This window comes from Cystobacter fuscus DSM 2262, assembly GCF_000335475.2.
Taxonomy (GTDB): Bacteria; Myxococcota; Myxococcia; order Myxococcales; family Myxococcaceae; genus Cystobacter; species Cystobacter fuscus.
This window is the reverse complement of record NZ_ANAH02000005.1, coordinates 1-57,671: the sequence shown is the minus strand read 5'-3', so window position 1 is coordinate 57,671 and position 57,671 is coordinate 1. Positions and strand designations below refer to the sequence as shown.

Annotated in this window: 43 protein-coding genes (1 of these 43 running past the window's edge); 25 read left to right on the top strand and 18 right to left on the bottom strand. The window is 69.3% G+C overall.

The genetic code is table 11. From position 1 onward, the window contains the following. Together D187_RS58685 and D187_RS49605 are read left to right on the top strand one after the other, a co-directional pair. On the top strand, window positions 1-1,839 hold the 3' portion of the coding sequence (locus D187_RS58685) for a caspase family protein (protein ID WP_162159630.1). The gene continues 60 nt to the left of window position 1, outside the view; only the last 1,839 of its 1,899 coding nucleotides appear in the window; the start codon falls outside the window, past its left edge; its stop codon occupies window positions 1,837-1,839. A 17-nt stretch (window positions 1,840-1,856) separates the two neighbouring features. Next, complete coding sequence (locus D187_RS49605; protein ID WP_002628204.1) at window positions 1,857-2,789, top strand: trypsin-like serine peptidase; 933 nt, start codon at window positions 1,857-1,859, stop codon at window positions 2,787-2,789. A 3-nt stretch (window positions 2,790-2,792) separates the two neighbouring features. On the opposite strand, the gene D187_RS07820 is transcribed toward D187_RS49605, so the two are convergent. From D187_RS07820 to D187_RS07810, 3 genes are all read right to left on the bottom strand, one after another. Beyond that, on the bottom strand, window positions 2,793-7,568 hold the full coding sequence (locus D187_RS07820; RefSeq protein WP_002628202.1) for an nSTAND1 domain-containing NTPase: 4,776 nt from the start codon (window positions 7,566-7,568) through the stop codon (window positions 2,793-2,795). A 96-nt stretch (window positions 7,569-7,664) separates the two neighbouring features. Continuing rightward, window positions 7,665-8,024, bottom strand: a complete 360-nt coding sequence (locus D187_RS07815) for a hypothetical protein (RefSeq protein WP_002628201.1) — start codon at window positions 8,022-8,024, stop codon at window positions 7,665-7,667. A 58-nt stretch (window positions 8,025-8,082) separates the two neighbouring features. Continuing rightward, window positions 8,083-8,706: a class I SAM-dependent methyltransferase gene (locus D187_RS07810; RefSeq protein WP_245591644.1), complete on the bottom strand. Its 624-nt coding sequence runs from the start codon at window positions 8,704-8,706 to the stop codon at window positions 8,083-8,085. Here D187_RS07810 and D187_RS07805 point away from each other — a divergent pair. Then, on the top strand, window positions 8,705-9,055 hold the full coding sequence (locus D187_RS07805; RefSeq protein WP_002628197.1) for a PadR family transcriptional regulator: 351 nt from the start codon (window positions 8,705-8,707) through the stop codon (window positions 9,053-9,055). The two genes, D187_RS07810 and D187_RS07805, sit on opposite strands and share 2 nt — an antisense overlap. On the opposite strand, the gene D187_RS49600 is transcribed toward D187_RS07805, so the two are convergent. From D187_RS49600 to D187_RS07780, 5 genes are all read right to left on the bottom strand, one after another. Further along, the gene (locus D187_RS49600; protein WP_002628195.1) at window positions 9,052-11,295 is read right to left on the bottom strand and encodes a PAS domain-containing sensor histidine kinase; all 2,244 of its coding nucleotides are present in this window, start codon (window positions 11,293-11,295) and stop codon (window positions 9,052-9,054) included. The genes D187_RS07805 and D187_RS49600 overlap by 4 nt on opposite strands. A gap of 47 nt (window positions 11,296-11,342) precedes the next feature. Beyond that, a complete protein-coding gene (locus D187_RS07795) occupies window positions 11,343-12,596 on the bottom strand; it encodes a serine/threonine-protein kinase (RefSeq protein WP_020917858.1) in 1,254 nt (417 codons plus the stop codon). A 71-nt stretch (window positions 12,597-12,667) separates the two neighbouring features. Further along, window positions 12,668-12,958 carry a hypothetical protein gene (locus D187_RS07790; protein ID WP_002628192.1) on the bottom strand — a complete coding sequence of 97 codons (291 nt, stop codon included), beginning with the start codon at window positions 12,956-12,958 and terminating at the stop codon, window positions 12,668-12,670. A gap of 222 nt (window positions 12,959-13,180) precedes the next feature. Then, entirely contained in the window at window positions 13,181-14,743 is a 1,563-nt protein-coding gene (locus D187_RS49595) for a GAF domain-containing sensor histidine kinase (protein ID WP_002628190.1), read from the bottom strand. 172 nt (window positions 14,744-14,915) lie between these two features. Further along, complete coding sequence (locus D187_RS07780; RefSeq protein WP_020917857.1) at window positions 14,916-15,557, bottom strand: CDP-alcohol phosphatidyltransferase family protein; 642 nt, start codon at window positions 15,555-15,557, stop codon at window positions 14,916-14,918. Between the two features lie 335 nt (window positions 15,558-15,892). On the opposite strand from D187_RS07780, the gene D187_RS07775 reads away from it, so the two are divergent. The 14 genes from D187_RS07775 to D187_RS07700 all read left to right on the top strand — a co-directional run bounded on the left by D187_RS07775 (window position 15,893) and on the right by D187_RS07700 (window position 38,112). Further along, a complete protein-coding gene (locus D187_RS07775) occupies window positions 15,893-18,859 on the top strand; it encodes a choice-of-anchor D domain-containing protein (protein ID WP_043428891.1) in 2,967 nt (988 codons plus the stop codon). Window positions 18,860-19,030: 171 nt separating this feature from the next. Further along, window positions 19,031-19,408 (top strand): hypothetical protein, encoded by a 378-nt coding sequence (locus D187_RS07770; protein ID WP_245591643.1) that lies wholly within the window; start codon window positions 19,031-19,033, stop codon window positions 19,406-19,408. Between the two features lie 116 nt (window positions 19,409-19,524). Continuing rightward, a complete protein-coding gene (locus D187_RS07765; protein WP_002628185.1) occupies window positions 19,525-21,456 on the top strand; it encodes a serine/threonine protein kinase in 1,932 nt (643 codons plus the stop codon). 24 nt (window positions 21,457-21,480) lie between these two features. After that, window positions 21,481-23,436 (top strand): serine/threonine-protein kinase, encoded by a 1,956-nt coding sequence (locus D187_RS07760; RefSeq protein ID WP_002628184.1) that lies wholly within the window; start codon window positions 21,481-21,483, stop codon window positions 23,434-23,436. A gap of 151 nt (window positions 23,437-23,587) precedes the next feature. Then, window positions 23,588-24,082, top strand: coding sequence for a sigma factor-like helix-turn-helix DNA-binding protein (locus tag D187_RS07755; RefSeq protein ID WP_002628183.1), 495 nt, complete (start codon window positions 23,588-23,590; stop codon window positions 24,080-24,082). 112 nt (window positions 24,083-24,194) lie between these two features. Then, window positions 24,195-25,739, top strand: a complete 1,545-nt coding sequence (gene purH, locus D187_RS07750) for a bifunctional phosphoribosylaminoimidazolecarboxamide formyltransferase/IMP cyclohydrolase (RefSeq protein ID WP_002628182.1) — start codon at window positions 24,195-24,197, stop codon at window positions 25,737-25,739. Window positions 25,740-25,745: 6 nt separating this feature from the next. Then, window positions 25,746-29,159, top strand: coding sequence for a tetratricopeptide repeat protein (locus D187_RS58680; RefSeq protein WP_020917856.1), 3,414 nt, complete (start codon window positions 25,746-25,748; stop codon window positions 29,157-29,159). A gap of 1 nt (window position 29,160) precedes the next feature. Continuing rightward, the gene (purD, locus tag D187_RS07735; RefSeq protein ID WP_002630445.1) at window positions 29,161-30,420 is read left to right on the top strand and encodes a phosphoribosylamine--glycine ligase; all 1,260 of its coding nucleotides are present in this window, start codon (window positions 29,161-29,163) and stop codon (window positions 30,418-30,420) included. Next, window positions 30,417-31,532: an LptF/LptG family permease gene (locus D187_RS07730; protein WP_002630446.1), complete on the top strand. Its 1,116-nt coding sequence runs from the start codon at window positions 30,417-30,419 to the stop codon at window positions 31,530-31,532. Before purD ends, D187_RS07730 begins: the two co-directional genes overlap by 4 nt. After that, window positions 31,529-32,629 (top strand): LptF/LptG family permease, encoded by a 1,101-nt coding sequence (locus tag D187_RS07725; protein ID WP_002630447.1) that lies wholly within the window; start codon window positions 31,529-31,531, stop codon window positions 32,627-32,629. The genes D187_RS07730 and D187_RS07725 overlap by 4 nt, the downstream gene beginning before the upstream one ends. Further along, on the top strand, window positions 32,626-33,873 hold the full coding sequence (locus tag D187_RS07720; protein WP_002630448.1) for an O-antigen ligase family protein: 1,248 nt from the start codon (window positions 32,626-32,628) through the stop codon (window positions 33,871-33,873). The genes D187_RS07725 and D187_RS07720 overlap by 4 nt, the downstream gene beginning before the upstream one ends. A gap of 42 nt (window positions 33,874-33,915) precedes the next feature. After that, window positions 33,916-35,313 (top strand): serine/threonine-protein kinase, encoded by a 1,398-nt coding sequence (locus D187_RS56960; protein ID WP_002630449.1) that lies wholly within the window; start codon window positions 33,916-33,918, stop codon window positions 35,311-35,313. Between the two features lie 73 nt (window positions 35,314-35,386). Continuing rightward, window positions 35,387-36,940, top strand: a complete 1,554-nt coding sequence (locus tag D187_RS57565; protein WP_002630450.1) for a hypothetical protein — start codon at window positions 35,387-35,389, stop codon at window positions 36,938-36,940. 68 nt (window positions 36,941-37,008) lie between these two features. After that, on the top strand, window positions 37,009-38,112 hold the full coding sequence (locus D187_RS07700) for a UvrB/UvrC motif-containing protein (RefSeq protein ID WP_020917855.1): 1,104 nt from the start codon (window positions 37,009-37,011) through the stop codon (window positions 38,110-38,112). Here D187_RS07700 and D187_RS07695 read toward each other — a convergent pair whose 3' ends face one another. Next, window positions 38,113-38,436 (bottom strand): hypothetical protein, encoded by a 324-nt coding sequence (locus D187_RS07695; protein ID WP_043428889.1) that lies wholly within the window; start codon window positions 38,434-38,436, stop codon window positions 38,113-38,115. A 331-nt stretch (window positions 38,437-38,767) separates the two neighbouring features. Beyond that, on the bottom strand, window positions 38,768-39,820 hold the full coding sequence (locus D187_RS07690; protein WP_002630453.1) for a glycosyltransferase family 4 protein: 1,053 nt from the start codon (window positions 39,818-39,820) through the stop codon (window positions 38,768-38,770). Between the two features lie 89 nt (window positions 39,821-39,909). Here D187_RS07690 and D187_RS07685 point away from each other — a divergent pair, with 89 nt between their 5' ends. The 3 genes from D187_RS07685 (at window position 39,910) to D187_RS49590 (ending at window position 44,649) form a co-directional block, all read left to right on the top strand. After that, window positions 39,910-41,019, top strand: coding sequence for a glycosyltransferase (locus D187_RS07685; RefSeq protein WP_002630454.1), 1,110 nt, complete (start codon window positions 39,910-39,912; stop codon window positions 41,017-41,019). A 220-nt stretch (window positions 41,020-41,239) separates the two neighbouring features. Then, a complete protein-coding gene (locus D187_RS07680) occupies window positions 41,240-42,634 on the top strand; it encodes an undecaprenyl-phosphate glucose phosphotransferase (RefSeq protein WP_002630455.1) in 1,395 nt (464 codons plus the stop codon). Between the two features lie 101 nt (window positions 42,635-42,735). Continuing rightward, window positions 42,736-44,649 carry a GspE/PulE/PilB domain-containing protein gene (locus D187_RS49590; protein WP_002630456.1) on the top strand — a complete coding sequence of 638 codons (1,914 nt, stop codon included), beginning with the start codon at window positions 42,736-42,738 and terminating at the stop codon, window positions 44,647-44,649. Window positions 44,650-44,673: 24 nt separating this feature from the next. Here the strand turns inward: D187_RS49590 and D187_RS07665 are convergent, their stop codons facing one another. After that, complete coding sequence (locus tag D187_RS07665) at window positions 44,674-45,507, bottom strand: hypothetical protein (protein ID WP_002630457.1); 834 nt, start codon at window positions 45,505-45,507, stop codon at window positions 44,674-44,676. Between the two features lie 188 nt (window positions 45,508-45,695). Between D187_RS07665 and D187_RS07660 the strand changes: the two genes are divergently transcribed. The 3 genes from D187_RS07660 to D187_RS07650 all read left to right on the top strand — a co-directional run bounded on the left by D187_RS07660 (window position 45,696) and on the right by D187_RS07650 (window position 48,740). Then, window positions 45,696-46,715, top strand: coding sequence for a radical SAM protein (locus D187_RS07660; protein ID WP_002630458.1), 1,020 nt, complete (start codon window positions 45,696-45,698; stop codon window positions 46,713-46,715). A gap of 84 nt (window positions 46,716-46,799) precedes the next feature. Next, window positions 46,800-48,155: an AHH domain-containing protein gene (locus D187_RS07655; protein WP_043428886.1), complete on the top strand. Its 1,356-nt coding sequence runs from the start codon at window positions 46,800-46,802 to the stop codon at window positions 48,153-48,155. A 156-nt stretch (window positions 48,156-48,311) separates the two neighbouring features. Further along, complete coding sequence (locus D187_RS07650) at window positions 48,312-48,740, top strand: imm11 family protein (protein ID WP_245591642.1); 429 nt, start codon at window positions 48,312-48,314, stop codon at window positions 48,738-48,740. A gap of 22 nt (window positions 48,741-48,762) precedes the next feature. On the opposite strand, the gene D187_RS07645 is transcribed toward D187_RS07650, so the two are convergent. Beyond that, window positions 48,763-49,218, bottom strand: coding sequence for a response regulator (locus D187_RS07645; protein ID WP_002630461.1), 456 nt, complete (start codon window positions 49,216-49,218; stop codon window positions 48,763-48,765). A gap of 61 nt (window positions 49,219-49,279) precedes the next feature. After that, complete coding sequence (locus tag D187_RS07640; protein WP_002630462.1) at window positions 49,280-49,843, bottom strand: TetR/AcrR family transcriptional regulator; 564 nt, start codon at window positions 49,841-49,843, stop codon at window positions 49,280-49,282. Between the two features lie 122 nt (window positions 49,844-49,965). Between D187_RS07640 and D187_RS07635 the strand changes: the two genes are divergently transcribed. Continuing rightward, the gene (locus D187_RS07635; RefSeq protein ID WP_002630463.1) at window positions 49,966-50,787 is read left to right on the top strand and encodes an SDR family oxidoreductase; all 822 of its coding nucleotides are present in this window, start codon (window positions 49,966-49,968) and stop codon (window positions 50,785-50,787) included. A gap of 98 nt (window positions 50,788-50,885) precedes the next feature. On the opposite strand, the gene D187_RS07630 is transcribed toward D187_RS07635, so the two are convergent. The 5 genes from D187_RS07630 to D187_RS07610 form a co-directional block, all read right to left on the bottom strand. Continuing rightward, window positions 50,886-51,839: a hypothetical protein gene (locus D187_RS07630; RefSeq protein WP_002630464.1), complete on the bottom strand. Its 954-nt coding sequence runs from the start codon at window positions 51,837-51,839 to the stop codon at window positions 50,886-50,888. A 44-nt stretch (window positions 51,840-51,883) separates the two neighbouring features. Beyond that, on the bottom strand, window positions 51,884-53,317 hold the full coding sequence (locus D187_RS07625) for a ferritin-like domain-containing protein (protein ID WP_002630465.1): 1,434 nt from the start codon (window positions 53,315-53,317) through the stop codon (window positions 51,884-51,886). A 9-nt stretch (window positions 53,318-53,326) separates the two neighbouring features. Then, window positions 53,327-55,102: an FAD-dependent oxidoreductase gene (locus tag D187_RS07620; RefSeq protein ID WP_020917852.1), complete on the bottom strand. Its 1,776-nt coding sequence runs from the start codon at window positions 55,100-55,102 to the stop codon at window positions 53,327-53,329. Next, the gene (locus D187_RS07615) at window positions 55,099-55,614 is read right to left on the bottom strand and encodes a hypothetical protein (protein ID WP_002630467.1); all 516 of its coding nucleotides are present in this window, start codon (window positions 55,612-55,614) and stop codon (window positions 55,099-55,101) included. Before D187_RS07615 ends, D187_RS07620 begins: the two co-directional genes overlap by 4 nt. A 100-nt stretch (window positions 55,615-55,714) precedes the next feature. Next, on the bottom strand, window positions 55,715-56,692 hold the full coding sequence (locus D187_RS07610) for an RCC1 domain-containing protein (RefSeq protein WP_306413564.1): 978 nt from the start codon (window positions 56,690-56,692) through the stop codon (window positions 55,715-55,717). A gap of 457 nt (window positions 56,693-57,149) precedes the next feature. Between D187_RS07610 and D187_RS07605 the strand changes: the two genes are divergently transcribed. Continuing rightward, the coding region (locus D187_RS07605; protein ID WP_043428882.1) for an FHA domain-containing protein at window positions 57,150-57,671 on the top strand (522 nt) is incomplete at its 3' end.

Genomic DNA, 57,671 nt, shown 5'->3' with positions numbered 1-57,671 from the left:
GCAGGCCCGGCGATGCGTGGACAGGCCCTCATCCTCGGATGCCAGACCTATGGACTGACCGGCGTGTTGGGAGACGCGCGGCGGGTCGCGGAGGCGCTCGGTGCGCTCGGCTTCGACGTCACCATGTGCATGGGAGAAGAGGCGACGCGCGAGCGCATCCTCCAGCTCTACCGCCACCTCATCGCCCGGTGTGCTCCGGACGAGGCGGCCTTCGTCTATTACGCGGGGCACGGGGCCTGGGCTCCCGAGCCGGGCTCCGGCGTCCAGTTCATCGTGCCGGCGGACTTCGCGCTCTCCACGGAAGAGGACTTCCGTGGCATCACCGCCCTCGAGCTGTCGGCGCTATTGGAGGAGCTGACGTCGAGGACACGCAACGTGACCGTCGTGCTCGACTGTTGCTTCGCGTCGCGCATGTTCCGGGGCGTGGACCTGGTGCCGAGGGCGCTCCCCGTGGTGCCGCTGCCCGTCGTGTGCGCGCACCTGAAGCGGCTCCAGGCCCAGGGTCAGGCGCTGGGGGGCCGCCACATCGAGAGCAACCCGCATGCGGTGCGGCTGGTGGCCGCGGCGCTCGACGAACAGGCCTACGAGTACACCAACGCGCGAGGCGTGCGCACCGGGTTGCTGACCGATGCCTTCCTCGAGGTGCTCGACGAGGCGCGCGGGCTCCGGGTGTCCTGGGGTCAGCTCGGCCGGCGCATCCGGGAGCGGGTCCTCGCCCGTTGTCCCCAGCAACGGCCCGAGCTCGAGGGCCCCGAGCGGCGATTGTTGTTCCAGCTCGAGGAGCTCGAGCACGAGTCCTCCCTCGCCTACTACCCCGAGCGCGGCCACCACTGGCTGCGGGGAGGGCGTCTGCACGGGGTGCGGGAGGGCGATGAATACGCCGTCATGCCGCTGGGCGCCAACGGTCCGGACGAGGCCCGTGCCCTGGCGTTCGCTCGGGTCCTCGAGGTGCGGGGCGGTTCCAGCCGGGTGGCGCTGGAGCGCAGGGACTCGGCTCTCGTCCCCACGGGGGCTCCCGCCTTCCCGCGCCGCTCCCAGCAACCCCGGCGCGCCGTGGTGTTGGAGGGCTCATGGGACGCCCATGCGCCACTTCTTTCCCGCCTGCGGGAAGCACTTCGGACCTCGTTCTTCGTCCGTCAGGCGTCCATGGAGGAGCGAGCGCCCGTGCTCGCCCACGTCCGGCTCGGCGAGCGAGGCGTGGACGTTCTTGACTCGGGGCTGGACGGAATCGTCCATCCCCTGCCGCTCACCCCCTCCAGCGTCCCGGGGGTGCTCCACGTCCTGGAGGTCCTGGCCCGGGCCCAGGCGCTGCGCGAGCTCGGCGATGGCGGCGATTCGGAGCGCTTCACGCAGTGGCTCGAACTCGAGTGGGGTCGGGTGTCCGCTCGCCGTGCCTTCCCGCTTCCCACGACGGGGGCCAGCCTGCACGCGGGAGAGCGCGTCTATGTCCGCCTCCGCGCTCGTGGCCACGCCCGCCTCCACGTCTCGGTCCTCGACGTGGGCGTCGGGGGGGCCATCTCCTTGCTGAATGCCTCGCAGCCCTCGGGGATGGTGCTGGGGAGCGGCCGGGTGGAGACCCTGGGCGCCGGGCCGGATGGGACGCTCGTGGGCCTGGAGCTCGAATGGCCCGAGTCCACGCCCCGTCAGGACGCGCGCCCCGAGTCCCTCGTGGTCATCGCCTCGGAGTTTCCCGTGGATCTGCGCCTGCTCGGCACTTCCCACTCCCGGCTCACCCGAGCACCGCCGGTCTCCCTGGAACAGTTGATGCAGAGTGGCGGTCGGGACCGGTACGCGGTGAAGCACATCCGGTTCTGGTTGGACCCCCGTCCACTGCCTTGAGAGGAAACAGCGCGCGCATGGATGAGATGACTTCGCTCCGGCACCGGTTGGAGCGCGCCCTGGGAGGCAGGGCCATCGAGGAGCTCTGGCCGGGGCCTCGGGCGCTCGTTGGCTTCGAGGCCGCGGTCGCGTTGAGTGTGGACCGGGTGGTGGCCCGGAGGGCGCTCGACAAGCTTCGCGTCGGCAGCCGGCTGTTGCCCGTCGAGTCCGAGGTACTGGAGGTGGCCATCCGCATGGCGCGGCCGGCCCTGCGCATCGAGCGGGGGCGCTTGCCGCTCCATTCCTCGCTGGAGATGGACGAGGCGGTCCGGGCCGTGCTCGTGGCGCAACTGCCGGGGATCGCCTCGCTCGGCTGGCGCTGGGGCATTCCCCTGGCGACGGCGTTCCAGGTGGCCCCCCGGGTGTTGGTGACCAGCGCCCACGTGGCGGACAAGCTGGAGCAGGAGCGCGAGGACCTGGCGCGAGGGCACTTCGTCGCCCGCTTCGACGCGGATGAGCGGAACGCGGAGCGCACCGTGTCGATCAGGGGCGTTCTCGCGCGTCACCCCTCGGAGGACGTGGCCCTGTTGGAGATGGAAGCCGAGGGGCCGCTGGACGGGGGCTTGCGGCTGGCGCGACGACCCGCGGACTCGCGCGCCCGGCGGGTGCTCGGGGTGGGCTATCCGCTCTTCAGCGATGGCAACCCGCCTTGGATGGACGCGCTCTTCGAGAATGTCTACGGCGTGATGCGGGCCTCGCCGGGGGAACTGGTGGGAGCCGAGGGCGAGCGGTTGTTCCACGACTGCACGACCCTGTCGGGCAACTCGGGCTCACCCCTGTTCGACTTGAGCACGGGGCTGGTTATCGGCGTCCACGCCTCGGGGAAGTTCGCCTGGCGCAATACCGCCGTGAGCACGCGAACCCTCCACGCCAACGACTCCCTCCGGGCCCGGGTCTCCCGTTGGGACTGAGCCTCACGGCAGCCGCCCATGCGAGCGCTCACAGCGCTCGTATTCCTCTTGTGCCTGGGTGGGCGTCTCGAGGAGGTTCTGTTCGCGCTCGGGAGCGGTGAGACACACGGTGGTCATCTTCTGGAGTTCCTCGGTCAGGGTATCGGGATCAAGCGGCCAGACGCGGAACATGTCATTGGAGAAGGTGACGAGGCGTGTGCCATTCCGCATGAGGAGCGCACCTGGGGTCGAGTCATTGTTGAAGATCAAGGGCGTAGTCTGTTTGTCGATTGGCCACAGGCGGGCGGTGCCATCACCGGAGGTGGTGATGATCCGGGTGCCATCGGGGGAGAAGTCCGCGGAGAACACCTCACGCAGATGCCCTGGATAGCGATCCAACTCTCCTCCGGTGTCGGCACGCCAGAGGATGGCAGTGCGGTCGTCCGACGCGGTGAGAACTCGAGAACCATCGCTACTGAAGACCGCGGAGTTCACTTCGCCCGTGTGTCCTGGAAGGACAATGGACTTGTCTGGCTCATGGACACGCCAGATGCGGGCCGTCCGATTGGTGGATGCGATGAGGATCCGGGAGCCGTCGGGGCTGAAGACAGCGGAGTTCACCTGGCCTTGATGACCCGAGAAGACAACGGGAGATCCTGAACGACTGGTGGGCCAGAGGCGGACGACGTTATCCTCGGAAATGATGAGGACGTGGGTGCCATCCGGGCTGAAAATGGCGGGGGGGTGATCTTCGCCTGGGCTAGGAAAGACGAAGGAGGTCGCCTCGCCGTTGGCGCGCCAGAGGCGAGCGGTGCTGCTGGACACGGTGAGGATATGCGTGCCATCCGGGCTGAAAATAGCGGAGGTGAGCGCCTGTCGAGAGTGCTGGAAGACGAGGGGTGTTCCCGTTCCATCGGTGCGCCAGAGGCGGGCACTTCCATCGTCCGAGGCCGTGAGGAGCTGGGTCCCGTCGGGGCTGAAGACAGCGCTGTTCACCAGCGCCTTATGGTCCGGCAAGACGGCGAGTCGTTTCTTGTCCTCGATGCGCCAGATCTCAGCGGTGTTGTTGGTGGCGATGACGATGAGGGATCCATCGGGACTGGGTGTGGCGGCAGGCCAGCTATTGGTCTCGACGTCGAAAAAGGGTGGAGGGGGATCGCCATGAATGCGCCAGAGGCGGGCAGTGCCGTCGTCCGACGCGGTGAGGACCTGGGTTCCATTCGGGCTGAAGGTGGCGATCTTCACCGGGCGCGTATGTCCCAAGAAGATGATGGATGTTCCCGTGCCATCCGCGCGCCTGAGGCGGGCGGTGCTGTCGTCCGACGCGGTGAGGACATAGGCCCCATCCGGGCTGAAGGCCGCGAAGTTCACCGCGCTTGTATGGCCATCGAGGATGTCGGGCTCCTCGGAATTCCCGACGAGGTAGCGGTGGGCGGTGCCGTCGTCCGACGCGGTGAGGACATAGGCTCCATCCGGACTGAAAGTCGCGAAGTTCACCTTGTCCTCTTGTGCCTTGAAACGGGACTTCAGGGAGCCATTGATGCGCCAGAGGTGGGCGTCTCCTTGCGCGGAGGCCGTGAGGATCGAGGAGCCATCGGGACTGAAGGTGGCTATCTTGCTGTTGCCTTTTAGGATGAGTGGCGGACCCACGCCGTTGGCGTTCCAGAGGTAGGCGGTGTGATCGCCAGCGCGGGTGAGGATATGGCGCTCGTCAGGACTGAAGCTCGCGGAGTCTGCTCCATAGAAATGACCTCTGAAGACGACGGGCTGTCCCGTGCCGTCAATCCGCCAGAGGCGCGCCGTGCCATCCATGCCCTCGGTCGAGGCGGAGAGGATGCGCGAGCCATCGGAACTGAAGACCGCGGATTCCACCGAGTCACCATGGCGCCAGACTCTGACGGGCGTTCTCGCGTCATCGGCTCGCCAGAGACGGACGATGCCATCGTCCGACGCGGTGAGGATGTGTGATTCATCGGGGCTGAAGACCGCAGAGTTCACGCTCTCTTCATTGGCCGAAAAGACGATGGGAGTCCCAGTGCCATCGGCCCGCCAGAGGCGGGCGGTGCCATCAGCGGATGCGGTGAGGACGCGGGTGCCATCGGCGCTGAACCGGGCCGAGTAGATTTCCGCGCTGTGTCCAGTGAGGATGGCGCTGCTGATGGCGTGCTGACTGGTGTCCAGCGCGGTCTGCATCCATTCGCTGTCCGGAAACTCCTTCCGGGTATTCATCGCCAGGAGAACCAGCATCGCCCTGGTGGGATCCGTCGGCAGGAGACTCCGCGCATGCGGTATCTGTGCGCTGAGCAGGGCCAGGTTCTTCTGCCGGAGTGACTCCCGGGCGTTGTCCTCGGCGATTCGTTGTTGGCGTTGTGCTTCCCGGGCGTTGTTCGTCGCCCTGTCGGCCTGGAAGAGGGCCGCCACGGTGAGCGTGACGAGCAGGGTGGCCACCGTGAGCACGAGCGTGGAGCGGAGGGTGCGCAGGGCGCGCCGACGCCGCGCGCTGGCGTGGAGGAACCCGCTCTCGGCGGCGTTGAAGTCCAGCAGCTCGGTGGAGGTGCCGCCGGGGGGAACGACGGGCAGGGCCAGGAGGCGTCCGGCGCCGCGTGGGAGCCCTGGCGGCAGACCGAGTTGATCCAGGCGCGCATCCGCCCAGAGGAAGTCATGGGACTGGTGGTGGCGGTGCCATTCGGCGGCGGCATGAGAGACCCGGCGCAGCAGGAGCAACTCGCGCTGGGCGTGGCGGGCCCAGTCATGGAGCCGGGGCCAGGAGGAGAGCAGGGCATCGTGAGCGGGCTCGACGCAGGGCCCCTCCTCATCGCTGGCCACCACCAGGCGGCAGGTCTCCAGGGTGTGGAGGACCCGCTGGACGCGGGAATTCTCCTCCGGGAGGGGATACTCCAGCTCGGCGCGAGGCACCCTGCGGCGCGCCAGCTCTCCTCCCTCGGGGGACACCATGCGCAGCAGCACGTTGTGCAACGTGCGCTGGAATGCGGGGAGTTCCCACGGGCTCATGGGCGGCGACGACATGTCCGCCTCGGCCGTGGACGGGACGGTTCCGTGGAAGATGAGCTCGGCCCGGCGTTGGAGGGCCCCCGCGATGCCTCCCATCTGGCGGTAGTCCTCGAAGGACAGGGTGCGGTCGTCCCGGCCACTGACGAGGTAGGCGTCGAACAGCTCGCTGAGCGCCACGGAGAGCAGGGGCAGCGCGCCGGGCATCTGCTCGACGTCATCCAGCAGGCGCTCGATGAGGCCCGCATCGAAGAAGAGCACACAGGTCTCCGCGGGCTTCTCGATGCAGCGGCGCAGCTCGTCGCGATTCATGAGCGGGAGCTGGAAGCGCCCGTCATGCCAGCGCTCGGGGGAGAGGCCCGTGGGCAGGAGCCGGGAGATGAAGTGAGGCTCGAAGTCGGAGCGCAGCAGCAGCAACAGGTGGAGGCGTGGGTGCGAGAGTTGGAGCAGACAGGACAGCGCTCGGAGAAAGGCCAGACGCGCCGAGTCGTCGAGGCAGGCGGTGACCAGTTCCTCGAGCGGATCGACCACGAGGACGACGGAGCGGAGGGGGTCGCGCAAGAGCCAGGCGCGCAGCAGGTCGGCGGCGCGATGGGGTTGAGTGGAGAGGTCGTCGGCCGAGGGAGAGGTGACGTCGGGAGCCAGCGCGGCGAGCCAGGAGGACAACGCCTGGAGGGGCTGGGCCGAGGGGCGCAGGGAGGGAGGGGTGTACCAGGAGCCGTTCTCGCCCAGGCGGGGGAGGAGCCCCGCGTGGACGATGCTGGACTTACCTGCGCCGGAAGGGCCGCACAGCAGGAGCAGGGCTTGGGAGCGCAGGCGGGTCAGCAGGGTGTCGACGAGGCGCTCCCGGCCGAAGAACAGGTGGCGGTGGGCCGAGGCGAAGGGCCGCAAGCCGAGATAGGGGTTGGCGTGCTGGGAGAGCGGCGCGGCGGGGGGGAGCGCGGGGAAGGTGTCCGCGAGGAGGAAGAGGAACTCGCCCCCGTCGTGCCAGTCCAGATTCCACAGGGCCGGGGTCTGTGAGGCGTGGGGCGGGAGCTGCTGAAGGAGGCGGTCGCGCAGGAAGGTGTAGAGCTCGGTGGAGGTGAGCAGTCCGTCCCGATTGGTGTCGGCGGGGGAGGGAGAGCGAATCGCCTCGAGGAAGGCCAGGGCGAAGGGGGAGTGGAGGCCATCGCCGAGCGATTCCTGGGAGGGCTTCGCCAGGAGCCTGTCCGAGGCCAGCTCATCGTGAGCGGTGGAGAGCAGGAGCTGGAAGGAGCGGCGGGAGGAGAAGTGGCGGAAGCGCTCGAGGAAGAGGGGGGCGGAAGGTGACGGGGCGCGGATGTCTCGCGAGAAGGAATGGGGAAAGGCCCCCGCGAAGCAGCAATCGAGGATGAGCAGGAGGTGGCCGCAGGGGAGCTGGCGCAGCGCCTCGTGAAGGGCGGCCATGGGCCAGTAGGACGAAGGCTCGTCGCGGCGCGCGTCGGAGGGCAGCAGGTAGCCGGCGAGGTGAAGCCGGGGATCCGTGTGCGCCAGGCCATGTCCGGCGAAGTAGATCAGGAGCCGGTCGGGCGGAGGCTGGAGGGACGGGAGCTGGTGGGAGAATAGGTGGGTGAGCGAGGCGAGGGAGGCCTCGGCATCGAGGAGCCGCAGGATCTCGAAGCCCTGGAGCCGCAAGGTCTCCGCGACCGTGTGGGCGTCGCGCACGGCATTGAGGAGCGGGGGAATGCCGTGCGCGTAGTCATCGATGCCGATGACGATGGCCAGGCTGCGAGCGAAGCCGGGCGGAGAACTCTCGGAATCAGGGTGGCCCATTCACGTGCACCATGAACAGAGGGCACCCCGGCATCCCGAGGCCCCGTACTGTCCGTGAAGCGGTGGCCTATCAGTCCTCGAGTCGGGAGTCCCGGCTCACACTCCCTGGGCGGCGGGAGCCTTCATGGCCGCGTGCACCTTCTGGCGGAACGCCTGCCGGCGCTGCTTGAACTGGTCCTTCTGCTCCGGGGTGAGCTGGCCTCCATTGGCCTCGCGCTGCGCGCGCGCTTCCTCGCGCAACTGCTTCGCCTCGGCGGCGAACTGGTCGGCCTGCTCACGCGTGAGGCGGCCCTCCTCGACGGCGCGGTCGAACCGGTGCTCCATGCGCTTGAAGCCGTGGTGCTTGCGCTCGCCCCGGCATTCCTTGGTAGCGGCGGGCGGCGTCTCGGCGGCGAACACGGGAGCGGCGAACAACAGCGAGGCAACGGCGGCGGACAGGGTGAGCTTCGAGCGCATGGTGCGGACTCCTCGACGGCGGGTTTCTGTCCCTTGAAACCCCCGAGGCCGCCGGAGGTTAAATTCCCCCGGAAACACCCGGCTCCGTCCTCGCCGGCACCTCGTAGAGGTAGACGCGGGTGCGGTACAGGTCCGGAATCACGAGGGTGCGCGAGGGCGTCCAGCCGCGCAGCGCGAAGGTGTTGCTGACGATGAGGGCCCCGGGGGCGAGCTCTTCCCTCAGCTTCGTCGCCAGGCGGCGCATGGCCTCACGGTGCACATAGCAGACGACGGCCGAGGCCCCCGTGAAGGAGGCCTGGAAGAAGTCTCCGCGTACGAAGCGCAGGTTGGGCCGGGGCGCGAGGCGCTGGCGCAGGCGCGCGAAGGCATACGGCAGGGGAGACCACTCGTAGGCCACCACGCTCGCCCGGGGGCAGTGCTCCGCGAGCGCGAAGGCCAGGTTCCCCCAGCCCGCGCCCAATTCCAGGAGCGTGCCCTGCTGGGTCTCGGGGAGGAGGGAGAGCATCTGTCGGCGCACCTTCCCCGTGGTGGGCATGGGGGTGATGCCGATGCGCAGCGAGTAGACGACGATGGACAGCATGGCCCCCAGCAGCAGGGCCAACAGGAGCAGGTAGAGGAGGGTGCCCATCGCGCTCACGGCGTTGCATGCTAGCCGCGCGGGCAGGAGGCGCGCGCGAAACATGCCGACGACGGAAGTGGAGTTGCTGCAGGGGACGCTGGATCTCCTCATCCTGAAGACATTGAGCCTGGGCCCCCGGCACGGTGCCGCCGTGGTGCGCTGGCTCGAGCAGGTGACCGAGGGCGCGCTCGTGGTGGAGGAAGGCTCGCTGTACCCGGCGCTCCACCGCCTGGAGCGCAAGACGTGGGTCTCCTCGGAGTGGGGCGTCTCGGAGCACAACCGCCGCGTCCGCTTCTACGCCCTCACCCCCGAGGGCCGCGAGCAGTTGCTCGCGCAGATGGAGGACTTCCGGCGCCTGGTGCGGCTCGTCACGCGCGTGCTCGTCCAGTCACCCGCGACCGCCCCGCGTTAACCGCGGGCCTCCTCGGTGCGCGCGGCGGGCAGCCGGATGATGAAGGTGCTGCCCTTGCCGGGCTCGCTCTGCACGTCGATGCGGCCCTGGTGGCGCGTGATGATGCCGTAGCTCACCGACAGCCCCAGGCCCGTGCCCTGTCCGCGCGGCTTCGTGGTGAAGAAGGGCGTGAAGAGCTTGGAGAGCGTCTCCGCGCTCATGCCCTTGCCCGTGTCGGCGATCTCCACCACTACCTCGCCGCCCTCCTGCCGCGTGCGGATGCGGATCTCCCCCCGCGTCTCGATGGCCTGCGCCGCGTTGACGAGCAGGTTGGTGAACACCTGGGAGATCTGCGTGGGATGACAGCTCACGGGCGGCAGCGGACCGAAGTCCCGCTTCACCTCGCATTTGTACTTGAGCTCGTTCCACACGATCTTCAACGTGGAGGCCAGCTCCTCGTTCACGTCCACCAGTTGCGGCTCGCCCGAGTCCTCCCGCGCGAACGAGCGCAGGCTCTGGACGATCTCCTTGATGCGCCGCGTGCCCGCCAGCGATTCCTCGACGAGCTCGGGCATGTCATCGAGGAGGTAGTCCACGTCCCCCTGCTCCCACAACTCGCGCATGTGTTCGATCAGCTCGGGGGCGACCGGGGCGGCGGGCGCGGCCTCGTGGGCGGAGAGCAGCTCGCGCTGGGCGGCCAGCAGGGGACGGAGCGCGGAGACGTACTGGTCGAGCGTCCCCAGGTTGCTCATCACGTAGCTCACCGGGTTGTTGATTTCATGCGCGACGCCCGCGGCCATCTGCCCGAGCGAGGCCATCTTCTCCGTCTGGATGAGCTGGGCCTGCTGCTCCTCGAGCTCCAGGGTGGCGCGCAGGAGCTTCTCGCTGCGGTTGCGCACCATTTCCTCCAGGCTGTCGCGGTGGCGCCGCAGCTCCTCCTCCTGCTGGCGCAGGCGCTCCTCGGTCTGCTTGCGCTCGGTGATGTTGCGCACGATGGCCAGGACCTCGTCCGGGCCGCTGCGCATCAGCCGCATCTCGTAATACATGCGGCCCTGGGGGCGCTCCATCGGGTACTCGACGACCTCCGCGGTTCCTTCACGGATGGCGCGGCCCAGTTGCAGGAAGAGCTTGTCGAGGTACACGGGCGCCAGGGGCAGCTGGCGCATGTTCAAGCCGATGATGCGATCGACGGGGACGGCGAGATCCGTCTGGTGGGTGATGTAGTGGTCCCGGTAGGTGCCATCCGCGCCAATGCGGAAGACGAGATCCGGCAGCATGTCCACCAGGGCGCGCAGGCGCTCCTCGCCGTGCTTGCGCACGGTGATGTCCACGTTGGTGCCCACCAGCCTCAAGGTACGGCTCTGCGCGTCTCGCGCCACCACGGTGACGCGGGTCATCACCCAGCGCCACCCGCCATCCCGATGCCGCAGGCGCTGCTCCCACTCCATGGCGTTGAGGTCTTGCCGCTGACGCTTCTCGAGCGCCTCGGTGTAGCGGGCCGCGTCGTCGGGATGGCACAGGCTCAGCCACGTCTGGAGGGTCGGCTCCAGCTCACCCCGGGCATAGCCGAGCATGCCCAGCCACCGGTGGTTGGCGAAGATCTCGTAGGTGTCCAGGTCCAGCACCCAGACGCCATCCTCCATGTTGTCCATCACCAGGCGCAGGTTCTCCGCGCTTTCCTGTTGCTGCTGGCGCAGCACCCTCTCGGCCTCGCTGCGACGCTGCTCGTGACGCTCTCCCAGCAGCAGCGCGCCGCAGGCGACGAGGAAGGGCTGGAGGAAGTCGTTGAGCCTGGCCTCGTAGCCACCCGGCCGGCCGGCGAGGCCCACCGCCCCCAAGCGGAGTCCCTCCACGTCCAGGGGCAGCACGCACCGCGTGCCCGTGCTCTCGGCCGGGAGGGGCTCGGTGGAGGCGCAGAAGGTTTCCACGCGCGTGCGCAGCTCCTGGCCAGGGGCCTCCTCGCCCCGCGCGTCGGCGGGAAGGCTCACGAGGCAGCGCGATCCCCGCGCGCGGTCCGTGGCCGGCGACGTCTCGACGAGACACCCGGAGGTGCTGCCCGTGGCCTCCATCACCACCGCGAGCAGCCGTTGCAGCGCCTCACGGGGATTGCCGCCGCGGATGAGGGTGGATTGGATCTCCACGATCTTGCGCAGCAACTGGTGGCTGGCGCGCAGCAGATCATCGGGGGGCTGGGGAGGATCCGGCGGCAGACCGGACCGGTCCCGGGAGCCCGAAGTGGGGTCTGGGGAGAGGGAAGGCATGGCGCGGGACCTTGGAGCGGAAGGAGAGAGAACCTGTCGGGTGTGTATCAGCCGAACAGCAGGGCGAGGAAATGGAACAGGCCCGCCCATACCAGGGTCGCGACCAGTCCAGCCACGGCCAGGAAGACGCGGGGGTGGGTTTCCACCGTGCGCAGGGCCTCATGCAGCCCCCGCTTGGTGAAGGTGCGCGGGCATTTCACGTGAATGCGTCCATCCATGAGCCCACGCAACTCCTGGATCATCGTATCGACGGACTGGTAACGCTCGGCCGGGTCCTTGGCGAGCCCCTTGTGGATGAACCAGATGAATTCCGCGGGCACGGGGGCCTGGTGGGACTGGCGGGCGCCGTGCTGGAACACGGAGGGGCGCTGGTTCTGCACACCCTCGAGCACCTCGGCTACCGACTTGCGGTCGTGCAGGTAGTGGCGCAGGAAGAGGAACTCGTGAAACAGCACACACAGGCTGTACGTGTCGCTGCGGACGTCGACCGCGTCGTGCTGGCCCCGGGCCTGCTCGGGCGACATGTAGAGCGGGGTGCCCATGATGGAGCCCTGTTGCGTGCGCCGCGCGATGTCTTCCTCGGGGCGCCGGGTGGAGGACCCGGGCGAGGCGGGGCTCGTCGCGGAGGCGGACTCGAGGCGCCGCGCCAGGCCCCAGTCCAGCACGGTGACCTCGCCAAAGGGCCCCACCATGATGTTGGCGGGCTTGAGGTCGCGGTGGATGAAGCCCTTGCGGTGCGCGTACGCCAGGGCATTGAGCACGCCGAGGAAGATCTGCAGCCGGACGGGATAGGTGAAGCGCTCGTGCGTGGCGGCGTCTCCCTCGCGCAGCTTCTCGATGATGGCCTCGAGCGTCTCCCCCTGCAGGTGCTTCATCAGGAAGTAGTAGCGGCCCCTGGCATCGACGCCGACGTCGTGCACCGGAACGATGTTCGGATGATCCAACTGCCCGACGGTGCGGATCTCCTCCACGAAGCGCAGCACGTGGCCGGGCTCGGCCGCCTCCGGCAGGCGTTTGAGTGCCACCGTGCGCTCGATGTCGTGATCCTTGAGGAGGATCACCTCGCCCATGCCGCCCTGGCCCAGCTCGCTGAGCTCCTCGAAGCGCTCGCGCTCCTGGGGCCGCACGTGGGGTTGCGCGTCCCTCCATTCCACATGGGGCAGCACCGTGGTGCGCAGCGAGGTGGTGAGCGGAGGGGACGCGGGCGATGCACTCCTGGGTGCGTTCCCGGACGACGAGCCCGGTGAGATCAGCGTGGCATCCACGGCGCCATCTGGAGCGTACAGGAGCGTGTCCGTCATGTTTCTTCTGAATAGCAGAAGCCCGACCTTCATGCCCGGCCGCCTGCTTCAGGGGCTGCCCGCCAGGCGGCCTAGAAGGCGGGGAACATGAGCGAGCGTCCCGCCTCGAAGCTCGGCTCCTTCTGCAGGTGCTCCAGCACCAGCGAGGTGCAGTGCAGCGTCACCAGGGGAATGCTGCCCGCCTCGCTCACCCACTTCACCGCGTCCATCAATTGATGGGTGTGGAGGTAGCTCAGCACGGAGTCCCGGAACTGGGAGCCCTCGGCACACGCCGCCGCGTGGGCCGCGCTCCGGTCTCGCCGGGAGGCGGGGCGCTCACACACGGTCTCTTCTCGGGGCATGACGATGGTCTCAATCCACATGCGCGCCTCTGTTCCTCGGGGGGTTGCCGCGGGCGTCGACAGATTATCGCCTGGAGGTCATTTCGGGTTGTGCTCCCGCTTCATTTTTCTCACGCACCATGTGAGGCGCCAGGGGGAGACGTCGTCCAATGGGTGGTAGGTGTCAGTCCATGGCCGGAAAAGGAGGACCAGCCGTGGCCGGCTTCGGGGGAAATAGCGCCGCTCGAGTGTTGCTGGCCGAACTCAGGCGTCCCGGGCGATGGGGAGGCGGACGGTGAAGGTGCTGCCGCGGCCGGGCTGGCTTTGCGCCTCGATGCGGCCCATGTGGCGCGCGATGATGTCGGCGCTGATGGACAGACCCAGCCCCGCGCCCTTGCCGGGCGCCTTGGTGGTGAAGAAGGGGGTGAAGGCCTGGGCGAGCACCTCGGGGGTCATTCCATGGCCCGTGTCGGAGATGCGCACGAGCACCTCGTCCCCTTCGTGCCGCGTGGAGACCTCGATGATGCCCTGCTCGGGCAGGGCCTGGACGGCGTTGAGCAGCAGGTGGGTGAACACCTGGTTGAGCTGGGCGGGGCGGCCGAGGATGGGGGGGATGGGCTGTTGGTAGTCGCAGCGCACCTCGCTGCGGTACTTGAGCTGGTTCCACACCACCTTGAGCGTGGTGGCCAGCTCCCGGTTCACGTCCACCAGTTCCTGCAGTCCGGAGTCCTCGCGCACGAAGGCCTTCAGGCTGCGCACGATGTCCGCCACGCGGTTGGCGCCCTCGCGCGAGTCCTGGAGCAGATCGTTCACGTCGCCCAGCAGGTAGTCCAGGTCCTCCTGCTCCTGGTAGGCCCGGATGCGCGAGAGCAGCTCCGCTTGCGGCGGTGACAACCCGGGGCTCGCGGCCTCGGCGAGCTCCCGGTAGCGGGCGATGAGCTCGGTGAAGACCGCGAGGTACTGGGTGAGCGTGGCCAGGTTGCTGGTGATGTAGCCCAGCGGGTTGTTGATTTCGTGGGCGATGCCGGCCACGAGCTGCCCGAGCAGGGCCATGCGCTCGGCGTGCAGCAGCTGCGCCTGGCGCTCCTCCAGGGCCACCGTGGTGTACAGCAGCGACTCGGTGCGCTGGTTGACCAGCACCTCCAGCTGATCCCGGTGGCTCTGCAGCTCCTCCTCCTGACGCCGCAGCAGCGCCTCGTCGCGGTGCCGCCGTTGTTCTCCGCGCCACCCCAGCAGGAGGCTGCAACAGGTGGTGACGAAGGGGTGCAAGCGCTCGATGTGCTCGGGAGTGTAGTCGTCGGTGGTGTTGGCGATGACCACCATGCCCACCACGTCGTCGCCCGACTTGCAGGGCAGCGCCAGGAGCGTCCTGGCCGGGAAGAGATGGAGCAGCAGGGGCTCGCCATGGGGCGCCGCTTGCTGTGCGTTGAGCAGCAACGGCTCCCCCGTGGTGAGCAGGGGGGCGAGGGGCTCCGAGACCGCGCCTGGCCCCAGGTCCAGGGGAAGAGGCCCCTCGCGTGGCTCGTGCGCCACCTGGGCCCAGGGCAGATGGGCGAAGGCGTGAAGCCGCAGCGAGGCGGGCGCCTCCGGCGAGTGGATCACCTCGGCGATGAAGCCGGACTCGCTCTGGGTGAGATCGAGCAGCAGCCCGAGCAGTCTGTCGAACAGCCGTTGGAGATTCTCGCCCCGGGCGAAGTCCAGGTGGGCCTCGCTGAGGGCCTCGAGCAGACGGTGACTCATGTCGAGCGCCTGCTGCGCGGTGGGCGTGCGCGAGCGGGGACGACCCGGGGCTGTTTCTGTGCGGCGACCCGACGCGGCTTTGTTCATCGTCCTCTCATGCTAACGCGTCCGGGTGGGGGCTTCGCTCCAGGAGGCGTCCGCGGGGCGGAGGTCCACGCCTGGATGCTCGGGTGGACATGCCTGGCCAGGGCTGCTCGTGAATCCGAATTCACTCCAGGCATGTGGCGGGCCGGGGTGGGGCGCCCGGCGCGCGAGCGGCTCAGAACTTGGGGATGCGCAGGGTCTTGCTGATCATCGCGCTGCCGCTCAGGAAGTAGAGCAGCACCAGGGGGTGGAGCTGGTAGCCGCCCAGGCTCCAGACGCCGAAGGGGAGGGCGTCGCCGGTGCGGCCCTGCCAGAAGAAGAAGGCGAGCACCATCACCAGCGCCAGGCTGGTGGGGATGGGGGTGCCCTCGAAGTACTTCACCTTGCCCGTGGCGTCCGCGAGGGTGCTCACGGTGGCGTTGAAGCGCGCCAGCCGGCTGATGCCGCAGCCCACGAAGTAGAGGAGCACCAGCACGTCCAGCCCTCCGCGCAGTCCCATGGCGAAGGCGAGCGCCGCGGGCGCCATGCCAAAGGAGATGACGTCCGCCAGCGAGTCCAGGTCCGCTCCCAGCGGGGAGGATTGGAAGCGCCAGCGCGCGATGCGTCCGTCCAGGGCATCGAAGAGGAAGGCCAGGGGCATCAGGCCGAAGGCCAGCCACAACCAGGAGGGCTGGTGCGTGGCCAGGTACTGCATCTGCGCCAGGATGGCACCCGAGCCCGCGAAGGCGTTGCCCAGGGTGACGAAGTCCGCCGGGGTGAAGGTGCGGATCATCGAGAAGTGGCGGGGTTCTCGTCTGTGCTGCGACTCCGTCGGCATGCAATCCCTCCGCGGCCCCTCGGGGCGTGCACCGCTCGGCTTAGCTCATCTCGGGGCGTTCTCCCTCGTTTTTCCCCGGACGCGGCGCGGCGTTGTGTCTCATGGACACGCTCCCCCCCGGCGCGGGGGTGAGGAGAAGCCGACGCCTGACGATGGGTATCGAACAGCATCCCCGTGGGGAAGGACGAGGAACATGTGGGTGATCGACAAGGTCGTGGGAAGGACGTTGCCCACCCCAGGGGGGGTGCCTAGCTTCGCATCGTGACTCCATAGGGTTCACGCGTGTGGGTTTCCTCGGTGGATGGGCGTGCAGGTGGGGAAGGGACATGGCTGCGATGAGCAAGCGCTGGGGGCTGTGGGTCCTCGCGGTGCTGGTGGTTCTGACGGGGTGTGAGGACAGAGATCGCCCCGTCATCGCCGATGGACGATTGACGGCGACACCAGGGGGAGTGGATTTGCAACGGGTGGCGATGTTCGACGGGCGCGAGGTGGAAGTGGTCCTGCGCAACGTCGGCCGGGCCCGCCTCAATGTGGATGAGGCCTGGGTGGAGGGGGCCGCGGGTGCCTGGCAGGTGGCGTTCACCCATGAGGGGCCGCATGCGCTCGTGCCGGGCAGTGAGTGCGTGCTGCGCGTGCGCTTCAATCCCCAACAGGAGGGGGCGCTGCCCGCCACGCTCGTGGTGCGCTCGGACACGCTGAAGGATCCCGTGGTGCGCGTGCCCCTGCAGGGCGTGGGCGTGGATGCCTGGGCGCGGGTGTCGCCGCGCAAGCTGGACTTCGGCCGCATCGAGCTGGAGTCCACCAAGCGGCTCGCGCTCACCGTCTCCAATCCGACGGATCTCCCGGTGGAGGTGACGCCCAAGCTACTGGGGGCGCAGAAGGACGAGTTCGTCGCGGAGCCGCTCGTGCTCGGGCCGAACGAGGAGCGCGAGCTGCCCATCACCTTCGCTCCGACGAAGGCGGGCCTCAAGCAGGTGGCGCTCGCGGTGTCTCCGTGCAAGGGCTGCGCGGACGTGGCCGTCCAGGTATCGGCCGAGGGGTTGGATCGGGCGGTGGTGGCCGAGCCGGCCGAGCTCGACTTCGGCTCCATCCCGGTGGATCAGGAGCGCGTGCGGCCCCTGCGCCTGCACAACCTCAGCACCGAGCCCATGACGGTCACCTCGCTCACGCTGACGAGCACGGAGGCTTCCTTCACCCATGGGCCGCCGCCGCTGCCCCTGGTGCTCGGGCCCGGGGAGGTGCGCACGTGGGACTTCCGCTACAGCCCCGGACACATGGGCCCGGCGGAGAACCTGGCCTCGTTTCGCGTGGAGAGCCGGCGCAATCCGACCACGGACGTGCCGCTGCGCGGCTTTGGCGGCGCGGCGGAGCTGTGCGTGTCGCCGCTCAGCCATGACTTCGGCCGCCAGCCGCTCGGCGCGAAGGTGGCGCGGATCATCAACGTGAAGAACTGCGGCGCGGCCAATGGCGGGCCCCTGACGATTCATGGGCTCGAGCTCCAGCCGACGGACGGCTCCACGGGCGCGGACAATGGCCTGCATCTGGTGCCCGCCACGCTGCCCTACCGGCTGCGACCTGGCGAGGAGGTGAACCTCAAGGTCTTCTTCGAGCCCGTGCGCGAGGGCACCGCGACGAGCCGGCTGGTGATGCGCACGGATGTGTACTCGGGCGACACCACGACCCTGAACTTCCGGGGCGTGGCCGAGCAGCACGGGCCCTGCCGGGTCGACTATACGCCGGTGGCGGTGGACTTCGGCACGGTGCAGCCCGGACGCGGCGCCGTGCTGGGCGTGAAGGTGGACAACCCGGGCGGGGACCTGTGCGCGGTGAAGAACATCCGCATGCGCGACACCGGGGGCGGGGTGTTCAGCCTGCCCGGTGGCGAGCTGGATGGCGTCGTCGTGTACCCGGGGGACTCGTTCAGCTTCATGGTCGCCTTCGCCGCGCCCCTGACGGGCGGGGAGACGGGCGGGGACTTCCTGGGCTCGGTGCAGATCGAGCAGTGGGATCCGGCCAACCCCCTGGTGACCATCCCGTTGAAGGGCCACACGCAGAACACGTGCCTGGTGGTGTCACCGCGCTACGTGGACTACGGCGTGTCGCGCCCGGACTGCTCGCCCGCGCCGCGCGAGGTGAACTACATCAACGGGTGCCAGGCGCCGCTGACGGTGTCGGACGTGCGCATCGGCGCGGGCACCTCGGATGGCGAGTTCGTGCTGCGCGCCTCGCCTCCCACGCCCTTCACGCTCGCGCCGGGTGACGCCTTCACGGTGTCGGTGGATTACCTCGCCCAGGTGTTCGGGCTGAACCTGTCGCCCTTGTTCGTGGCGTCCTCGGATCTGCCCGCGCCGATGCTGGTGCCGCTGGTGGGCGAGTCCTCCAGGCGCCTGGACAAGACGGATCAGTTCATCCAGCAGGACGGCGCCAAGGTGGACGTGCTCTTCGTGGTGGACAACACCGCGTCCATGGTGGAGGAGCAGCCGCGCCTGGAGGCCTCCATGCCCGCCTTCGTCGAGGCGGCGCTGGCCAAGGGCGTGGACCTGAACATCGCGGTCACCACCACGGGCATCGATCCGGGTGGCACCGGCACCTGCCCGGGCGGCGTCCAGGGGGCGGAGGCGGGCCGCTTCTTCCCGGTGGTGGGCGGCGGGCCGCGCATCCTCAACCGCCAGACGCCGGACCTGGCGGCGGTGCTGCGCAACAACGTGAACGTGGGTCAGTGCGCCGCGGTGGAGCAGGGCTTCGAGGCGGTGCGCCGGGCGTTGTCGCCTCCGCTGGTGACGAGCGCGGACGACGTGCGCACCCCCGAGCCCAACGATGGCAACCGGGGCTTCCTGCGCGACGAGGCGGCGCTGGTGGTCGTCTTCGTGGGCGACGAGGATGACCACTCGCCGGACAGCGTGGACACCTACGTGCGCTTCCTCCAGGCGCGCAAGGGCGAGAACCAGCCGCAGCGCATGACGCTCTACGCGATCGCGCCCACGGCCGAGGGCTGCCCCACGTCGGGTGGTGGCGGCACGCGCTACGCCGAGGCGGCGGCCCGCACGGGTGGCGAGGTGCTCTCCATCTGCTCGGCCGACTACTCGCCGCTGATGCGCTCGGTGGCCAACAAGGCGTTCTCGCCGCAGGACCGCTTCCCGCTCAGCGAGCAGCCAGACCCGGGCAGCATCGCCGTGTCGGTGAACGGCACGCGCGTCACCGAGGGGTGGTCCTACGACGGAGCCACCAACAGCGTCGTGTTCACCGCGGCACCCGCGGCGGGCGCGAAGGTGGAGATCTACTACCGCCGGGCGTGCGAGTAGGCACGCGGGGGACGGGGGTTGGGGGGGACCGCCGGAGCCGGAAGATCGGCCTCCGGCGGACATGTCGGGCCCGGATGCTACAGCTCCAGATCGGTCTGTGCGGTTGACCGGAAAATTGGAGGGTAACCCATGCTGAGTACCCTGGGGGCATCTCGGCAGCAGGAGGCATCCGTGAGTTCCCGACAGCACGACGACAATTCCACTTCCGGGCAACCGTCCGGTCGTCGCGCGCCGTCCCCGGTGCGCTCGCCCGCTGGCGGTCTGCGCGTCATCAAGGGCGGGGGGCAGCGGCGGCAGGACGAGCCCCTGGCGTCCCGGGACGCGGTGGCGCGCGTGCTCATGGAGGCGGGCGTGGATCTGCTGTTGCGCCGCATCAGCCCCGCCCGAGCCGCGGAGATCGAGCACAAGGTGGACCGGGTGTTGGATCTCTTCGATCGGGTGGATGCCGCCCCCCTGCTCATGCCCGTGTTGCAGCGGCACCTGGACGACCTGGAGGCGCTCATGCGAGAGACCCGCCAGGTCCGCTCGCCCGCGCGCCGTGGGGGGTAGGCAGGGAAGAGTATGACAGGAGGTTTGACCCTCCGCGCCGGGCCGCTTACGCTCGGGGCCCTTCGTGTCCGGGCGCCTCGCGCCCCTGGGTCTCCGCCGTGGGGGCATGTCGCACTGTGTCAATCGAGAGCTACGGCAAATACCAGCTCCTCAAGAGGATCGCCACGGGCGGCATGGCGCAGATCTTCCTCGCGCGTGAGCGGGGACAGAATCGGCTGCTGGTCATCAAGCGAATCCTCCCGCACCTGGCGGACAACGAGGAATTCGTCCAGATGTTCCTGGACGAGGCGCGCATCGCGGCGCGGCTCGACCACCCCCACATCGTGCAGATCTACGATCTGGGCTCCCAGGACGACAGCTTCTTCATCGCCATGGAGTACATCCATGGAGAGGATCTGCGGCGGGTGTGGAAGCGCGCCGAGCGCTCCGGGCAGCTCATCCCCGTGCCCTTCGTGTGCCGGGCGCTCAGCGAGGCGTGCGCGGGCCTGGACCATGCGCACAAGAAGGTGGACGCGAACGGCAAGCCGCTCAACATCGTCCACCGGGACATCTCCCCGCAGAACATCCTGCTGACGTTCGATGGGCGCACGAAGGTGGTGGACTTCGGAATCGCCAAGGCGGCGGACCAGGCCACCGAGACGCGCTCGGGCGTGCTCAAGGGCAAGTACTCGTACATGTCGCCGGAGCAGGCCGCGGGCGAGAAGGTGGATCGCCGCAGCGACATCTTCGCCCTGGGCGTGGTGCTCTACGAGCTGCTCACCGGGACGCGGCTGTTCAAGCGCTCCAACGACGTCATCACGCTGCAGGCGGTGATCGATTGCAAGGTGCTCCCGCCCTCGCAGGTCAACCCCCGCGTGCCGAGGGATCTGGATCCCCTCGTCATGAAGGCCCTGGAGCGCGAGCCGGGTGATCGCTACCCGGAGGCGCTGCAGCTGCAGCGGGCCCTGGAGCAGTGGCTCGACGCCTATCCGCAGCCCTCGTCCACGGCGCACCTGGCGGCCTACATGAAGGATCTCTACGCCACGCGCCTGGCCGAGGAAGCGCGGCTGGGGGACGTGCTCGTGGAGGAAGCTGACGCGCAATTACCCTCGGGCGCACCGAAGTCGCCTGATCGGACGGGGAGATCCTCCATCGAGACGATGGCCGCGCCGCGCCCGGACGCGGCCGCCGTGCCGCCGCGCCCGCCGCGCGCCTCCCTGAGCAGCCCTCGCGCCGAGCTGGAGCGCAAGCGCACGGTGGATCTGCGCCGGTCTCCGGGCGAGCCCTCCGGGGAGGAGTCCGAGGCGGAGGCCGTGTCCGACACGGCGGTGAGGGTCCCGGGGCAACCCGTCCCCGCCGAGCCCCGCTCCCGCCGCCGCGCCGTGCTGGGAATCGGCGCGGGGGTGCTGGTGGGGTTGTTGCTCGGAGGCGTGTGGGCCCTGCGCTCCGAGCCCGTTCCTCCTCCCGCCACTCCGTCGGCTCCCGTGGCGGCCCAGGCGCGGCCGGCCGAGCCCACTCCCGCCGAACCTGTGCCTACCGAGCCCACTCCCGCCGAGCCCACTCCCGCCAGGCCCGCCCTGGTGCAGGTCACCTTGAAGGCGACGCCCGCGCAGGCCGCGCTGACGGTGGACGGCACGCGGTACGACAAGTCGCCGGTGGTGGTGTCCGCCACGCCGGGACAGGAGTTGCTCGTGCTGGCGCGGGCGCCCCGCTACCAGGAACTCTCCCGGAAGGTGACGGTGGGGCAGGGCCCCTCGCAGGAGGAGTCCCTGCGGCTGGAGCCCCTGCCCGAGCCGCGCAAGCCCGAGTCGCGCAAGCCCGATTCGCGCGTGTCCCCACAGGTGGAGCGCGCGCCCGTGGGCAAGGGCACGGTGCGCTTCGCGGTGACGCCCTGGGCCGAGGTGACGTGTGGGGGGCGCAACCTGGGCAGCACGCCCCTCGGTGGAGATGTCAGCTTCAACGCGGGCGTGTATGAGTGCCGGTTCTGGAACCCGGACCTCAAGGAGAGCCGCACGGAGCGCGTCGAGGTGAAGCCCAACCGACACACCACCGTGGTCGTGAAGTTCTAGCTCGTAGCCCCGGGACGCTCCGCCGTGACCCTCGAAGCAGGCACCCCCATTGGCAAGTACGTCGTCAAGAGCAAGCTCGCCGAGGGGGGCATGGCGGAGATCTACCTGGCCACCGCCCGGGGGCCGGAGGGGTTCGAGAAGGAAGTCGTCATCAAGCGCGTGCGCTCGTTCCTGTCGGACGACGAGGGCTTCGTGCGGATGTTCATCCAGGAGGCGCGGCTGGCCTCGCGGCTCAACCACGCCAACGTGGTGCAGATCTTCGACTTCGACAAGCACGAGGACTCGTACTACCTGGCCATGGAGTACGTGCGCGGCACCTCGCTGTGGAACCTGCGCAAGCGCTGCCGGGAGAAGGGCATCCGCATCCCCCCGGTGCTGGTGGCGTACATCGGCTCCCAGGTGGCGGCGGGGCTGCACTACGCGCACCGCACGCGCTCCCCGGAGGGCGAGACGCTGGGGCTGGTGCACCGCGACGTCACGCCGCACAACGTGCTCCTGTCCTTCGATGGGGCGGTGAAGCTCACCGACTTCGGCATCGCCAAGGCGGGCAACAAGCTCACCCAGCCGGGCGTGCTCAAGGGGAAGTTCGCGTACATGGCCCCGGAGCAGGCGCGCGGGGAAGAGGTGGACGCGCGCACGGACGTGTTCGCGCTCGGCGTGGTGCTCTGGGAGATGCTCACCGGAGGCCGCTTGTTCGACGGCGAGTCGGACGTGGCCGTGCTCCGGGCGGTGCAGGAGAGCGTCATCGTGCCGCCGGCCCGGCTCAATCCGGACGTGCCGGAGCTCCTCAACGAGGTGGTGTGCACCGCGCTGGAGCGCGAGCCGGCGGCGCGCTACCAGTCGGCCGGCGAGCTGGAGCGCGCGCTGGCCCAGTGCGTGCTGCGCGGCGCCACCAGCGTGGACGACACGGACCTGGGCACCTTCGTGCGGCGGCTCTTCGACGTGCCGCTCACCCAGTTCATGCTGTCGCCGGCCGTGCTGCAGGACCGCTCCCAGCGCCATCGTTCTGGCAGCACCGCCGTGGCGCCCGGCGTGCCCGCGCCCGAGCGTGCCGAGCCGCCGTCCGCGTCCAGGGGGGGGCCCGAGCCCCAGGTCGGGAGCGCGCCCGCCGCCCCGCGTGAAGCCACCGCCGTGATGCCGGGAAGCACTCCGTCCTCCGGCTCCCAGCGGCTCGCTCCGGGGGACGAGCCCGAGGCCTCCCTGGTGTCCGCGCCCACCCTCGTCCTCACCCGTGACGTGCCGGGCGGGCAGGAGGCGAAGGCCAGTGCCGCTTCCCCGCGGGCGCCGACGACCCCGGCGGCCCCGCTTCCCGCGGTGAGGCAGTCGCGCTCCCTGCCGCCGGTGGGTGTGACCTCTCCAGAGGCGTCGGCGGTGAAGGCTCCGGAACCAGCCGTGGCGGCACAGGCCAGCGAGGTGGCGCGTCCGCTCCCGGGCTCGAGCCGCGGACGCCTGGCCGGAGGGGTGGGCCTGGGCGTCCTCGTGCTCCTGGGTGGGGGGCTGATGTGGAGAGCGTCCACCGCGCCGTCCCCGGAGGGGGCTCCCGCGCCCGTGCCTGCTCCCACTGCTGCTCCTGATAATAAGGAGGTGGCCGGGTCCTCACCCCGAGCTGGAGCGGAGGCTCCTCCGGTGCCCCCTCCGGCCCAGGAAGCCGTGGTGGCCGCTGCACCGGCCACGGGCGCGCCGTCCACTCCGGCGACAGCACCGGTGCCGTCCGTGCCAATCCAGCCGTCCGAGGCGGCCCCACAGGCCACACCCGCCGTGAAGGCCAAGGGGACACTCGTCGTCCAGGCCATCCCGTATGCCGACGTCTACCTGGACGGCAAGCTCGTCAGGCGCGAGGTCCAGGGCACCTGGAGCACGTCGCTCGTTCCGGGCACCTACCAGTTGAAGTTCGTCCACCCCAACCACTCCGACTCCTCCAAGGTCACCATCACCGCCAACGGCCGGACGATGAAGAGCTTCCGCCTGCCCGGGCGTTGAGGCCGCTCGCCGTGACGGGGCGCGTGTGACTGTTCACTGCTGATCACGCTCCGGGAGCGGCGTTCTCCCTCGTGAAGGCACGAAAACCTGCATTCCCAATAGGCTGAAGGGCAGGGGACGGGTTAGAGTGGACTCATCCTTTGGAGGGGACATGTCTGAAGTGAAGCAGCAGCGGCCGGAGGAGGAGGCGCCCGAGGAGGCGGAGGGTGGGGCGGAGCGCCGTCGCTCGAAGACGATGTCGCGCAAGGAGATGGCTCGCGACCTGCGGCGCCGCCGCCTGACGGGTCAGGTCGACCCCGAGGAGAGCGATCTGCTCCAGGCCGTCGACTCGCAACGGCCGAAGACCCGGGCGGACTGCGTGAACGGCGCCCGGCCGTGCCTGTTCGTGTCGTGTAAGCACAACCTGTACCTGGATGTGAACCCGGAGACGGGCTCCATCAAGCTCAACTTCCCGGACAAGGAAATCTGGGAATTGGAGCATACCTGCGCGCTGGACGTGGCGGAGAAGGGTGGCATCACGCTCGAGGAGGTGGGGGCCATCATGAACCTCACCCGCGAGCGCATCCGCCAGGTGGAGACGCGCGGTCTCCTGAAGCTGCGCGAGGCCACCGAGGCCGAGCCGCCAGTCTCCGCGCGCAAGCCCTAGGGTGCCGACTGGGAAGCACGGCGCCCCAAGGGGGGCCGGTCGCTTCGTTGACACCCCGGGGGGTGGTTGCTAGAGGGACGCCTTCTCCCTCTAGGCGGAGGCACGCAAACCCGTGCTGGCTCTCCTCAGCGTCTCCGATAAACGCGGTCTGGTTCCCTTCGCTCAAGGACTCGTTCGGCTCGGTTTCGAGCTGCTGTCCACCGGAGGCACGCTCGCGGCGCTCCAAGCGGCGGGTGTTCCCGCCCGGAAGGTGTCCGAGCACACCCAGAGCCCGGAGATCCTCGGCGGCCGGGTGAAGACGCTCCACCCCCGCATCCACGGTGGCATCCTCGGACGGCTGGAGCTGGAGGAGGATCGCGCGGAGATGGCCGCTCATGGCATCGCGCCCATCTCGCTCGTGGCGGTCAACCTCTACCCCTTCCGCCAGACGGTGGCCTCCGGCGCCCCCGAGGCCGACGTCATCGAGCAGATCGACATCGGCGGACCGGCCATGGTGCGCGCCTCGGCCAAGAACTTCCGCCACGTGACGGTGGTGGTGGACCCCGAGGACTACCCGGCCGTGCTGTCCGAGCTCGAGGCGTCTCGCGCCACGAGCGAGCAGACGCGCCGGCGGCTCATGCGCAAGGCGTTCGCGCACACGGCCGCCTATGACGCCTCCATCGCGGGCTGGCTGGGGGAGCAGGCCACCGAGCCCTTTCCCCAGGAGCTGTCGCTCACGTACCAGAAGGTGCAGAGCCTGCGCTACGGGGAGAACCCGCACCAGCGCGGTGCCTTCTACCGCGAGCACGCCGCGCCCGCCGAGCCCACCGTGGCCTTCTCGCGCGTCCTCCAGGGCAAGGAGCTGTCCTACAACAACATCCTGGACCTGGATGCGGCGCTGGGGCTGGTGCTGGAGTTCCCCGAGCAGCCCTGCGCGGTCATCATCAAGCACAACACGCCCTGCGGCGTGGCGCTGGATGGCTCGCTGGTGACGGCCTACCGCACGGCGCGCGCCATCGACGAGGTGTCCGCCTTCGGTGGCATCGTGGCGCTCAACCGCGAGGTGGACCGGGCATGCGCCGAGGCCCTGGCGGAGACCTTCCTCGAGGCCGTCATCGCCCCGTCCTACTCGGCCGAGGCCCTGCAGTTGCTCGCGGCCAAGAAGAACCTGCGCCTGCTGGAGGCGGGGCCCGCGCTGGCCTCGCCCACGGCCCGCCCCCGGGCGCAGCTCGAGGCGCGCAGCGTGTCCGGTGGCCTCGTGGTGCACGACCGGGACGCGGTGGAGCCGCCGCTGGAGTGGAAGGTGGTCAGCAAGCGGGCGCCTACCCCGGAGGAGGAGAAGGCCCTGCGCTTCGCCTGGCGGGTGTGCAAGCACGTGAAGAGCAACGCCATCGTCTTCTCCAACGGCCAGAAGCTGTTGGCCGCGGGCGGCGGACAGACGAGCCGCGTGGACTCGGCGAAGATCGCCACCGCGCGAGGCGGCGAGGCCCTCAAGGGCAGTGCCGTGGCCTCGGACGCCTTCTTCCCCTTCCGCGACGGGCTCGACGAGGCGGCCCGTGCCGGAGCCACCTGCGTGGTGCAGCCCGGGGGCTCGGTGCGCGACGCGGAATTGATTGCCGCCGCGGATGAACATGGCATGGCAATGGTTCTCACGGGAGTGAGACACTTCCGGCACTGAGCCCTCATGCGGATTACCTGCCAAAAATGCGCGGCGGCCTACGCCATCGATGACCGGGTCATCACCCCCAAGGGCGTGCGTGCGCAGTGCCCACGCTGCCGCCATTTGCAGTTGGTGAAGCGAGAGGAGTCCGCGTCTTCCGCGGAGCCCGCCCCGGAGCCGGCTCCAGCCGCCAAGCCAGCAGCCGCGAAACCCGCCGCTGCTGCCGCCAAGCCCGCCGCCGCAGCCGCGAAACCCGCCGCCGCCGCAGTCGCCAAACCCGCCGCCGCCGCAGTCGCCAAACCCGCCGCCGCCGCCGCCGCGAAACCCGCCGCCGCCGCCGCGAAACCCGCCGCTGCTGCCGCCAAGCCCGCCGCCGCCGCCGCGAAACCCGCCGCCGCAGCCGCCAAGCCCGCCGCCGCAGCCGCCAAGCCCTCTGCCGCCAGGCCGGCGGCTTCGGCGCGTCCCGCGACCCTGTCCGACGAGCTGTTTGGCGACCTGAGCCAGCTCTCCCCTCCGACGGGTGAGATCCCCACGGACTCCCTGCTGGATGATGTCTCGCCCTCCGACGGACCTCCGCCGTCGCCCTTTCCGCCCGCCTCCAAGGACTCGCTGTTCGGAGACATCGGGGAACTCACCCAGTCCTCGCCGTCCAATCCGACGCTCGAGGCCGAGGATGAGGGCCGGCAGCACACTCCGAGCTACTCGCTGCCCTCGGGAGACCTGCTGTTCGACGAGCCCGAGCCGCCTCCTCCCGCGTCCGCTCCACCTCCGACGAGGCCCGCCCCCAAGCCCGCCGTGCAGGCCAGGCAGGAGGCCGCGCCGGCCGCCCCCGCCTTCCCGGCGCCGTCGGACGACGCCCTGTTCGACTTCAACGCTCCTCCGGGCTTCGACGCGCCTCCCCCCGCGCCGCCTCCTCCTGCCCGGCCGGCCGCTCAGGCCAGAGCAGCGCCGCAGCCCGCTCCGGAGCCATCGGACGACGCCCTGTTCGACTTCAACGCTCCTCCGGGCTTCGACGCGCCTCCCCCCGCGGAGGCGCCCGCGCCCGCGGCCGGGGGAGATCCCCTCCTCGACTTCTTCGGGGCTGCCCCCGACGCCGCGCCCCCCGCCGCGCCCGCCAGGCCCGCTCCGTTTGCAGCACCGGCACCCGCTCCCACTCCGGTGGCCAAGGGGTGCCGTGAGTGTGGCAAGCCGCTCGTGGATCCCTTCGATCAGGCGCTCGGCGCGTGCGAGGACTGCCGGCACCGGGGCCAGAATCCCGAGCCCCAGTCCGCGCAGGAGGCGGCACCCTCCGTCGAGGTGATTGACCTGCCGCCCATGGACTCGTCCATGCCCGAGGCGGGGCGTTCCATTCCCGCCGCTCCCCCGTTGCCTCCCGAGCCTCGAAGCGCCGCGCGCGCCGCGGCTGCGCGCACGGGCGTGGCCGTGTCGGCCTCCAGTGGTCGGAGCAAGGGTCCGCTGGTGGCCGCGGTGGTGGTGCTGTTGCTCGCTGGCGCCGGCGCGGCCGCGTACTTCCTCTCTCCCGACGTGAAGACGCTGGTGGAGAAGCCACTGGCCGCGGCGGGGTCGGGGTCGGGGTCGGCCCCCAAGAAGCAGGACCCTTCGGAACCGTTGCCTCCCGCGGTGGCGGCCGTGTTGCCGCGCTGGCAGCTGTTGTTCGTGGACAGCGACAGCAAGGAGGGCGACAGCCAGCGATTGCTCGAGGAGGGCCAGGCCCTGCTCGCCAAGGATCAACGCTTCGCCTATGCGCAAGCGGCGGAGCTGTTCCAGCGCGCGCTGCTGGCGGATCCCAGGAGTGACGCGGCCATTGGCGGCTATGTCCAGGCGCTCGCGCTGGGGCGTGGCTCCCTGATGGACGACACGAGCTTCCAGGAAGCGCGCTCGCTCATCGAGGCCGCGGAGCAGCGCGACCCGGGCAACGCCGATCTGCGCGTCGCCCACGCCAACCTGCTGCTGGCCCACCCCGAGGACTCGGGGAACCTGGAGCAGGCGCGCAAGATCGCCGAGGACGTGCTCGCCGATACCAAGGAGGGCACCGGGGTGCAGAAGGCCGAGGCCCATCTGGTGATGGGCCGCACCTTCATGGCGTCCTCCCGCGAGCTGGCCATCGAGCATTTCGAGTCCGCGCTGGCCATCTCCTCGGAGCTGGAGCGGGTGCACTACTACCGGGCGCTGTTGGATGAGTCCTCGGGAGACTACTCGGCGGCGATCGGCCGCCTGCAGAAGCGGCTCGAGCAGGATCCGGAGCATTGGGAGACGATCAGCACCCTGGTGCGCATCTACCTCGAGGTGGGTGAGCCGCAGCTGGCGCGTCAGCTCTACGAGACCCGGCTCAAGGCCGCCCCGAACGACTTCCAGACGCTCCTGGCGAGCGCGGTGATGCGCTACCAGGCCGAGGGCTCCCTCCAGGCCGCGTTGAAAGCCCTGCGCGGCATGCTGGACAACCGCGACAAGTACGATCAGCGCCAGGTCGCGGAGCTGCTGCTGCACCTGTCCATCACCGAGCGCCTGGCCAACAACCTGGATGCCTCGGCCAAGGCCGGCCGCGAGGCCCTGCAACTGGAGAAGAACAACCCCGCGGTCCACCTCCAGCTCTTCTTCGTGTCCCTGGCGCGCAAGGATGCCGCCGAGGCCACCAGCCACCTGGCCATCCTCAAGGGTCACCTGGGCGAGCCCGCCCTGGAGAAGATCCTCGAGGGTCGCCTGCGGCTGCTCGAGCGCAAGCCCGCCGAGGCGATGACGCTCTTCACCGAGGCCGCGAAGCTGGATCCGCGCCACACGGACGCCCTGCTGCTCGCGGGAGTGGCCGCCGCCCAGGACGGACGCCGGGAAGAGGCCTTCCGGGTGCTCGCCCAGGCGCTGCTGGGAGATCCCCACCGGGTCGCCCCGAGGCCCGTCCTCACGCCCTTCTACCAGCGCCCCGGAGAGCTCATCCAGGGCCTGGATGGCTCCATCGCGGGAATCGCCCGCGGGGATGACGACCTGTTGCCCTTCCTCTACGAGGGGCTCTTGCGCTACCACCAGGGTGAAGGCGCGGCCGCGGAGAAGATGTTCAAGAAGGTGTCCGACGTGGACGCCAGCAATGCTCAAGCGTCCTCCTTCCGCGCGCTGCTCGCCATGGCCCGCAGGGACCGCAAGAGCGCGGACGACGCCAAGGGACATGCCGCGCGCGCGGTGGCGGGAGGGCGACAGGTGGCGCTCGCCCACTACGTCCAGGGGCTCGTGCTGATCAACTCCAAGCAGGTGGAGCCCGCCCGCAAGTCCCTGCGCGAGGCGGTGGCGCTCGCCCCGAAGCTGTACGCGGCCGAGGTGAAGCTGGGCGAGTTGGAGGCCCCCTCCAGTCCCGGCCCGGTGCGCGAGCGCCTGGTCCGGCTGTTGGGGATCGATCCCTCGTACCTGCCCGCCAAGCGCGTGCTCTACCTGATCGACAAACGAGGTTGACGTGAAGGTTCTTCTCCTCGGCTCCGGCGCGCGCGAGCACGCGCTCGCCTGGAAGCTGTCCCAGAGTCCACGGCTCACGAAGCTGTGGGTGGGACCCGGCAACGTGGGCACTTCTCGCGTGGGCACCAACGTGCCGCTGGACGCGCAGGATCCCACCGCGGTGGTGGCGTTCGCCCGCCGCGAAGCGGTGGATCTGGTGGTGGTGGGTCCCGAGGCGCCGCTGGTGGCGGGCGTGGCGGACGCGCTCGCCGTGGCGGGCATCCCATGCTTCGGGCCGGTGGAGGCCGCCGCGCGCGTCGAGGGCTCCAAGGCCTTCGCCAAGGAGATCATGGTGGAGGCGGGCGTGCCCACCGCGGACTACCGCGTGTTCACCGATCTGGCCGAGGCCGAGGCCCATGCGGTGGCGCAGGGCCGCATCGTCGTCAAGGCGGATGGGCTGGCCGCGGGCAAGGGCGTCATCGTGGCGCACGATGCCGAGGCCGCGCGCGAGGCGGTGCGGGCGGTGGGCGCCATGGGCAGCGCCGGCCAGCGGCTGGTGCTGGAGGAACTGCTCGAGGGCGAGGAGGTGTCCGTCATCGCCATGTGCGACGGCGAGCGCTACGTGCTCCTGCCTCCCGCGCAGGATCACAAGCGCGTGGGAGAAGGGGACACGGGCCCCAACACGGGAGGCATGGGCGCGTACGCTCCCGCGCCCTTCCTGACCCCCGGGCAACTCGCCGAGGTGGGTGAGCAGGTGATCGCTCCGACGCTGGCGACGCTGAGGCGGCGGGGCACGCCCTTCCGGGGCGCGCTGTACGCGGGGCTGATGCTCACCCCGCGCGGCCCCAAGGTGCTGGAGTTCAACGCGCGCTTCGGCGACCCCGAGACGCAGGTGTTGATGATGCAGCTGGCCGAGGACGTGCTGCCGCTGCTGGACGCGTGCGCGCGGGGCAAGCTGGAGCCGCGGGTGCTCGCGGTGCATCCCGGCGCCTCGGTGGGCGTGGTGCTCGCCGCCGAGGGCTATCCGGAAGCGCCCCGGAAGGGAGCGCGCATCGAGGGGGTCGACACGGTCGCCTCCGACTGCCCGGTGTTCGTCGCGGGCGTGGACGGTGAGTGGCGGACGGCGGGAGGCCGGGTGCTCACCGTGTGCGCGCGGGGCACGGATCTCGCCCAGGCGCGTGCCCACGCCTACGCCGCCGTGGAGCGCATCCGCTTCGAGGGCATGCACTTCCGCCGGGACATCGGAGCCAAGGGGCTTGGCGCGCCCGCCGTGACGCCGTGAACCTGCTCTCGCGCTACCTGCTGAAGGAGCTGGTCATCCCCCTGGTGGTGTGGGTGGCCTTCCTCTTCCTCCTGCTGTTCGTCATGCAGTTCCTGCGCGGCACGGATGTGCTCCTCGGCTCGGCGGTGACGCTCGGGGACATGGGGTGGCTGCTCGTCTACCTGTCGCCCCACTTCCTGGTGATGGCGCTGCCCATCGCCTTCCTGCTGGCCATCCTCCTGGGGCTGGGCCGCCTGTCGGAGGACAGGGAGATCACCGCCCTGCAGGCGCTCGGCATCGGTCCGGTGCGGCTGATCGCCGGGCCCCTGTTCATCGGCACCGTGCTCTCCGCGCTGATGCTGCTCATCACCTGCACCGCCGAGCCCTGGGGGCTCACCAGCGTGAAGGAGTTCGTCGCGGAGATCATCAAGAAGAACGTCGTGGGCGACGTGAAGCCCGGCGTCTTCTACGAGGACCTCTCCAACCTTACCCTCTACGCCGAGCAGGTGGAGGAGGGAGGGGAGCACCAGTGGACGCACGTGCTGCTGCACGATGACCGGGAGCCGTCCGCGCCGCTGCTGATGCTCGCGCGCCAGGGCCAGGTGAACACGAGCACCGCCGGGCAGGTGCTCACGCTGGTGCTCGGCGACGGCGAGGCGCACCGGACCAACCGCGGCGAGGCGTCCTACTCCGTCATCACCTTCGAGAAGGCGGAGATCGCCGTGGGCGTGGAGGGCAGGATGGGTCGGCGCAATCGCTTCCGCTCGCCCAAGGAAGAGCTCACCCCGGTCGAGTTGCTGGAGGCCGCGGAAGAGGCCGAGCGCACGGGGGGCGATCCCCGGCCCTTCCGCATGGCGCTGTACACCCGGTTGGGCAACGCGCTCGCGCCGCTGTCCTTCGCGCTGCTGGGCACGCCGCTGGCCATCGGTCGCCGACAGGGCGGACGCGCCTGGGGGTTCCTGCTCACGCTGGCCGGCTACGTGCTCTTCTACCTGCTCACGCGGGTCTTCGAGCAGATGGGCCAGCAGGGACGGCTGCCGATGCCGCTGGCGGGCCAGCTCACCAACCTCATCTTCTGCGCGGTGGGCGCCGTGGCCCTCTACCGCGTCAACCGCTCGGGGACGGTGCGGTGAGCGCCACGCTCTTCCGCTACGTGGCCCGCACGTACGTGGGCTTCGCGGTGGGTATCCTCTGTGCCCTGGTCACGGTGTTCCTGGTGGTGGACTTCGTGGACCGCTCGCGCATGTACACCGGCGAGGGCTGGGTGTGGAGCGTCGTCGTGCTGTACGCGAACAAGGCGCTGCTCTCCGTGCAGCAGCTCGGGCCGGCGGCGCTGCTGCTCGCGGCCGGGGCGGCGGTGTCCTCGCTGCGCAAGCGCGGCGAGGTGACGGCGATGCGCGCCTTGTCCTTCGGTCCCAAGGCCCTCTACCTGCCCGTGGGGGTGTGCGTGGCGCTGGCGTGCGTGGGGCTCATCGCCTTCGACGAGTGGGTGGTGGTGCCCGCGGGCATCCGCGTGGATGAGATCACCACCCAGCGCTTCAACCGCTGGGGCGACTGGGGCATGTACCACACGCCCAAGCAGTGGTTCCGCCGGGGAGACCACATCTTCTACCTGCGCAGCGGCAGCGCGCAGGAGGGCTTCGTGGACGTGGCCATCCTCACCGTGACGCCGGATTTCCGGCTCGAGCGGCGCGTGGATGCCCGGAGCATGCATCCCGTGGAGGGCACGCGCTGGAAGCTGGAGGGCGTGGTGGAGCGCTCCTTCACGCGCGACGGCCAGTCCTCGGTGCGCGAGCTGGACGAGGTGGAGTACGACCTGGGCGCCAGCGCGAGGACCTTCCGCATCCGTCCGGGCCGGCCCGAGCAGATGCGGGTGCCGGTGCTGCGCGAGCAGATCTCCGCGCGCGGGGAGGTGGGACTGGCGACGCGGCAGTTCTCGCTCGTGCTCCACAACCGCTTCGCCTATCCGCTGGCGGGCCTGCCCGCGGCGCTCTTGGCGGTGGGCCTGGCGCTGCGGCCGGGACGCAAGGGCAACCTGACGGTGGCGCTCGTCGAGGGGTTGCTCATCTCGGTGATCATGTGGGGCCTGATGGTGGTGGCCCGGACGCTGGTGCTCTCCGAGCGGCTGTCGCCCGTGCTGGCGGCGTGGTTCCCCGTCGCCCTGCTCGTCGTGGCCGCGGCCCTGCTGTGGTTGCGCGGCGAGGGCCGCCTGGGCAAGGGGGCGGGGTGAACGTGCGCCGGGACGTGCTCGAGCGCGCGTTGCTCTTCTTCATGCTCCTCTGGGGCGTGGGGTGCCTCTTCCTGGAGGGCCTCGCGGCGGTGGGGCTCGCGGGCACCGCGTTGGGAGCGCTCGTGGTGGCCCGTCAGGAGGGCGTCACGGTGCGCGGCGCCGTGCGCGCCTGGGTGCCGCTCGTCGTGTTCCTCGCCTGGTCGCTGCTCGTCCCCTCGCTGGCCGGACACCCGCCGAGCGGCACGGGCGTGGCGCGCCTCCTGGACTTCGTGGGCATCCCCGTGGCGGCGGTGGCCTTCGGCTTCCTGTCGGACGCGCGGCGGATGCGGCTCGCGTGGGTCGTGGGCGGGCTGTTCCTCGTGTCGTGCGCGGTGGCGGGGCTCCAGCACTTCGGTGTGTGGCCCCCGCTGGAGGCCTGGGCCCCCCTGGCCTGGACGCGCCTGCCCTTCGATCGGGTCTACGAGCCCGTCGTCGGCGCGGAGCACCGCTTCATGGCCGGAGGGCTGCTCTTCCACCGGCTGAAGTTCTCCCACATCGGGGGCATGGCGGCGGTCTTCGCCCTGGGCGTGGGCCTGCGCCTGCGGGGGCGGCGGCAATGGGCGGCGCTGGCGGTGGCGGGCGTGGGGCTCGTCTCCGTGGGCCTCTTTCCCTATGCCCGCGCGGGCAGCGTGGCGCTGGTGGCGGTGATGGGCGGGGTGGTGCTGCTCGGCCTGCCCCGGCGAGTGGCGCTGCCCACGTGCGCCGCCGTGCTGACACTCGCCGTGCTCGCGCTGGCACTCAACCGGCCCCTGCGCGAGCGCTTCCTCGACAGTGGCACCGAGTCGGGTTCGGGCAACCGGCCGGCGCTGCGGGAGACGGGCCTGCGCGCGCTGCGTCAACACCCGGTGACGGGGGTGGGCCCGGGGCGCTTCCAGGCGAAGAAGTACGCCACCCCGGACATGCCCGAGCAGGCCCGCGAGCACCCCGGCAAGTCCCACAACCAGTACCTCAGCATGGCCGCCGAGACGGGCGTGCCGGGGGCGCTGCTCTTCGTGGCGCTGCTCGGCTGGCTCGGCTGGCGCCTGCCCCGGGGTCGCCCCGAGGGACTGGGCGCGCTCGGGGTGCTCGGGTTCTTCTGCCTGCTGTCCCTGCTGCATGATCCGCTCTTCCATGTCCAGGCCTCCCAGGCGCTGGTGCTCCTGCTGGGCATTGGCCTGAGCGCGCGCCGGAGGGTCGACTGGCGAAGCGGGACGCAGGCGGGCTAAGTCTCCGGGGAGCGAGCCCTGGGGCGGGTCCGCGTTCCTTCCATGACCCAACCTGCTGCCAATGACGTGCGCGTGGGCTCGGTGCTGCGAGGCACGTATGAAATCACCTCGTTGCTCGGCAAGGGGGGCATGGGCGCCGTCTACCTCGCGCGCCATCGCCGGCTTCCCAGCAAGCAGATCGCCGTCAAGGTGCTGCGCGGCGGGGCGGACCTCTCCCCGGAGCAGTACGCGCGCTTCCGCCGGGAGGCGGAGATCGCCTCGCGGCTCGGCCATCCGAACATCGTCGAGGTGCTCGACTTCGACACCCTGGAGGACGGCACCCCCTTCCTGGTGATGGAGTACCTGCGCGGTGAGAGCCTCGAACAACGGCTGGCGCGCGGCCCCCTGGCGATCGAGGAGATGATGTCCCTCACGCGGCAGATCGGCTCGGGGCTCGTGGCGGCCCACCGCGCGGGGGTCGTGCACCGGGACCTCAAGCCCGCCAACGTGTGGCTCGTCCCCTTGGACCTGGGGGGCAGCGCGGGCACGCGGGTGAAGCTGCTCGATTTCGGCATCTCGAAGATGCTCGACTCCCAGACGATCCAGACGCGGGACTCGGTGCTGATGGGCACGCCCCAGTACATGGCGCCCGAGCAGGCCATGGGCAGGAACAGCACGGTGGACGCGCGCACGGATCTCTTCGCGCTCGGGTGCATCGTGTACGAGATGCTGTCGGGCCGATCTCCGTTCGAGGGAGAGGACAACGGCATCCACCAGGTGCTCCACCGCATCATCCACTCGCAACCCGAGCCCCTCCTGCGCCTGCGCCCCGGGCTGCCCGAGCACGTGCTCTCCGCGGTGGGGCGCGCCCTGGCGAAGAGCGCGCGGGACCGTCACGCGGATGTCGCGGCCTTCATCCATGAGCTGACGGGAAGGCCGCTCCTGTCCCTGTCCAGGACCGCGATGCCCAGGGTGTTCATGCCCTCCAACCCGAGAATGGCGGCGGTGACGGCGGCAACGGGCCGTTCCCGCGGGGACGGGGAGGGGGAGGAGCCCACGCTCGTGCCCGCGAGGACGGCGCTCTTCACGGCTCCCGTGCCACCCGAGAGTGCCTCCGAGCGTCCTGAAAATCCTCCCGGGGAAATCCGCCGGGCCCGACCGGTGCCGAGGTGGGCCGTGGGCGTGGGCTGGGCGGTCCTGGTGGTGGGTTTCTCGGCCGCCGCGTGGTTGATGCGGTCGCCGCCTCCCACCCCCGTGACGTCGCCCGTCGGCACCGCGCCCGCGTCCTCCGCGCACACGCCGCCGTCCGCCGTGCGCACTTACTCCGAGCACCTCGCGCTGTCCGCGCCGCCCCTTCCCTCCGAGGTGGCGACCGAGCCCACCCTGAGGCCTCCCGCCCCACCCGAGCGGCCCTCCGCGCCGGCTCCCGTGAGCAAGCCGCTCCCGGAGGCGCCGCGGTAACAATCCATCGATTTCCGAGCACCCGCGCCAGCCGGGACTCCTCCCCTGGCGCCTTACCCCACAGGAGACAGACGTGAGAGTCATCGTGGCGATGTTGGCCGTGGTCGCGGTATTGGAAGCAGGTTCTGCCCGGGCCGCCGCGCCCGTGGAGCCGGGCAAGGTGTTCGCCGGCCCGAACGGCGAGTTGGTGACGGCGATCCCGCTCTCGCCCGCGGACGACAAGAAGGCCATCGTCCTCGTGCAGGGCACCGACAGTGAGCTCGACGGCAAGGTGCTCCCCTACGACGTGGAGACGTCCGGCCAGGACGTGCGCTACGTCACCCAGTGGCATGGCCGCCGCTATGTCACCCTGTACCTGCTCGTCTCGGGCTCGCGGCGGAACTACTACGTGAACGTGCCGGGCCGGCGCGACGACACCGCGGTGACCTTCGATGACGCGCGCACCCGCGCGCTCAAGGGCGAGGACGTGTACGCGCTGCATCAGAAGCAGAAGTCGCAGGGGCTGCTCACCCGCCTGATGGCCTTCGATCGCAAGGGCGAGGAGGCGCAAGTCGAGCGCGAGCTCGCCAAGTCGGTGAAGAGCATGAACGAGGCGTGCGGCTCGCAGACGGTGGGGCTCGTGGAGTGGGCGAGCATCCCGGACGAGCTGATCAAGGAGTACAGCATCGCCTCCTACTGCGAGGCTCCGCTCGATTCGCTGCGCAAGCTGTGCGCGTCGGCCGAGGCGAAGAAGGTGGTGCAGATGCGAATCAAGGAGGCGAGCTGCCGCTTCGGGGACGCGCCGGCCGTGAAGGTGGAGTCGGGCCGGCTCACGTGGACGACGGCCAAGGACGCGTCCAACCAGGAGGAGTTCGCCACGAAGGCTTTCCTGGACACGCTCGAGTCCACCCAGGGCCAGGGCGAGAAGCTCGCCGCGAGGATGCAACTGGAGAAGACCCACGTGTGCGCGGATGGCAAGGGGCACTACGTGCTCGTGCGGCCCGGCGAGACGCACACCGTGCAACTGGCCTACGGAGACGGCCAGCGCTTCGTCGAGGTCGCCTCGCCGCCCTGGGTCCTCAACGGCCACTTCTTCCTGGAGCCGCGCTTCTACCACAAGACGATGAACCACTCGTTCCGGGGGCTCGACATGGGCCTGTACTCGGAGGTGGAGGTGGACGCGGAGAAGAAGACCTGCGCGGTGCGCTGTGGCGAGCGCACCATCCCGTTCACCTGGGTCGACGGGGAGCAGAAGGAGACGCTGGTGTCCAAGGCCACCTTCGAGCCCAACCCCCAGAAGTACGTGCCCTACGCGCTGCTGCGCGATCAGAAGGGGCGCTATTACCTGGTGGAGCGGGGCTTCAAGAAGGAGGAGGAGCGCAACTTCCGCGTCTCCATCGGGCCCAAGGGCAACCTCCAGGTGCAGAAGATGAAGGACGTGGTCTCCGACTCGAAGGGGGAGATCTTCTCGACGAAGCGGGGCGAGCTGCGGCTCGTCGTGGAGAAGGAGCAGCCCTCGCTGTGGATCGAGAACAAGAAGAAGACGGAGCTGCGCCCGGTGCCCGTCGAGGAGAACATGCCGCTCATCTACAACGAGCTCGGCGTGTACACGGGCGCCCGCCTGGGCACGCCGTGCGACGACCAGTGAGCCCAGGGCCCGTCCTCCCGCCTGCCGGAAGGCGCTGAGGGAGCACGTTATAGGTGCGCTCTTCGGTCATGAGCGCATCACGCGTCGAACAACTGCGCGCGGACGTTCGCGCGCGCGCGGAGAACCGTCCCGGGGTGTACCGCATGCGCGGGCCCTCGGGAGAGGTGCTCTACGTGGGCAAGTCCGTGCGCGTGCGCACGCGGCTGCTGTCCTACTTCCGCGCGCAGCGGGGCGACAAGGCGGCGGAGATCATCGGGTACGCGCACGGCGTGGAGTGGGAGTACACGCCGAGCGAGTTCGCCGCCCTGCTGCAGGAGTTCCGCCACATCAAGCGCTGGCGGCCGCCGTACAACGTGGAGCACAAGCGGGACAACTCGCTGTGCTTCATCAAGCTCACGCGCGAGCCGGTGCCCCGGCTGCTGGTGGCCAGCCACGTCATCCATGATGGGGCCGAGTACTTCGGGCCCATCCGCGGCCGGCACCGCGCCACCGAGGCGGTGCGCGCGGTGAGTGACTTGCTGGAGCTGCGCGACTGCGCGTCGGACACGCCCATGCGGCTGGCGGATCAATTCGAGCTGTTCCGCGTGCAGGAGGATCCACGCTGCATGCGGGGACAGACGGGCCGCTGCATCGCTCCGTGCGCGGGAGGCAGCACGCGCGCCGAGTACCAGGCGCGCAGCTCGCTCGCGCGCGACTTCCTGAATGGGTTGACGGACCAGCCGCTCGTCCTGCTGCGCGAGCGCATGACGCTGGCCTCCCGGCGCTTGCAGTTCGAGTACGCCGCCGAGCTGAGAGATCGCTCGGAGTCACTGGAGGGCGTGCGGGACGAGCTGCTGCGGGTGGGCCAGTTCGTGGAGCGGCTGTCCTTCGTCTACACGGTACCCGGGGAGGCGGGAGAGGACCGCGTCTATGTCATCCGCCGGGGTAGCGTGCGCGCGGAGTTCGCGGTGCCCGGCTCGCCCGAGGCGCAGCGCGTGCTGGAGCAGCAGGTGCGTGAGCTCTTCGAGAGGCCGGAGCCCCGGATGATCGGCCTGCGCGCCCACGAGGCCCAGGAGGTGCTGCTCGTGGCGAAGTGGTTCCGCCTCCACCCCGAGGAGATGGAGCGCACGGTGCCCGTCACGTTGAACGTGCTCGTGGATGCGCCGGGCGAGGAGTCGGGGAGGGCGGGTTGATCAATCGGTGGGAAGGAGGGAACTCAATGACACGCCATCGGACATCAATCCCGCCACGCCGAGTCTTTCGTAGAGCTGCTCGTAGCGGCTGTCCTGCCGAGCCATGCCAGCGTCGGTCCGCGCGCCCTTCTCATCCAGGAGCCTGAACCACTCCCTCTCGCCGCCGCAGAACTTTTCCGCGTCATCCGAGCCGCAGCCGTAGCTGAGCAGAATGTAGTTCGCGCCGTTGTCCGACCGGAGGCAGGCCCAGGAGAGGATCACCGCGTCCAACCCGGAACGTCCGGCGGCGACGCGTCTGGTCTGGCGGCCCTCGCTGGCGAGCACCTTCGCTCCGCGAGCGCCAGCGACCTTGATCCTGAGCTTCTGGTCGAGCCAGACCAGGGGGAGTTCGGGGGAGACGAGCCAGCGGGTCTCCGCGATGAGTGTCGAACTCCCTCGTCTGTCTGGTGTTCAGCGAACCGGATCAACCGCAGGAAGGCTTTGACGTTCGCGCTATCCGCCGTGCAATCCGCCATGTCCAACGCCCCCTTCGTGGATGGAGGCGTGGACGTTACCCCCGACGTCTGGGCGGAACAGGCGTGCTCCGGTGAGAGGGGCTCGAGTGTTCGATTCGTGACGACCCCCTGGCGCCAGGGTCCTCGCTCTCCCGCCGCGTCTAACGGGCCTCGAGCACCCGGCGGTAGGTGGCCAGCGTCCTCCGGGCGCAGTCCTCCCAGGTGAAGCGCGCGGCGCGCTCGCGACCCTTCGCCGCGAGGTCCCGGCGCAGCGACTCGTCGCGCGCGAGCTTCATCGCCGTCTCCTTCCAGGCCCGGGCGTCGTCGGGCGGCAGCAGCAGTGCCGCCTCGCCCACCACCTCCGGCAGGGACGTGGCACGCGCGGCCACCACCGGAGTGCCACACGCCATGGCCTCCAGCGCGGGCAGGCCAAAGCCCTCGTAGCGCGAGGGCAAGAGCAGCGCCGTCGCCGCACCGTAGAGGCGCGGCATGTCGTCCTCGGGCAGCTCGGACAGTTCAATGGTGGAGTCGGGAAAGCCCAACTCCCACGCCGCGCGCTTGCCGGCCAGCAGCACGAGTGGCTCGGGCAGGGATTCGGCCAGCTCGGCCAGCATCCCCAGGTTCTTGAAGGGCTTGGTGTTGCCCACCGCGAGCAGGAAGCGGGGCGGCAGGCCCCGGCGCTCGCGGAAGTCCTTCAGCTCCGAGGCCGTCTGCGGCTGATAGCGCGCGTCCACCCCGTTGGGGATGACCTGGAGGCGGTAGGGCGACAGGTTCAGCTCCCGCGCGAGCTCCTCCCGGGAGAACTCGGACACGGTGATGAGCGCCCGGGCCGTCTTCGCCCGAGGGCCCACGACGAGCTGGTAGTAGAGGCGGCGGCCCGGGCCGTACTCCTCGGAGAGCACCAGGTGGTTGGCGTCGTGGAGCGTGGCCACGAGGCGTCCCGGCCACAGCGCGGGCAGAGAGAAGGAGGTGGCGTGGAACAGGTCCGGGTTGAGCCGCGCCAGCCACGCGCCGAGCACGGGCTGCTCGAGCGGCGAGAGGAACGGGGCCGGGCAGCGGTGCAGGGGGATGCGCGGGGTGAGGGTGCCCAGGCCCGCGGGGAGCCCCTCGGGTCCGGTGAGGGCGCTGAAGCGCAAGTCCGGCGCGAGTACGGGCAGTCGGCACGCCAGCTCCAGCGCGTAACGCGCGATGCCGTGCAGCCGGCCACGAACCATGCGCAAGTCAAGGAGGACGCTCGCCACGAGCGCTGGCACTACCACACCCGGGGGACGCAGCGGGGACTCGCGTGCTACAAGGCCGCCCCGTGAAGGTCGCCCTCGTCCATGACTGGCTCGTCACCCAGCGAGGCGGCGAGCACGTGCTCGAGGCACTGTGCGAGCTGTTCCCGCGGGCCGACATCCATACCCTCGTCCATCGCCCCGGCGCCGTGCACCCGCGCATCGAGGCCCATCCCATCCACACGTCGGTGCTCCAGCGGGTGCCCCGCATCCACAAGCTCTACCGGCACTTCCTGCCGGTGCTCCCCCAGGTCATCGAGTCCATGCGCCTGACGGACTACGAGCTGGTCATCTCCTCCAGCCACTGCGTGGCCAAGGGCATCCGCAAGCCACCCGGGGCGAAGCACCTGTCCTACGTGCACGCGCCCATGCGCTACATGTGGGACTTGTTCGATGACTACTTCGGTCCGGGCCGGGCGTCCGCGCCAGTGCGCGTGGCGGCGCACGCGGTGCGGCCGTGGCTGCAGAAGTGGGATCGCGAGAGCACCGCCGGGGTGGATCGGCTGCTCGTCAACAGCCAGCACATCGCCGGCAAGGTGCGGCGCTTCTGGGGCCGCGAGGCCACGGTGGTGTATCCGCCCGTCGCCCTGGAGCGCTTCTGTCAGCACCCGCTCACGGGGCTCGGCCAGGGGGGCTACTACCTGTGGCTGGGTGCCTTCGCTCCCTACAAGCGGCTGGACATCGCCCTGGAGGCCTTCCGTCACCTGGACGCGCCCCTGTGGGTGGTGGGCACGGGCCAGGAGGCGGCGCGGCACACCTCGGGGCCGCCGCCCGCCAACATCCGTTTTCTCGGCTCGGTGGCGGACGAGGCGCTGCCCGGGCTGTACCGCGACGCGCGCGCGCTCGTCTTCACCGCCGAGGAGGACTTCGGCATCGTCCCGCTGGAGGCCCAGGCGTGTGGCCGTCCCGTCATCGCCTACGGGCGGGGTGGGGCGCTGGAGACGGTCAACCCCCGCACGGGCCTCTTCTTCGACGCGCAGACCCCCGAGGCGCTCGCGGACGCCGTGCGCCGCTTCGAGGCCTGGGAGCCGGGCTTCCAGCCCTCGGACGCTCGCTCGCAGGCCGAGCGCTTCAGCCGGGCCGCCTTCCAGCGCGCGGTGATGGCCGAGGTGGACGCGCTCCTGTCGAAGGCGTGACGCCCCCTGACAAGGCTGTCAGAGGGGGCTCGCTTCTTCGAGACGGGGCACACGGTCCGGGAACCGGGTGGGGCGGGTGCAGGGGGGGCAACCCCTTGGATTCCGGGCGCTTTCCATGCTACGAGCGCACCGGCTGTGAGGGTGTCCGGTAGCGGACGAGCCGTGGGTGTGGGGCGCGAGGATTGCAGCTCGCGCACGGGTCCGAGAGAAGGAGCTTCACGTGTTCAGCCGGTTCCAGCGCTTCTACACGTCCATCAAGGTGGCCGCGGATGTGGTGATGCTCACGGGGGCGTTCTCGCTCGCGTACGCCACGCGCTTCGAGGGGCCCATTCCGGTGCTGTACGGACTGCCGGCCTGGGAGGAGACGCTGCTGTCGTTGGCGACGGTGCTGCTGGTCTTCCCCTTCACCTACCAGCAGGCGCGGCTGTACGTGACGAACCGGGCGCGCACGCACATCGGCGAGGTGTTCGAGGTCTTCAAGGCCACCGTCATGGCCACGCTCATCGTGGTGGCGCTGACGTACTTCACGCGCGAGCGCTACTCGCGTCTCATGTTGGCGTTCTTCGCGGGCTACGCGTTCGTGGGGGTGTCGGCGGTGCGCTTGGCGCTGCGCGCGGTGCTCAACGAGGTGCGCCGGCGCGGCTACAACCTCAAGTCCGTGCTCGTCATCGGCACGGGGGAGCTGGGCCAGCGCGTCATCGACACGGTGGAGGGCCACAAGGAGCTGGGCTTCCGGGTGACGGGGGTGCTCTCGCTGGGCGACGAGCGCCCGGGTGGGCGGGTGCGGGACATCCCCGTGGTGGGCCACGTGAAGGACGTGGACGCGGTGCTGGACGCGCATCCGGTGGATCAGGTCGTCATCGCGGTGCCGCTCGAGCAGCAGGCCGCCGTCAAGCCGCTCATGGAGCAGCTCGCGCTGCGCACGGTGGACGTGAAGGTGGTGCCGGACCTCTACCAGTACGTCACCCTGTACGGCGGCCTGGAGGAGTTTGGCGGTCTGCCCATCATCAGCCTCCAGGGCGATCCGATGACGGGCTGGAACATGGTGGCCAAGCGCGTCTTCGACGTCCTCTTCGCGCTGGTGGCGCTCGTGCTGAGCGCGCCGGTGATGTTGCTGGTGGCCATCGCCGTGAAGCTCACCAGCCGGGGACCGCTGCTCTACGCCCAGGAGCGCATGGGCATGGATGGGCGCACGTTCCACATCCTCAAGTTCCGCACCATGCGCACGGACGCCGAGGTGTCCGGCGCCCTCATGGCGAGCAAGGACGACCCGCGGCGCACGCCTATCGGCACGTTCCTGCGCAAGTACTCGCTCGACGAGCTGCCCCAGTTCTTCAACGTGCTCACCGGCGACATGAGCCTCGTCGGTCCCCGCCCCGAGCGGCCCGTCTTCATCGAGGAGTTCAAGCGGCAGATTCCCCGCTACCACCTGCGCCACAAGGTGAAGGCGGGCATCACCGGCTGGGCACAGATCAACGGCCTGCGCGGACAGACCTCCATCCAGAAGCGGATCGAGTACGACCTGTACTACATCGAGAACTGGTCCCTGCTGATGGACCTGAAGATCCTGGTGCGCACCGCCCTGGGGGGCTTCCTGTCCAAAAATGCCTATTAGCGTGGGCTGCCAGACATCCGTGAGATGATGTGAGTTGTGCTTGACTTCTCCGGATGTCGCGGACGGCCGGTGTAAAGGTTTGTCCCTACCATCCGGGCTGTATGGTTGATCCGCTCGGAGCGCATCTGGTCCGCAAGGGACTCCTCACCCAGGCGCAACTGGACGAGGCCCTGAAGTCTCAACTCATCTACGGGGGCAGCCTGGGCACCAACCTGGTCGAGCTGGGCATGCTCGAGTTGGCCACGCTCGGGCAGGCCCTGTCCGACACCTACCATTTCCCCCTGGTGACGGAGGCGGAACTGGCGGCGGTGACGTCCCAGACGGTGGCCCTGCTGCGGCCCGAGCTCGCGCGCCACCACCTGGCGTTCCCCCTGGTGGTGGAAGGCCGCCGGCTGCGTGTGGCCATGGCGGAGCCCCAGGATCCCCGGCACGTGGACGCGCTCGCGTTCGCCACGGGCATGCGCATCGTGCCGTCCATCCTGCCGGAGCCGCGCCTGCTGCAGGTGTTGGAGCGGCACTACGGCATTGTCCGGCCCGCGCGTCCCATCCGTCCGGGACAGCTCCGGACCAGGGCGGGGCAGGGGGCGGCTCCCGAGCCACAAGCCAGGCCTCCCGTGGTCTTCTTGTCCCTTCCGACTTCCGGCCCGAGCACCACTCCGGTGCCCCTCTCCGCGCCCACGCCCTCGCCAGGGGCATCCCCACTCCCCGGGCCCTCGAGGGCCCCCGCGACCGCCTCCGGTTCCGCGGGCCCTGTTCCCGTCGCTCTGCTTCATCCGCCGGGATTGACGCAGCGAAGCCCCGCGGGGGCGGGTGCTCCGAGGCTTCACGTAGTGCCTCCGGCCACGGGCGCCGCATCGGCTCCGAGCCAGATGCTTGCTCCACCTGTCGACCCGCCCCGTGCGTCTCCCCCATTCCAGGCGGCCGCGGTGGGGGCCCCCGCCGCGGCCGCCCCACCCGTTGCGGTGAGGGCCTCCGGGGCGGCGGTGCTCCTGGCCCCGGCCCCTTGCCCGTCCCCTCCTCGGGCCGCGCCCACCCCACCACCGGCTCCGCGCGCCGTGTGGACCGGGCCGTTGACGGAGCCGGCTCCGGAGCCGCTCGCGGCCATTCGCCCGCGCACGGCGGAGCTGTTTCCCGAGGTCTCGGCGCCTCTTCCGTCCGTCTCGGAGCAGGAGCAGGTGGGGCCCTCCTCTCACGAGGCGTGCGCTTCCGAGCAGGACGTGAGGCCCGTGTCACTGCCGCTGGTGGAGCTTTCGGCGGAAGAGGTCCTCGAGGCGTCGAGCGTGGCGGAGTGGAGGTGCCACGCGATGGAGTTGCCCCAGGGCCCCGTTGGTGCATGGGAGATGGCCTCGGACATCGACTACATCGAGTCGGATTCGGGCTCCGCGTCCTGGGCCCAGCGGGGCCTCGAGGTGGACTTCAGCTCGCTGGCGGCCAACGACGCGGAGGGAGTGCCACTCGCCCGCGTCCATGAGTTCCTCCCGCGCTGGGAAGCCCGGCTGGGGCGGGATGAGGGCAACACGGGCACCCAGGGGCCGTCTCGGGTGCGGCTCTCGGAGGCCATGGAGGCGCTGCGGCGGGCGACGACCCGAGGCCAGTTGGGCCAGGCGCTGTTGTCCTATTCCCATGGGCGCTTCCCTCGGAGCTTCCTGTTGGGAGAGACCTTCGGCGCCATCCGGGTGGGGCTCGCGTGCGGAACGGGGAGCGACAAGCCCGAGGTGGCGGCCTTGAAGGTGGACCTGTCGACGCCCTCGCTGCTCGCCCGGGCGGCCGCGGACGGAGGACCCGTCGTCTCCAGCGCGCCGGAGAGCCGGACGGACGAGGCGCTCTTCACCGCGCTGGGCGGAGCGTCCTCGCACCTGGTGGCGGCGCCCATCCGGTTGCGCCAGCGCGCGGTGGGCTTCGTCGTCATCGACGGAGGGCCCTCGTCCATTGGCGCCGAGGAGCTCGATGAGCTGGAGCGGCTGCTCGCGGCGGCGTCCGAGGCCTATGGCCGGCTGCACGAGACCTCCTTCTGAGGAAGGGCTTGGGGCCGGGTGGCTTCAGGGCCTCGGGCCCATCGGGTGGTGGAGCTGCTTGCCGGGGAACGAGCGGATCCTCGGCTCGGGGGACATCTCCATCACCATGACGTCGATGGGTCCTCCACACGTGGGGGGACCGGGCAGGAATCGCTCCATCTGGATCTGCACCTGCGCCAGGAAGACGGCCAGATCGATGGCGTCTTGAATGGGCATGGCCCAGAAGTTGATCTTGTTGATGGGGCTGTCGGGGGAGAACCTCGAGAACGCCTCCTCCACCCCGGGCCGTGACGCCGAGAGCGTGTCCCGCAGGGACATGCGCAGCCGGGTGTCGAAGCCATACAGCAGGCTGAGGGTTTGTTGCGTGGAACCCTCGAGGAAGACGCCCGGACCTGTCAGGAAGAGTTCCTGGATGACGGGGTCTCCCTTGGAGAAGTCCAGGTGCCAGAGGCGGGGGGCGAGTCCCTGGGCGGGCGGGGCGGCCAACAGCACGAGGGGGCCCGGCCATCTGGTCTTCTCGAGGCCCAACCCTCCCCAGACCGACTCGCGCCGCGCCTGGAGGGTGGAGGCCAGGTCCAGGATCTTCGCGTCCTGGATGAGGGGGGATGCATCCAGGCCGAGCTCCATCCTCGAGAAGACGGACATGGCATCCACGGGCCCGAAGTTGACCGTGCCCACGAACAGGGCCATCGCGGTCTGGGTGCGGTCATGCACGATCTTGAAGGCGTTGTCGTAGGACTGGTGCTGGAAGACGGGCTTGCCCTCGCCATCCACCCCCGAGGGGGCCGCGGTGGTGACCTTGCTGTCCGAGGCGAAGACCACCGCGGTTCCGGTGCGGATGGCGACTGCGATGGTCATGGGGTTGTCTTTCCCTGAGGGGGCGCGTGCCCGCCCGAGTATGCGTCTCCAGCTCCCTCTACCGCGAGGCGCCGCCGCTCGCCCTGGGCAAGCCCGATTGGATCCTCTTTTTTGTTCATATTGGAATTTGACAGCATTGCTGTATCCTCGTGCCCGACCATTCCGTGTCCATGCGGTGGAGAGTGTTCGTGCGGGTCGAAAGCATCATCTGGGACATGACCTATGCGTGTCCCTTGCGTTGTCACCATTGCTACTCCGAGTCCGGACGGCGGCCGGCGGTCTCGCGGCGCGAGGACGTGTTGCGGATCGCGGAGGAGATCGCCCGGGTGAAGCCGCGGGGCGTGGCGCTGAGCGGAGGCGAGCCCCTGCTCGCGCCTGGGTGGGAGGAGGCGGTCCAGCGTCTGCGCGAGGCGGGGCTGCCGGTGGGCCTGTACACCAGCGGGTGGATCATGGACGAGGCCCTCGCGCGGCGGCTGGCGGACACCTTCGCGCGCGTGTGCGTGAGCGTGGACGGTGGCCGGGCGCGCACCCACGACATGATTCGAGGCCGCGTGGGCTCCTTCGAGCGGGCCATGGCGGCGCTGGAGCTGCTCGCGCGCGAGCGGCGGGAGCGCGTGGCGCGCGGGGAGCCCTGCTATGCGCTGGGCGTCGAGATGACGGTCATGCGCAGCAACCTGGCGGAGACGGAGCTGCTGGTGCGGGAGCTGTCCGGACGCTTCCCCGGCCTGGGAGCGATCCAGCTCGGGATGGTGGTTCCCAGCGGGCTGGCGGCCGAGGAGGACTTCGAGGAGCGCGAGTTGCTCACCAACGAGGAGGGGCAGGCGTTGCTGGCCGACGAGGCGCGGCTGGCGACCCTGGCGTCCCATGGCGTGCGGGTGGGGGTGAGCGACGTGCGGTCGTTCTACGTGCAGGGAGAGCCCGGGGCGCCCCGGCTGCTCTTCGCGCACCTCGAGCCGGATGGGCGGCTCCGGGCCTTCGAGACGTGCGAGGCCAAGGTGGGCAGCGTGCTCGAGGAGCCGTTCGAGGTGTTGTGGGAGCGGGCGCTCGCGTGGCGGGGCGAGCCCTTCGTGGTGGAGCAGTACGCCTCCATCCGCACCATGCGGGACTGGGCCCGGGCGGCCAGGGCCCTGGATCAGCGCTATGGCTCCGCGGAGGACGTGGCGCGTATTGCCCGGCGCACGTGGAGGCCGAAGGCCTCGGGGATGTGAGCGGGAGAGCCAAACGGCTCAGGCTCATCGTCTTGGGGGGACGCTGCCCGTAGACTCGAACCCTCCTTCTCTGGAGGGCGTCTCGTGGCTCCTCGGCGTCTGCTCGTTGCGGTCTTGTTCTTGGCCCTGTCCACCACGTGCGGCCCCTCGCGCGTGGTACGCCTCGACACGGTGCAGGGTCAGCCCCTCATCCATGTCTCCAGCACGGACGATGTCAAGCCGGTGGCGTTGGAGGAGGAGGAGTTCACGCGGGCCATCGCGAAGGAACTCCGCCAGAAGAGGCCCTCACTCAACCCCGAGGAAGCCGCACGGGAGCTGTTCGAAGTTCCCCCTCGCAGTGGCTGGTATCGCTACACCCAGCGCGAAGGTGTCGTTCCTCTGAACGGGCAGCTCCCAGCTTCTCCGTGGGCCGAGGTGAATGCGCGAGTGACCCAGGAGTACCTGCGGTTCTGCAAGGCCCTCGGGAAGCCTGGGGATTGCCGGAACGTGTTGATGAGCAATCCCCTGCTCACCGGGGATGGCCGCTACGCCCTGGGCATGTCCTTTGCCATCGAAGAGATCGTTCCTGAGATGATGCAGTCCTTCAAGGACATGGCCGACCCGGAAGCGCTCAAGGCATCGCTCTACTGGACGATGACGATCTACGCCGCGATGTGGCTGGCGCCCGAGCCGGTGTTTTCCAAGGGGCTGGCGACGGCCGTCACAGCCACCTTCGTCTGCTACATCGGAGTGGACACGTTCTGGACGCTCATCCAGGGCTGGAGGCGGCTGGTGGATGTGCTGGAACACGCCACCTCGTTCGCCGCGATCCGCGAGGCCGGGAAGAAGTATGGCAAGGTGATGGGGAAGAATTCGGCACGGGCGTTCGCCCTGCTGCTCACGGCCTCCATCGGTCAGACGGCCGCCGGTTTCTCGGCCAAGGTGCCCACCCTGCCTGGCTCGGCTCAGGCTTCAGTGTCGGGTGCGGCGCAGGCGGGAATCCGGCTGACCGAGGTGGCTCAGGTGGAAGCCGTGGCCGTGACCGCCGATGCGGTCACCATCGCCCTGGCTCCCAACGCGGTTGCCACGACGGCCCAGAGCGTGAGCGGAGCGGTGTCCAGGCCGGTGGATGCGGAAGGTCCCGAGCACCACATCGCCTCTGACAAATTCAGCACGTCCACCAACAACGGGGGGCCATGGACGCCCAGGTATCAGGAACTCTTCGACAAGGCGGGCATGACACTGGACGATGCGGCCAACAAGGTTCGTGTTCCGCACCACAAGGGACCTCACCCTCAGGCGTACCACGAAGAGGTCTTCCGTCGTCTGAGGGATGCGACGCTGGAGTGCCGTAGCATCCAGGAGTGCCGGGCGGCACTGACGAGTGAACTCCAACGACTTGGACGACAGATCTCCACCCCGGGTACACGGCTCAACAAGCTGGTGACCCGGCGGCCATGAATCGAGGAACTGACGATGGCGAAGCGGTACTTCGACCTGTCCGATGACGTTCACGTTGCTGGCCGATGGCATCTGGGCACGCCCATGGATGCAGCGGGACAGGCTCATGGGTCTTGGCTGTTCATGCGGGGGGAACCTGCTCAGCTCATGGGAGGGTTGCGAGTCCCGCTTTATCGCCCTGGCGAGCCGCTCGACTTTTCGCTCGCGGATGCCGGGGCCATTCCTGTCGTTCACGTCAAGGTCGCTTCGCTCTTGAAGGAACTGGCCCCTGGGGATGTCCAACTCCTCCCTGTCGAGATCGACGGACAGCCGGACCCCTTCTGCCTCGTGAACGTCACCCGTGTCGTGAGGTGCATCGACGATGCATCGTCCGAGGAGGTGGAATACTGGATGCCAGAGGATGGGCGTCCGGAGAAGACCGGCAAGTACCGAGCCGTAGCCGGTATGCGCATTGATCCCTCGAAGGTGGGGGATGCCAAGGTCTTCCGCCCTTGGGGGTGGAACATCGCCCTCATCGTCTCCGAGGAGATCAAGGAGGCCCTGGAGCGCATCAGGGCCACGGGGACGAAGTTCAAGGAGGTGTAGTTCGTCCCGGTGTGCTTGAAGATCAAGCGTCCAGCGACTGAAGCAGCAGGGAGAGCTGGTCCCTGCTCGCTCCCTTGGGCAGGTAGTAGTGGGGCCCGGAGCGCAAGGCCCCGCCCACGTCCTGCACCGCCGCGGCCGTCAGCAGCACCACCCGGGGCGGCTCCCCATTCCGGGGCATCCGCTCCAACACCTCGAGCCCATTCATCCCGGGCATGTTCAGGTCCAGGAGCATCACCCGGTAGCGTTGCCGCGCCAGGGAGTCGAGGGCCTCCTGGCCGTTGGCGGCCTCGATGGCCTCGTAGCCGAGATCCTCCAGACACAAACGGAGGAATTCCCGCCAGTCCGCGTCGTCATCGACGACCAGCACCTTGCGTGTGACATCCTGGGCAGCCGTTGGATCCAATCGTCCTCCCGCGAGTCCTCCCGTGGCGGAGGAACAACTCCTCCGGGTGAGCAGAACATTCTCCCGGGCCGACATGCTGGCAAGGAGGGCAGGGGAGCAGGCTTGCCCCTGGCTCGGGTTCTCCCCCAGGGTCTGGTCAGCGGCTCCTCGCTGACGGCACGAAGAGCGCGGCGCCGAGCAGCACCTTGGCGCGGGCCACCATGCGCGAGCGGTCCTGGGGAGGAATGGCCAGCATGCCCCCTTCGATCATCGCCCAACTGCACACGAAATCGTCGAGCGTCACTTCCGGTCGTAGCAGTCCCCGTGCTCGTGCCGCCTCCACCGGCCCGGAGAGGAGGTCGCGCAACTGCTGGTTCAGTCGCTCCAGGGCGGTCCTGCCTGCTTCCGTGGAGGCCAGGTACGGGTGCAATCCCGGGATGGCGCTCAGGGTGTCGGCGATCCAGAAGAAGATCTCCTCGACGGAGCGGGCGGGGTCGGGGGCCGCGGCGAGGCGTTGTTCGATGAGGTCCACCCGGCGCTCGATCATCGCGAGGGCCAGGTGGTCCCGGTCCGGGAAGTGGCGGTAGAGCGTGCCTCGCCCGACGCCGGCGCGCTCGGCGATGAGTTGGAGCGGCACGTGGAGGCCGTGCTCGCGGAAGACCTGTTCGCCCGCCGCGAGGAGCAGTTCGCGGTTGCGTTGAGCGTCCTGTCGTTGCGTCACGCCCAGGAGTGTACCGCACGAAACGGACACCCATGTCCGCTTCGTGGTAGGTTCCCCCGCGAAACGGACACCCATGTCCGTTTCTTCGGGGAAGCCACCCCACGACACGGGAGACCCACACCATGACCTCACCCCACCAGGACGTCATCGTCATCACCGGCCTCGGAGGCATGGGCCTCGCCATCGCCCGCCGCCTCGGCTCCGGCCGCCAGCTCGTCCTCGCCGACTACGCCCAGGAGCTCCTCGACCGCGTCGCCGACACCCTCCGCGGCGAAGGCCACACCGTCGACACCCTCCGCGTCGACGTCTCCGACCCGGGGTCCGTCGAGCGGCTCGCCCAGCACGCAGGTGCCCTCGGCTCGCTCCGCGCCGTCGTGCACACCGCCGGCGTCTCCCCCGTGCAGGCCAGCCCCGAGCGGATCATCCAGGTGGACGTCCTCGGCACCGCCCACGTCCTCGACGCCTTCCTCCCGTTCGTGACGCACGGCAGTGTCGCGGTGTGCATCGCCTCGATGGCCGGCACGATGGTCGCTCTCCCCCCGGAGGCCGAACGTGCCCTCGCCACCACCCCCACGAGCCAACTCGCGGGGCTGCCCATGCTCGACTCCAAGAACCTCGATTCCGGCGCCGCCTACAGCGTGGCGAAGCGCGCGAACCAGCTGCGCGTCCAGGCGGCGTCGATTCCGTGGGGGCGGCGGGGCGGCCGGGTGGTCAGCGTCAGCCCGGGCATCATCTCCACCCCCATGGGGCAGGCGGAGTTGCAGGGCCCCCATGGCGAGGCCATGCGCGGCATGATTCAAGCATCCGGCACGGGGCGCACCGGCACCCCGGACGACATCGCCAGCGCCGTCGAGTTCCTGCTCAGCCCCCAGGCGTCGTTCATCACCGGCACCGACCTCCTCGTCGACGGCGGCGCCATCGCCGCGGCGCGCTATGCGCGGTAAGGCATCGCGGGCAGTTGCTGGGAGGATGGGGTGCACCCAGGAGCGGGAGGCTCGCTCCCTCGCCTCGGTGCATCGGGTGCTACCGCCGGCCGAAGAGCCTACTGGGGATCAATGTAGAACGGCCTCGGCTCTATCTCGACGGGCGGCGACGCGAACAGCATGAAGGCCGCGACGGGTGCGTCGGTGAGCAGTTGCTGCATTCGATCTCGCATCTGCTTCGGCCACTCCTCCGCGCCAGGAATGCTCTTGCCGTTGTAGTGGAGGGGCGCGGCATTGTGACACGGGCCGTACTGAAGAGAGGGCACCTGGGCTGGGTGGACTTCCGTCGGCGTATACAGGCTGAACGTGCCGAAGTGATTGCGGCGTGAGCCGATGGCCCGCTGCCTCGTTCCGTCCTGAGGCTCGGGTGGAAGCGCGCCATAGACGACCACCTCCGAGGCATCCACCGAGACGGGCTGGAGCGCGCCCACCCCCGAGCGCAGGGAGAACACGAGCTCCTCGTGCAGCATCCGCTCGGTGGTGTAGGCGGAGAACTCCACGTGGAAGGGGACAGGCGTTCTCGCGTTGTCGTTGGGCAGGGGGAAGCAATAGCGGATGAACCCACGGAACTTGTGTTCACCGTACTTCTCTCGGCCACCGATGACGGCTCCCACGTTGTCCGTGATGACGTCGAGCCGGAGCTGCCCGATGAGCTTGTGCTGCTCCCATCCGAGCAGGAACTCCTGGAACGTGAGGTCCGGGAGTCTGGCTGCCTGGGATTTGGGATGGACGAGCACGTTGAACTCCGCCTCGCTGACTCCCTGCATCGTGGTGGAGGTGACCCCACCCGACGAGAGGTTGAGTGCGCAGGTGTAGAAGCTGGGCACCAGCGCGAGGTAGACACCGTCTGGATCATCCTTGAACCTTGGCAGGGCCAGGCCGAGTGAATCGAGCTGAGCGCCGAGAGCCCTCTCCACCAGCGCGCGAGCCTGGCGGAAGAAAATCCAGAATGTGGTTTGCGATGCGTAATAGAACGTTTCTTGACCCGCGGGGACGGGGGGCAGTGAACTCATCTCAATCTCCTGTGTGGGCTGGCGGTGGTGGTGGTGCGGTGGGCTCATCCCGGAGGGGCGAAGGCGGCGCGGATGGCGTCGAGCTGGGCGGCAACGGCGGAGAGCGCGCGCGGTGCGCTCGGGGCGAGGCTGAGCTTGCGAGCGGCATTCGCTTCGGCCTGGAGTCGCTCGGTGATGTAGCGCGTGCTGGCCGCGGCTTGCGGCAGCAGTTCGCTGGAGGGGCTGATCTCGAAGCTCGGCCCGGCGTAGAGAGGACGCGGCCCCGCCGTGCGCGACGCCTCGCTCGGGGGATCCTCGCCGATGGGCAGCTGGGTGAGCATGTTGCCCAGGGGTTCGATCACCGTCGTCATCATGGGCAGGAACGCCCTGCTGAAGTGCCGCCGCGACTCGGGCCCGCCCGGTGTGGCGAAGAACCGGTAGAGCATCAGCAACATCGTTTTGTACACGGCGCTGTTGAGCTCATTGACCGCGCTGGTGAAGGGATCCTGGATGAGCCGCCAGCCCGGATAGGAATTGTCATCGTGAAGCCGTGACAGCGGGTTGGGACAGACGTCTCGCACCGGGTCGAATTCCGGACGCCGTGCCTTGAGTGTCTGGTACTCGCGCAACATGCGCAGGAAGATTCCGTAATGGCTGTCTGTCGTGGCCACCACGCGCTCCGCGAACAGCTCGTCGCCTTCGCCCTGCTGGACGATGAGCTGGATCGCGCTCAGTGCATCGTCGACGGTCTCCACCCGAATCACCTGCGGCATGTCCACCTCTCGGCCTTCCACCTGGAAGGCGGGGTCGCCGATGATGAGGGGACCTCGGGAAGGATCGTCCTCCCAGGTGGCGAAGGCGTTGGCCACCGCGCCGTAGAGCTCACCAATGGTCTCATGCCGGGTGGCGCGCTGCTTCTGCAGCAGCAGCTCGTACAGCGGGGGGTTCGTCCGCCGCAGTTGCTCGAGGTGGGCCGCGTGGACATCCTGCTCTTCTATCTCCTTCTTCATGTCCCGGTGCTTGGTGGAGAAGAGTTCCTGCTCGTACTCACCCTCCTCCAGCTCGCGTGGCTGTGGGACGGAGGCGGGACGCTCCCACTCCGTGTACAGCTTGAGGGTCGCGGCGGAGAACGGCCACAACCCCCAGCGGTGCTTCATTGGAAAGTAGCCCTTGCGCTGAGGGAAGTTGGGCCGGCGCAGATGCGCGCTGCCTCCCACCGCGGCCAGGAGATTGGAGGCCTGGGTCAAATGCTGCATTTCCTGGGCCGCGACGGCGAACAGCAGACCCCGCCAGCGAAGCACCACCTGCAGCTCGGCGGCGGTGAGCCCTCCTTCGGCAGTGCTCGTCTTGAGCGAGAAGGCCGTGAACAGGTATTGCAGTGACAGGCCGTGCTCCAGCTCCGAGGCGATCGACAGCTGGGAGATCAGGTCGGCACGGTCCCGGATGTGGCCGTGCTCGCACGGGAAGTTCACGGCGTCGGCTTTGAGATGTTCGTTCATCGGGAGAGTTCAGGCGGGGAGGCCGTGCCGCAGGCGGCGTTCAATCTCGTGGGCGGTACGCAGCGCCAGGGCGGCCAGCGTCAATGTCGGGTTGGCCGTGCCCACCGTCGGAAACAGGCTCGAGCCGGCGAGGTAGAGGTTGGGATGGTCATGGGTGAGCCCGAAGCTGTCGCAGACCGAGGTCTTTGGATCCTGGCCCATGCGCGTGGTGCCCATGACATGGCCAGAACCGAACCAGCCCGGAACCTCGAAGATGTCCTGCTCCCGGGCCCCCAGCCGGCCGTAGATGGCCTTGACCAGCTTGATGAACGCCTCACGGCCTCTCTGGGAGTATTCCCCGACGCGGTACTGGATCTCCGGGCGTGGCAGGCCCCAGTGGTCCGTGAGCCGTGAGGGGAAGACACGACTCTCGAAGTGGGGCTCCGGCTCGATCATCGCGTCGATGTGGATCACCGCGGTGGAGTCCCAGGCCACCTGCTCGCGCAGCGCCTTGCCCGTCAGCCCCTGCGCCACCCTCGCGATGACGTTGGAGAACGGCGCATTCGTCTCCCATGCGGTGCCCACATTCGCCAGCTCCGGACGGAACGCCGAATGCCGACGGCGGAAGGGACCGTCGCAGAAGCCCTCGATGCTGCTGGTGATGCGCGGGCCGCGAAAGGGATAGAGCGGCTGGGAGAGCCGCGCGTGGGTGATGGCGATGTCATGATCCATCAGGTAGCGCCCGACCCGTCCGCTGCTGTTGGCCACGCCGTGCGCGCGCTGGCCGCGCGAGGCAAGCAGCACCTTTGGTATCTCCATGGCATGGATGGCCAGCACGTAGAGGCGGGCCTGGACACGCAGGTTGTCGTCCTCCGAGGCGGAGCGCTTGAAGACGAGCTCGGAGACCTTGGGATGGAGCGCCTCCGGATCGTCGAGCACGATCTCCTTGAGGACCGCCTTGGGGATGTACGTGACCCGCTCCCTCGCGAGGGACGGCTCCTCGAGGTTTCGGGGATCCACCCCGAGGGCTCGTTTGAGGTGCACGCTGGCGTCGTACTTGGCCCCGGTGGGACAGATGGGAATGCAACTGCCACTTCCCTGACAGGGGGGACGACCGTCGTAGGGGATGGAGTTGCGCGCCGCCGGTGTGGAGGAGACCTGGACGGGGACGGGAGGAGACGCCTCGTCGGACTGGAAGGTCAGGCCCTCCACGGCCTGGGCCACGACCCGGTCGCTATAGGTCTGAGGGATGGGAGGCAACGGGTACTTGTGACCCGGCTTGCGCGGTGGGACCCCGGCGAGCCCCTGGTTCTCGTCGTCACCCGCGACGCCGAGTTCCTTCTCGGCCGCGTAGTACCAGTCCTCGAGGTCATTGTAGGTGATGGGCCAGTCGACGGCCCGCCCGTAGAGCGTGCGCTCCTGGAAGGTCCCCGGATCGAGCCGAGGGCACAGACCCAGCCAGTGGCGGGTGGAGCCTCCGGCGATGCGGATGTAATCGCTTCCAAACGCCAGCGGCCCCTGCTGGACGTAGTACTTGTTCAGCGTGGTCAGCGTTGGACTCGGGGCGTGCCCGAGGTTGGGGTAGGGGGAGTTCGGAACCTTGTAGATGGAACCGTAGTAGCGCTCGAGGAGGGGCTGGATGTTGCTGACGCCTGTCGTGGTGTCGAAGAAGAGGTCATCACCGGCCTCCAAGAGGACGACGCGCAGGCCGCGGGATACCAGTTGGGCCGCCATCAGGCTGCCCGCGATACCTGCTCCCACGATGGCGACATCATACCCGGGCGTGCCAGCGGAAGCGGGTTTCATGTGTCCTCGGAAGCGCTTCCCGGGGGACGAATGAGCTCGGGTGGTGGGTAGCTCCAGCTTCCGAAGTACGGGCCCGGCATCCCCACGGCGCGCGCCGAGAGGGCCTCCCAGACGAGCGCGAAGGGATAGGCACTCGCGGGCGCTATCTTGTCATGGAGCCACCCGTTGTACCAGACGATGAGGAGGTTCTGGATGACCGCGCTCATGACGATGTCTGAGTAGAAGACCTTCGCCAGGAATTGATCGGGCGCATCCGTGGGAAGGTGGGGCTTGAGCCGCTCGAAGGTATCCAGGGTCGCTCCGATGGCGAGCGTGCCCGTCTTGATTTCCTCGGACGGCTCCTCGTACCAGAGCGGCGGCACTTCCAGCAGGAGCTTGAAGTAGGCCCGAGCGGCTTCTTCCGGCAGGTTGCCACGGGCGAGCATGACCTCGGAGAGTTCCATGAACCGTCTCAGGTTCTGCTCGATATAGCTGTGAAGCAACTCCTCGGAGAGCGCCGCGTTCCGTGACATGTGGGTGAAGTCCTCGCGGGCACTGCTTCTACCCTATACTGCCAGTGGCATCAATGGCCACATATTGCCACCGGCGTATAGATGACCAGCTTGGCTGAACTCAATACAGCGAAGAGGGAAGGGCGGTGGTGGAGTACGAGGTGGCTCCTCCAACCCCCAGTTGGCCGTAGGAGTTGTCGCCCCAGGCCCACGCGGTGCCATCCGAACTCACCGCCAGCGAATGGTTGAAGCCCGCGCCCACGGCCACCACCCCGCTCAACCCCTGCACCCGTCCCGGCACCGAGCGGCTGCTCGTGGTCCCATCCCCCAGTTGGCCTCGATAATTGGCGCCCCAGGCCCACGCGGAGCCGTCCGAGCGCACCGCCAGCGAATGCGAGACGCCCGCGGCCACGGCCACCACCCCGCCGTTCAACCACGGCACTGGCACCGGCACCGAGCGGCTGCTCGTGGTGCCATCCCCCAGCTGCCCTCGAGAGTTGTCGCCCCAGGCCCACACGGAGCCGTCCGAGCGCAACGCCAGCGAATGGCTGTAGTTCGCGGCCACGGCCACCACCCCGTCCAACCCCTGCACCCGCACCGGCACGAAGCGCTCGTTCGTCGTGCCATCTCCCAGCTGACCGTAGGCGTTGTAGCCCCAGGCCCACACGGTGCCATCATAACGCACCGCCAGCGAATAGAAGGAGCCCGCGGCCACGGCCACCACCCCGTCCAACCCCTGTGCCCGCACCGGCACCGCGCTGTCGATCAGCGTGCCATCCCCCAGCGCGCCGTAGCCGTTGCTGCCCCAGGACCACACGGTGCCATCATAACGCAACGCCAGCGAATGCGCTTCGCCGTCGGCCACGGCGACCGCTCCGATCAGCTCCGGCACCGGCGTCGAGTTCGAGTTGAAGTCCGTGCCCCAGACGATGCCATTGGGGCGCAATGCCAGAGAACGGGTTTCGCTCCCCGCGAGACGGGCTGACTGCGCGGCTCGCAGCGGAGCGCCAAGCCGCGCTTGATCCCCCGACTCGACCGGGGGCTGACCGCAGCCCGCGCCCATCACCGCGCCAAGCCAGACTCCCAGCAGTCTGGTCATCCATCTTCTTGTATTGATTTGCATTGCATGACTCCCGGTCAAAGGGGCTGTGGCCGTTCACCTTCGCGATGGAGGGACGGCCCTCCATCTGGTAGCCCAATCCTTCGCCAAAATAAAGAGAGGAAATCAAAAGACTCGACGTTGGAGAGATGTCGCGGTTTCTAGATATTTCATTCAAAAGCCAAACGTCGAGCCTCCTCCAGTCTATATGTCTATTTCCATGAGCACATGTGCCGGAAGTCACGGTTCCAAGGCGGAAAAGGTGTGCCCGGACCCATCATACCGCCGATGTCGAGGAACTCACGGAGACGCGGGATTTGGAAGCGGCGGGAGTCGAATCCGCCGCCTGGCACTGCCGGGGCGAGCCTGACGGAGTCGATTGTGAAAATCGCCGGGAACCCGCCTCGCTCCGCGTTGTCCAAGGGATCGCCGCAGCCAGCCTACCCGAGGAATCGCAATGCCCGTGCCTTTGACACTCCGGGTCTTCAAGGGTGACACCCTGGTCACCTCGAAAGACTTCGAGCGCGACATCATCAAGATTGGCCGTCTCGCCTCGGCGCATCTGTGCCTGGACGACGAGAAGGTCAGCCGTATCCACGCCGTCATCGAGGTCGCCTCCGATGGCGGCCTGTCCATCATCGACATGGGCAGCGTCGAGGGCACCTACGTCAACGGCAAGCGGGGGAACAAGGTGCCGCTGTCCTTCGGCGATGAGATCAAGGTCGGTGGCACCACCCTCCGCCTGGAGGACACCACGGCCATCGCCGCGGCTCGCGCCGCCACGCCGGCCCCCGTCGTGGCCGCCGCTCCGGTGGCCGCTCCCATCGCGGAGCCGAAGGCCGCGCACGAGGCCGCCGCGGTGGAGGCTCCGGCCGAGCAGATCGCGCCCCGCGTGCGCCGGGTGCCCTCGCGGTCCAAGGGGCCGCTCGGCCTGGGCCTGCACTTCATGTGGGGCGACCAGCGCGTGGGCGACTTCTTC

Bases quoted from the DNA above. Each gene is read 5' to 3' on its own strand.
- D187_RS07755 (WP_002628183.1), top strand. From the start codon at position 23,588: ATGTCTGAAGTGAAGCAGCAGCGGCCGGAGGAGGAGGCGCCCGAGGAG.
- D187_RS58680 (WP_020917856.1), top strand. From the start codon at position 25,746: ATGCGGATTACCTGCCAAAAATGCGCGGCGGCCTACGCCATCGATGAC.
- D187_RS07810 (WP_245591644.1), bottom strand. From the start codon at position 8,706: ATGTTTCGCGCGCGCCTCCTGCCCGCGCGGCTAGCATGCAACGCCGTG.
- D187_RS07700 (WP_020917855.1), top strand. From the start codon at position 37,009: ATGAGCGCATCACGCGTCGAACAACTGCGCGCGGACGTTCGCGCGCGC.
- D187_RS49590 (WP_002630456.1), top strand. From the start codon at position 42,736: ATGGTTGATCCGCTCGGAGCGCATCTGGTCCGCAAGGGACTCCTCACC.
- D187_RS49600 (WP_002628195.1), bottom strand. From the start codon at position 11,295: ATGCCTTCCCTCTCCCCAGACCCCACTTCGGGCTCCCGGGACCGGTCC.
- D187_RS07615 (WP_002630467.1), bottom strand. From the start codon at position 55,614: ATGTCACGGAACGCGGCGCTCTCCGAGGAGTTGCTTCACAGCTATATC.
- D187_RS07620 (WP_020917852.1), bottom strand. From the start codon at position 55,102: ATGAAACCCGCTTCCGCTGGCACGCCCGGGTATGATGTCGCCATCGTG.
- D187_RS07780 (WP_020917857.1), bottom strand. From the start codon at position 15,557: ATGCCGACGGAGTCGCAGCACAGACGAGAACCCCGCCACTTCTCGATG.
- D187_RS07820 (WP_002628202.1), bottom strand. From the start codon at position 7,568: ATGGGCCACCCTGATTCCGAGAGTTCTCCGCCCGGCTTCGCTCGCAGC.
- D187_RS07635 (WP_002630463.1), top strand. From the start codon at position 49,966: ATGACCTCACCCCACCAGGACGTCATCGTCATCACCGGCCTCGGAGGC.
- D187_RS07775 (WP_043428891.1), top strand. From the start codon at position 15,893: ATGAGCAAGCGCTGGGGGCTGTGGGTCCTCGCGGTGCTGGTGGTTCTG.
- D187_RS49605 (WP_002628204.1), top strand. From the start codon at position 1,857: ATGGATGAGATGACTTCGCTCCGGCACCGGTTGGAGCGCGCCCTGGGA.
- D187_RS07690 (WP_002630453.1), bottom strand. From the start codon at position 39,820: ATGGTTCGTGGCCGGCTGCACGGCATCGCGCGTTACGCGCTGGAGCTG.
- D187_RS56960 (WP_002630449.1), top strand. From the start codon at position 33,916: ATGACCCAACCTGCTGCCAATGACGTGCGCGTGGGCTCGGTGCTGCGA.
- D187_RS07630 (WP_002630464.1), bottom strand. From the start codon at position 51,839: ATGAGTTCACTGCCCCCCGTCCCCGCGGGTCAAGAAACGTTCTATTAC.
- D187_RS07790 (WP_002628192.1), bottom strand. From the start codon at position 12,958: ATGTGGATTGAGACCATCGTCATGCCCCGAGAAGAGACCGTGTGTGAG.
- D187_RS07625 (WP_002630465.1), bottom strand. From the start codon at position 53,317: ATGAACGAACATCTCAAAGCCGACGCCGTGAACTTCCCGTGCGAGCAC.
- D187_RS07665 (WP_002630457.1), bottom strand. From the start codon at position 45,507: ATGACCATCGCAGTCGCCATCCGCACCGGAACCGCGGTGGTCTTCGCC.
- D187_RS07610 (WP_306413564.1), bottom strand. From the start codon at position 56,692: ATGACCAGACTGCTGGGAGTCTGGCTTGGCGCGGTGATGGGCGCGGGC.
- D187_RS07805 (WP_002628197.1), top strand. From the start codon at position 8,705: ATGCCGACGACGGAAGTGGAGTTGCTGCAGGGGACGCTGGATCTCCTC.
- D187_RS07815 (WP_002628201.1), bottom strand. From the start codon at position 8,024: ATGCGCTCGAAGCTCACCCTGTCCGCCGCCGTTGCCTCGCTGTTGTTC.
- D187_RS49595 (WP_002628190.1), bottom strand. From the start codon at position 14,743: ATGAACAAAGCCGCGTCGGGTCGCCGCACAGAAACAGCCCCGGGTCGT.
- D187_RS07645 (WP_002630461.1), bottom strand. From the start codon at position 49,218: ATGTCGGCCCGGGAGAATGTTCTGCTCACCCGGAGGAGTTGTTCCTCC.
- D187_RS07795 (WP_020917858.1), bottom strand. From the start codon at position 12,596: ATGACGGACACGCTCCTGTACGCTCCAGATGGCGCCGTGGATGCCACG.